The organism is Rhodococcus sp. NPDC019647, from assembly GCF_044389235.1.
GTDB classification, from domain to species: domain Bacteria; phylum Actinomycetota; class Actinomycetes; order Mycobacteriales; family Mycobacteriaceae; genus Rhodococcus_F; species Rhodococcus_F oxybenzonivorans.
The window spans coordinates 57,672-115,342 of the sequence record NZ_JBIRXS010000007.1 but is presented as its reverse complement, the minus strand read 5'-3'; the positions used below and the strand labels follow the sequence as shown (position 1 = coordinate 115,342).

Sequence of the window (57,671 nt, the reverse complement as noted above, 5' to 3'; positions counted from 1 at the left end):
GAGCCCACGCTCCGCGCCGGGTGCTGTCCCTGTCGCTGCTGTGCACTGCAGCGAAGTTCGGCGAACCGCACGCATGGGTGGAGCGTGCTGCCGCCTCGCGCACCGACGGTCCGGAGTCACTTGCGGACGCCGTCGTGGCACGGTGGTTCAGCGAGGGGCTCACCAAGCGTGACCCCGAGTTCGTGCGGCATTACCGCGAGATGATCGCGGCGACCTCCCCGGAGGGTTACGCCGCCTGCTGCGACGCTCTCGCCGATTGGGACTTCACCGCCGATCTCTCCCGCATCGCCGCACCCACGCTTGTTCTCGCCGGCGCCGAGGATCCGTCGACACCGCCGTCCGTCATGCAGGTGCTCGCCGACGGGATCGCGGGTGCTCGATTCGAAATCCTCTCCCCCGCTGCGCACGTGGCCAACCTCGAACAGGCCGGTGCCGTCACCGCCCTGCTGCGCGAGCACATTCTCGGTGGTGGGTACACACGAGGGCGCCGGGCAGCGCACGCCGAGGGCATGAAGGTACGACGCTCCGTTCTCGGTGACGCACACGTCGATCGGTCGATCGAGGGGACCACAGAGTTCACCGCGCCATTCCAGGACTTCATCACCCGCACGGCCTGGGGTGACATCTGGGCACGGCCGGGCCTCGACCACACGACGCGGCGCCTTCTCACCATCGCCGTCCTCACCGCCGTCGGCAACGAGCACGAACTGGACATGCACATTCGCGCGGCGCTGCGCGGCGGCGTCGATGCGGACACGATCGGCGAAGTACTGCTGCACACCGCCGTCTATGCCGGTGTTCCCAACAGCAACCGAGGTTTCGCGCTCGGAAAGAAGGCCCTCGCCGACCTGTCGCCGGGTGACACCGAGGATGATTCGCAGACATGACCGCAACCGAACCGACGGAGAAGATTCTCCCCTCCCCCGACTACGTGCAGTCGCTGGCCCGTGGCCTCGCGGTGATCCGCTGCTTCGACCAGCAGAACCAGCGACGCACACTCAGCGATGTCGCCCGCGCGACCGATCTCACCCGGGCTACCGCGCGTCGCTTCCTGCTGACACTCGTCGAACTGGGGTACGTGGCCACCGACGGTTCGGCATTCTGGCTCACGCCGCGCGTACTCGAACTGGGCTACAGCTACCTGTCGAGCCTCTCGCTGCCCGAGGTCGCGCAGCCGCACCTCGAGAAGCTCAGTCACCAGGTGCACGAGTCGTCGTCGGTGTCGATTCTCGACGGCGACGACATCGTGTACGTCGCAAGAGTCCCGGTCAGCAGAATCATGACGGTGGGCATCACCATCGGCACGCGGTTCCCGGCCTACGCCACCTCGATGGGACGCGTGCTGTTGGCCGGACTGTCCGACGAGGAACTCGACGCGTATCTCTCCCGGATCGAGATCGAGCCGCTCACCGAACGCACCATCAGCGCTCCCGCCGATCTGAGATCAGCGATTCTCGAGGTTCGGAAGAACGACTACTGCCTACTCGACCAGGAACTCGAGGCGGGGCTGCGCTCGATGGCTGCGCCCATTCGGTCGGCCTCCGGCGAGACGGTGGCGGCTGTCAACATCTCCACCCATGCTGCCCGGTACAGCCTCGACGACCTGTACTCCGATCTGATTCCCGCGCTGCGTCATGCCGCGCACGACATCGAACGCGACCTCGCCACCGTCAATCGCTGACGTGGTCCGTTCAGAACAGCTATGAAAGGTTTTCCATGCGTGACGTCGTCATCTGTGAGCCCCTGCGCACCCCGGTAGGGCGTTTCGGCGGAGTGTTCAAAGACCTCACTCCCCAAGGTCTCGCTGCCACCGTCATCACCGCACTCGTCGAACGAACCGGCATCGACGGCAGCGCGATCGACGACGTCATCCTCGGTCAAGCATCTCCGGGCGGTGAGGCTCCGGCGATCGGCCGGATCGCCGCGCTCGACGCCGGCCTCGGTATCGACGTTCCCGGCATGCAGGTGGATCGCCGATGCGGATCCGGCCTGCAGGCGGTCATCACCGCGGTACTGCAGGTCGCGTCCGGCGGCAACGACCTGGTCCTCGCCGGCGGTACCGAATCGATGAGCCAGGCCGAGTTCTACACCCACCCCAACATTCGCTGGGGAGTGAAGGGCGAGGGTGTGCAGCTCGCCGACCGTCTCGCCCGCGCTCGCGTCACCGCAGGCGGCGACAACTTCCCCGTTCCGGGCGGCATGATCGAGACTGCCGAGAATCTGCGCGCAGAGTTCGACATCAGCCGCGAAGATCAGGACGCGCTCGCAGTGCAGTCGCATCAGCGGGCGGTGGCGGCGCAGCGGGCCGGCCGGTTCGCCGAGGAAATCGTCGGTGTCACTGTGCCGCAACGAAAGTCCGACCCCGTCGTGGTGGACACCGACGAGCACCCGCGGGCCGACACCACGGTGGAGTCGTTGTCGAAGCTCCGCGCCATCCGCTCCAAGATCGACTCGGCATCGACCGTCACCGCGGGCAACGCCAGCGGGCAGAACGACGGTGCCGCCGTGTGCATCGTGACGACCGCCGAGAAGGCCAAGGAGCTCGGGCTGAGGCCGCTCGCCCGTATGGCGTCCTGGGCAGTGGCCGGCGTCCCGCCGCGCACTATGGGCATCGGTCCCGTGCCGGCGACGGAGAAGGCCCTCGGACAACTCGGACTGTCGTTGTCCGACATGGGCGTAATCGAGCTGAACGAGGCCTTCGCCGCGCAGACCCTCGCGGTGCTCAGAACCTGGGACCTCGACCCCACCGACGAGCGGCTCAACCCCAACGGATCGGGCATCTCCCTCGGGCATCCCGTCGGTGCCACCGGTGGGCGGATCCTCGCCACCCTGCTGCGGGAAATGGACCGCCGCGAAACCCGCTACGGACTCGAAACGATGTGCATCGGCGGCGGCCAGGGACTCGCCGCGGTCTTCGAACGAGTCTGACTTCGTCTCCCTCGCAGACCCAGCCGTTCAACCCCTCGCGCGCACATCGATGTGATCAGTGCACCCGAATTTTCCTGGGGCTCAGAAGTCGAGTTGCCTGAGGACAGTACAGCCGGTGCCTGATCGGGTGGCTCGAGGCTGGTCTCCGTCACCTTCGAACATCCAGTGCGCGGTAGTGGTAGCCGTCCTGCGTCCCGCTGACCACTCTCTCGGGTTCGAAGGTGACGTGCTGTCCTGGCGTCAGCGAACGGGAGCCTGGGGCCCGCGACGGTACTGAAATACGTCCACGCGCCACCGGGGGGTGGTGTCGGAATCGATGATGCCCTGCATCCTCTACTCCGGCTGCATAAGCCAACTCGGGCTATTGACTCGAACACGTGTTCGAAGTAGGATTTGAACATGGGGATTGGGGAGGATATCCAGGGGGCGTTGTCGGACCAGATATTGGCGTCGGACGAGATTCTGGCGACTGCGGTCGGTGATGCGTGGCGTCTGGCCGAGGCCGAGTTGCTCGCATCGGTGGTTGCTGTGTCGGAGGAGATTCAGCGACTCGAGGCTTTGCGGGTCAGGCTGGTCGGTGCCGTCGACCACCGCTGCAAGGTCGATGTGCTGGGATTTCCAACCAAGCTGTGGCTGGCCTCCAAGACGTTGCTCGAGGTGGGTGCGGCGGGACGCATCGTGATGTTGGGTCGAGGTTTACGTTCCCAACCGGAAATCGCGGACGCCTACTTCGACACCACGATGTCGGCGGAGCACGCCGCACTGATCATGAAATTCTGCGAGAGGCCGCCCAAAGGCATGCCACTCGAAGCGATGGGCGATTGCCGAAACGCGTTGCTGTACGCGGCGAGCGGTCCTACCGCCAACACCGACGCCGTGCGCGCCGTCATCGCTCGACTCGAACGCGCCTTCGAATCCGACGACCCGCCGCCCGCCGAAGACACCGAACTCAACGAATTCCACGCCTCCAGAACGCTCAACGGGCGCGTCGCCGTCACAGGCGACCTCGACGCCGTCACCGGTGAAATGCTGCTCTCCGCGCTCTCCGGACTCTCGAAGCCGCGACCCGCGCAGGACGGAACCACAGACACCCGCACCCCCGGACAGCGCCGGGCCGACGGGTTCACCGAACTGCTGCGCCGGTACCTCGACGCCGCAATCGCCGGCGAAGAAGGCGGAGAACGACCCCACGTCTCCCTCCACATCAACATCAACGACCTCGCCGACCACGCCGGCGCCGGCGCCGGCGCAGATCAGCGCGGCGCCTGCGCGAGGGACGCGTCGCTGTTCGCGGTCGAGGGGGTCGCGTGGACCGAGTGGATGGGACCGCTGAGCCTGCGAGCGGCTCGGCTCCTCAGCTGCGACTCGATCTACACGCCGATCGTGCTCGACGACCACGGTGCGCCACTCGACCTCGGCACCACCACCCGGACAGTGACCAAACGACAACGAAAAGCGCTGGTCGCGAGAGATCGGGGATGCGCATTTCCCGGATGCGGTGCGCCACCATCATGGTGCGAGGGCCACCACATCGTCCACTGGTCGAAAGGTGGGCCCTCCGACATGGACAACCTGGTGCTGCTCTGCGGGTTCCATCACCGACTGCTCCACCACAGCGACTGGGAAATCGAAATGGGGGCAGACCGGCACCCCGTCTTCATTCCGCCCCGGCAAGTCGACTTCGAACGCACACCCATACCCGCGCACAACCAGGCCCGGCCCCGAGCTGCCTGACACCCGAGGCGCGACACACATCTGCCGACTCCGCAACAGGACCACTCCTGTTGCAGAGCCGTCATGCCGTCATGCCGTCATGCCAAGCGCCAAACGACCCAGCGCCAAGCGCCAAGCGCCAAGCGCCAAGCGCCAAGCGCAGACTGCATCGACCTTGGTCCTCACCAACCCACCAAACCCCGTTGCGAGCAGCAACCCGGAGACAAGGATGCCCCGAAGACAAGGATATCCCCAAAACAAGGACGTCGCTGGCCGAGGTTGCCGCCGACTCCCCCTGCCCGCGAAGGCCCCGGCACGGTTCACGACGGTGATGCGGCGAGGGTGGCGTTGTCCTCTTCGGCGAGCAGCCGCCGCATGTGCTCCTGCATCCGTAGGGCGTCGGGTTCGAGTCCGGTGAAGATGCGGAAGGAATCGACCGCCTGTCCGACGGCCATTCCGATCCCGCTGAGGGTGCGCGCCCCGATGTCGCGGGCACGTCGCAGAAGCTCAGTTTCCGCTGGCCGGTAGACGACGTCGGCAACCCAAAGATCGGGCCGGAGCAGTTCGGCATCCAGCGCCATACCGGGATGCTGCGCCATTCCGAGCGGGGTTGCATTGATGAGACCTTGCGCTTGCCCGACAGCGGCGGGCACGGCGGAGAGGTCACCGGAGACGACGACGCGGTCCGGGAACATGGCGGCGAGTGAATTCCGCAGCAGCTGTGCGCGGGTGGCGTCGGCATCGATGATCGTGAAGTGCAGGACCCCACGGGTCAGCGCCGCGTATGCGACGGCCGCGCCCGCGCCGCCTGCCCCTAGCTGGACCACACGATCGGTCGGCGCGCCGCCGAGCCCCTCGTCCATGTTCCGCGCGAATCCGGACCAGTCGGTGTTGTGGCCGATGAGCCGTCCATTAGCGATGTGCACCGTGTTGACCGCGCCGAGCGTGCGCGCATCGTCCGACAGGTCGTCGAGCAACGGGATCACGGCCTGCTTGCAGGGATGCGTGATGTTGAGACCATCGAATCCGAGCAGCTTCGCCGAGGCGAGGAGCCGCGGCAACGCATCCTCACCCAGCGCGAGTGTGTCGAGATCGAGAATGCGGTAGACGTACCCGACCCCCTGCGCCTGACCCTCCGCCTCGTGCAGAGGAGGCGTCAGGGACTTCGAGATTCCCGAACCGATGAGCCCACACAGGTACGACGGGCGGGATACGGCAACGGTGTCGAGGTCGGGAGAAATCATGGTGCTCACTTCCGGGAGAGGACTTGCGGGCGCTAATTAACTATCTAGTGAGTTATGTCACGGTAGCATACCTCCATACCGCGCGAAAGCAACAGCGATGAACAGGAGTTCTCGGGATGACACGAAGTGACGCTACGGAGAAGACACCCCGGCACGAGGGTGCCAAACGCACTCGAAATCCCGAGAAGACCAAGGAGGACATTCTGCGCGTGGCGATGAAGGAGTTCGCCGACAAAGGTTTGTCCGGTGCCCGCATCGACGAGATCGCAGCCAAGACCGCCACGACGAAGCGGATGCTCTACTACTACTTCGGCGACAAGGACGGCCTGTATCGAGCGGTGCTCCAGCGCGCGTACGAGGAGATTCGCTACGAAGAGTCGCAGCTCGACGTCGACCACCTCGATCCGTCGGAGGCGATCAGAGCGCTCGCCGAGTTGACCTTCGATCACCATGAGGCGCACCCCGACTTCATCCGGCTGGTCGCCATCGAGAACACGAATCGGGGCGCAAATCTCAGCCAGGCCGAGGGCCTACAGGAAACGCAAACCCCCGCCATCCGCACACTCGAGAAAATTCTTCAACGCGGGCAGGATGCCGGAATCTTCCGTGCCGATACCACCGCCCTCGACATTCACATGCTCATCAGCGCGTATTGCGTCTTTCGCGTAGCCAACCGGTACACCTTCAAGGCGCTGTTCGACTGGGATCTCACGGGCGCCGAGAACCGCCCCCACCTGCGCACGATGCTCGGTGACGTCGTCCTCGCCTACCTTCAGCAGCCCGGAAAATTATGAACTAACCATTTCGACCATTATTGACGAGAGCGTGTGACGGGGGTTACCTTGCTTGCACGACCTTCGAACAGCCGCTCGCCGAGCGCAGCCTGTTCGCCCTCCTCGCTCCCCAGGAGTATCGATGACCATCGACTACGGCACCGGCGTATCCGGTCGAGGCGGTGACGGCAACGGCCGTTCCGCCGTCGACCCCAACGCCGATCCCACCAACGCGAAAAAGGCCGCGAAAGCCGCCTTCTTCGGCAGCCTGCTCGAGTACTACGACTTCTATATTTTCGCCTCGGCTGCTGCGCTGGTGTTCCCCCACGTGTTCTTCGAAGGCTCGAAGAACCCGCTGTTGCTGTCGCTGGCCACCTTCGGCATCTCTTACGTCGCACGTCCGGTCGGTGCGGTATTCGTCGGACACTTCGGCGACCGGGCCGGGCGCAAGAAGGTGATGATGTTCTGCCTGGTGCTCATGGGGGTCGTGACCTTCCTGATCGGTTGTCTGCCTTCTTCGGAAACCGCGGGCATGGTGGGACCGGCACTCCTGGTTCTCCTGCGTATCTGTCAGGGCATCTCCGCTGCCGGCGAGCAGTCGGGAGCCGGTTCCCTCACCCTCGAGCACTCCCCCGCCCACCGTCGCGGGTTCTTCTGCAGCTGGACCTTGACGGGCACCCAGGCCGGCTTCATCGTCGCCAGCCTCGCGTTCATCCCGGTCGCCGCGATGCCGGACGAGACCCTCTACAGCTGGGGCTGGCGTGTCCCGTTCTGGTGCAGCCTCCTCGTCCTCGTCGTCGCCTACATCGTGCGTCGCAAGCTCGAGGAGCCCGAGATCTTCATTGCCAACAAGGAGGCATTGGACGAGACCCCCGCGCCGCTTCCCGTCGTCGACCTGTTCCGCACGCACTGGCGTGACGTACTGCGGGTCGTGTTCTGCGCATTCATCGCCGTCGTCAGCACCGTCTTCTCCGTGTTCGGCCTCGCGTACGCCACCACTCCGGAAATCGGGATGAGCCGGACCACCATGCTGTGGGTCGCGATCGCCGCCAACTGCGTGGCACTCATCTCACAGCCGCTGCTCGGCATCCTGTCCGACCGGATCGGCCGCAAGCCCGTCTTCATCGGCGGCGCGATCGGCTCCGCCGCCGGAATCTTCCTGTACTTCGCCGCGATCGGCACCGGCAACGTCACACTGATCTTCCTCGCCGGAATCCTGCTCATGGGTGGCGTGTACGCCGGGACCAACGCCATCTGGCCCGCCTTCTACGCCGAAATGTTCTCGTCCCGAGTTCGCTACTCCGGCATGGCGATCGGCACGCAGCTCGGGTTCGCGCTCGCCGGATTCGCCCCGACCATCGCCCAGGCACTCCGCGGTGCCGACCCCAAGAACTGGGTGCCCGTCGCGGTCTTCACAGCAGTGTGCGCACTCGTCGCCGGAGCCTCCGCCGCCACCGCGAAGGAAAATTCGCGCACCCCGCTCCTCGAACTCGACAAGGAAGACGTCGCGCTCGCGAAGCTGAAGGTCTGATCTCGTCACGACCATCGAGCGCGCCCGGCACCTTGCCGGGCGCGTTCTTCGCGTCGAGGCACCGGACTCGAGGCCTATTTGTCGACGACGGTCGTGTCGAAGCTGTAGCGAGACGCCCGGTAGCAGTGGCTACCGCATTCGACAGCGCGGCCGGAATCGTCGAAGGCAGTCCGGTTCACGGTCAGCAACGGTGCACCGGCCTTCTCGTCGAGCAGCAGCGCCTCGGCGTCGGTCGCCAGTGATGCGCCGATCCGCTGCCGAGCCAACCGAATGTGCACTCCACGTGCTCGCAGTGCGGCGTACAACCCGGACTCTTCCAGTTCCTCCGGGTCCGGCGCGAGGGCGAACGGGAGGAAGTTCGTCAACAGCGCGAGAGGCTCCCCGTTGGCGCTGCGGAGTCGCCGGATGTACGCCACTTCCGCGCCGTGCTCCAGGCCGAGTTCGGCCGCGACGTTCGCTCCGGGCGCCGTCACGCGAAACTCGAGCAGCGTGGTGGTGGGGCTCTGCCCCGTCCTGGTGAGGTCGTCGAACAGACTCGTCAGCTCCACCGGTCGGTGCATCGTACTGTGCACCACCTGCGTCCCCACACCGCGCTTTCGGACGAGCAACCCCTTGTCGACGACTTCCTGGATCGCCCGCCGAGTTGTGGGGCGTGAGAGATTGAGACGCTTGGCGAGTGAGAGTTCGTTCTCGAATCGATCTCCCGGCGCGAGTTCGCCTGCGATGATCGCTTTCTCGATACTTTGTGCCAGCTGAAAGTAGAGCGGGATCGGGCTGGATCTGTCGAGCTCGACTGCGAGCTGTGCACTCACGGATCACTCCGATCCTCGTCCTCGGCCAGAGCGGCGCTGAAAAGACTAACACCGGGTGAACGTTACGTCTTAATGTCAGGACAAAGCGTTGACAGTGCGCGCGATGTGGAGAACAGTCTCCATCAGATTTCACCGCCTGCGCAGAGCGCCGCAACGACCTCCCCGGGAGTCAGCATTGACCACGGACAGCACGCACCGCAGCCGCCCCGGCTGGGATGTTCTCGCTATCGGTCGTTGTGGGGTCGACCTTTACCCTCTGCAGACCGGGGTCGGGCTCGAGCAGGTAGAGACGTTCGGCAAATTCCTCGGCGGCAGCGCAGCCAATGTCTCCGTCGCCGCCGCGCGCCTGGGTTGCCGCAGTGCCCTCATCTCCGGCGTCGGCGACGATCCGTTCGGACGGTTCGTGCGCTCGGCGCTCACCGACCTCGGAGTAGACAACCGTTACGTGCGCATCGACTCCGCATACCCGACACCGGTCACGTTCTGTGAGATCTTTCCCCCGGACCACTTTCCGCTGTATTTCTACCGCAAGCCCGCGGCCCCCGACTTGCAGATCTCCCCCGAGCACATCGACACCGCCGCAGTGCGAGAGGCGAAGCTGTACTGGTCCACGGCGACCGGACTGTCCGAGGAACCGAGTCGTAGTGCTCATTTCGCGGCCTGGCAATCGCGCGGCCGTCGGCAGCACACCGTTCTCGATCTCGATTACCGGCCGATGTTCTGGGCCTGCGCGGCCGACGCCACTGCGCAGATGCAGCGCGCTCTCCGACACGTCACCGTTGCCGTGGGCAACCGGGAAGAATGTGAGATCGCGGTCGGTGAGACCGACGCGGACAACGCCGCCGACGCCCTCCTCGACTTCGGTGTCGAACTCGCCATAGTGAAACAGGGCCCGCGTGGTGTGCTCGGAAAGACGCGCAGCCAGCGCGTCACCGTACCGGCGATCGACGTGCAAGTTGTCAACGGACTCGGCGCGGGTGACAGCTTCGGCGGCTCCCTGTGCCACGGACTTCTGTCCGGATGGCCGCTCGAGAAAGTACTGCGTTACGCCAATGCCGCAGGAGCGATTGTGGCGTCCCGCCTCGAATGCTCCACGGCGATGCCGACGGCCGAAGAGGTACGCGCACGTGCCGAAGTCGACACTGCGGAGGTCATCGATGTCTGAAACGTTCATCCCCCGTGCGCATCGCGCCTCGCCACTGACCGCGCCGGAGGGGATGCGATGAGCAGCAAGTATTACCTGCCCGTCGGCTCCGCCGCCACCGGTCCCTTCGACCTCGAGGTGACGCCCGAATCCGCGGGCTGGACCGAGTCGAGCCTGCGCGTCCTGACGCTTCCTCTCGACGGCTCCGCGGAATTCCACACCGGCGCAGAAGAAATTCTCGTCGTTCCCCTCTCGGGATGGGTGACGGTGTCCTGCGCGAACGAGGAGTTCGTCCTCGCCGGGCGACGATCGGTGTTCGACGGCCCCACCGACTTCGCGTATGTCGGCATCGACTCCGCCTACCGGGTTACAGCCTCGAATGGTGGACGCTTCGCGCTCTGCGGCGCCCGGGCCCGGCAGAAGTTCCCGTTCCGATATGTTCCCGCCGCGGACGTGTCCGTGGAACTGCGCGGCGCGGGCAACTGCAGCCGGCAGGTGCACAACTTCGCGACCGCCGACCGGTTCGAGGCAGATTCGATCATCGCGTGCGAGGTGATCACGCCCGGCGGCAACTGGTCGTCGTATCCGAGCCACAAGCACGACGAGAACAGCGCTGTGGAATCCCAGCTGGAGGAGATCTACTATTTCGAGATCGCCCAGGCACATTCGGGGACACCCGATTTCAGTGGCACCGGATTCGGCTACCACCGCGTGTACGGCACACCCGAGCGGCCGATCGAGGTGCTCGAGGAAGTACGAACCGGCGACGTGGTCCTCGTTCCGCACGGGTATCACGGCCCGTCGATTGCCGCACCCGGCCACCACATGTACTACCTGAACGTCATGGCCGGTCCCGGCGACGATCGATCCTGGAAGATCTGCGACGACCCGGCGCACGCCTGGGTCCGCACCAGTTGGGAGCACCAGACCGTCGATCCCCGACTGCCCTTGCACCGCTCCACCTTTCCGAAAGGAGCATGACGTGGTGTCCACCGCGCCTCGATCGGCGAACGAAGATCCCGACGCCGAGGGCACCGTGCACCTCACTGTGGCCCAGGCGGCTCTCAGGTTCCTCGAAAACCAGTATGTGGAGCGGGACGGCGTACGGAACCGGTTCTTCGCCGGTTGCCTCGGCATCTTCGGCCACGGCAACGTGGCCGGTGTGGGACAGGCGCTGCTGCAGGCGGAGATCGACGCCGCCGAAGCCGGGACCATACCCGAGTTGCCCTACGTGCCCGGCCGCAACGAGCAGGCGATGGTGCACACAGCCGTCGCGTACGCACGCCAGAAGAACCGCCTGCAGACGTGGGTGGTATCCAGCAGTGTCGGGCCGGGCTCGACCAACATGCTTACCGGTGCGGCACTCGCCACGATCAACCGGTTGCCGGTGCTACTGCTGCCTGCCGACACATTCGCGACCCGTGCGAGTGCCCCGGTTCTCCAGGAACTCGAATTGCCGTCCAGCGGTGATGTCACCGTCAACGACGCCTTCAAGCCGCTGTCGCGATACTTCGACCGGGTGTGGCGCCCGGAGCAGCTGCCCGCGGCGCTGCTCGGAGCGATGCGCGTGCTGACCGACCCGGCCGAAACCGGCGCCGCCACGGTCGCTATTCCGCAGGACGTTCAGGCACACGCATTCGACTGGCCGCGCTCGCTCTTCGCCCCGCGCACCTGGCACGTCGCGCGGCCCCTGCCCGAACGGTCCGTGCTCACCCGCGTTGCGGATATCATTCGCTCGGCACAGAATCCGCTCATCATCGCCGGTGGTGGTGTCATCTACTCCGGTGCGACCGACGCCCTCGTAGCGTTCGTCGAGCAGACCGGCGTCGCTGTCGGTCTGACGCAGGCAGGCAAGGGATCGCTCGCTTCCGATCACCCACAGTCGCTGGGAGCCATCGGCTCGACCGGAACCACGGCAGCCAACACGTTGGCCGCCGATGCCGATGTGGTCATCGGCATCGGTACCAGGTACAGCGATTTCACGACGGCGTCGCGGACCGCGTTCGCACACCCGAACGTGCAGTTCGTCAATATCAATGTGGCATCGCTCGATTCGGTGAAACAGGGCGGAGTCAGCGTCATCGCGGATGCTCGGGAGGCGCTCGAGGCGCTCGGCCCCTTGCTCGGCGACTATTGCGTGTCCCAGGAATACCGCACGCGGACGCGCGAGCTGGTATCCCGCTGGGAAGCGAAAGTCGAGTCGGTGTACCGCATCACCGACGACACTCGGCAGGTGAACCAGAGCCAGGTGGTCGGCTTGGCGAACACCCTGTCGGACCCACGTGACGTCGTGGTCGGCGCCGCCGGTTCCCTGCCCGGCGACCTCCACAAGCTGTGGCGGACGCGCGATGCGAAGGGCTACCACGTCGAATACGGCTTCTCCTGCATGGGATACGAGATCGCCGGCGGAGTCGGCGTCAAAATGGCCTGTCCCGACCGCGACGTCTTCGTCATGGTCGGTGACGGTTCGTACCTCATGATGGCCAACGAGCTGGTGACTGCAGTGCAGGAAAATCTCAAGCTCATCGTCATCCTGGTGCAGAATCACGGTTTCGCCTCGATCGGATCGCTCTCCGAGTCGGTGGGATCCCAGAGATTCGGCACAGAGTACCGTCGCCGCGGCGGATCGGGTCGGCTCGACGGCGAGGTACTCCCGGTCGACTTGGCAGCCAACGCAGCCAGTCTCGGCGTAGATGTCATTCGCGTGAAGACAGCTGCGGAGTTCGCTGACGCCGTCAAAGTCGCGAAGGCCGGCGAGACGACTACTGTCATTCACGTGGAAACCGATCCGCGTTCCCCTGGCCCGGACAGTGAATCCTGGTGGGACGTTCCGGTGTCTTCCACGTCCACGCTCGACTCGACCCGAACCGCCTACGAGACGTACGCACAGTGGAAGAAGATCCAACGCCCCTTCCTGCGGCCCTCCGGAAACTAGAGCGACTACCCAAGAACTCGAAAGGAGCCCCGACATGAGCGCCATCCGCGTCGGATCAGCCCCTGATTCCTGGGGTGTCTGGTTCGCCGACGACCCGCGGCAGATTTCTTACGACCGCTTCCTCGACGAGGTGTCCGCGGCCGGTTACGAATGGATCGAACTGGGCCCGTACGGCTACCTGCCCACCCAGCCGGAGAAGCTGCGTGACGAACTCGACGCCCGCGGCCTGAAACTTTCCGCCGGGACGGTGTTCGAGCACTTGCATCGACCCGATTCCCGGGAAGCCGTCTGGTCCCGGATCGAGGAAGTCGCCGCCCTCACTGCGGCTGTCGGTGGCCGGCACGTCGTCGTGATCCCCGAGATGTGGCGCGATCCGGGCAGCGGCAAGGTCCTCGAAGATCGCAGCCTCACCACGGAGCAATGGACGAAGAAGACCGCAGGAATGAACGAGCTGGGCAAGCGAATGTTCGAGCAGTACGGCGTCGAAGCCCAGTACCACCCGCACGCCGACAGCCATATCGACACGGAGGAGCGGGTGTATCGTTTTCTCGATGCCACCGACGAAAAATTCGTCAATCTGTGCCTCGACACCGGGCACATCAGTTACCGCGGTGGCGACAATCTCGCGATCATCGAGCGCGCGGCCGAGCGTATCGGCTACTTGCACCTCAAGCAGGTCGATCCCGAGGTCCGGGCCACGGTCGAAGCCGGCGACCTGCCGTTCGGTGAAGCCGTGCAGCTCGCCGTCATGATCGAGCCTCCGCTGGGAATCCCGGACATGCCGTCTGTCCTCGCGGCGATCGACACGCTCGATATAGACGTATTCGCCATCGTCGAGCAAGACCTCTATCCCTGCGCCCCCCACGTCCCCTTGCCGATCGCGCAACGCACTCGAATGTATCTGGAGAGCTGCGGGATAGGTTCCGTTCGCTTCCACTGACAACGTCAGGAGTTCGTTCCCCGATGACCGCAAGCCGGAGCCTCCGCATCGCCGTACTGGGCGTCGGAATGATGGGCGCCGATCACGTCAGACGCATTACCTCCACAATTTCCGGTGCCCGGGTCGCGGTGGTCAACGACTACGTCGTCGAGAAGGCTGCGCGACTCGCCGCGACCATCCCGGATTGCCGCGTCGTCGAAGATCCGCTCGATGCGATCGCGGATCCGGACGTCGACGCCGTACTGCTGGCCAGTCCCGGCCCGGCCCATGAGAAGCAACTGCTTGCGTGCCTCGAGCACGGCAAGCCGGTGATGTGCGAGAAGCCCCTTACTACCGACGTCGCCACATCACTCGAAGTGGTCGCGCGTGAAGCGGAACTGGGCACGAAGCTCATACAAGTGGGTTTCATGCGCCGATTCGATCCCGAGTACCGGCAACTCGCGGCCCTCCTCCACTCGGGCCAATTGGGTCGCCCCCTGCTCCTGCACTGCATCCACCGAAACCCGAGCGTGCCAACTCATTTCGACAGCGCGATGATCGTCAAGGATTCGCTGGTGCACGAGGTCGATGTGACCCGCTTCCTGCTGAACGAGGAGATCTCCTCCGTTCAGATCATCACGCCCAGACCCAACCCGCGAGCACCGGAGGGCCTGCGGGATCCGCAGATCGCTCTGTTCACCACCACGTCCGGCATGCACGTCGACGTGGAGGTGTTCGTCACCACCGGGGTCGCCTACGAGGTCCGGACAGAGGTTGTCGGGGAATCGGGTAGCGCAATGATCGGTCTCGACGTAGGACTGATTCGTACGAGCACGCCCGGCATTCGAAGCGGTCGGATCACGCGGACCTTCACGGAGCGGTTCGGGCAGGCCTACGACATCGAGATTCAGCGGTGGGTCGATGCTGTCCGCTCGGGATCCAGGACGGGCAACTACATCGACGGGCCGGACGCATGGGACGGTTACGCGGCCGCCGCAGTGTGCGCTGCGGGGGTCGAGTCACTCGAGACGGGTGAGCGCGTCACGGTGGAGATGGTCCAGCGATCCTCGATTCGGGGTCCGGACGACCGGTAGGTGACGCCGCGCCCGCCCCTCAGCCGGCCACCCTCAGCCGGCCGCCCGCAGCTGGGCGGCCAAGCGCATCGCCGAGTTGGCGTCGCCGTAGCCCTCGTACCCGCCGATCCGCTGCACCACCTCGAAGAACAGGTCGGCGCCCACCGTCCTGGTGAACACGTGGAAGAACTCCCCGTGCGGATCGGCGTCGTACATGATGCCCGAACTGCTCATCCGATCCAGCAACTCCCGCGACAGCCCGAACCGGGCCTCGAGGTCGTCGTAGTAGTTCGGTGAAATCGACAACGGCTCGAACCCGTTGGACTGCATCGCGGCCGCCGCGGTGAAAATGTCGCTGCACGAGAACGCCACATGGCTGATCCCACCACGCCTGGTCGCGGCGATGTGCGAATTGCCGGGCGCTGCGCCCGGAACCATGTTCAGGGAGATGCGCAGCGGCCGGTCGACGCCGTCGGCACCCGTCTGATCCATCGTCAGCGCCTGACTGCGCATCATTCCGACCGCGTCGGTGACGTCGAGGCCCTCGTGCGGCGCCATTGCAAACACCGACCGCAGCAGCAGCATGATGCCGTCCCAGTTGTCGGACGGCACCGCCAGGGCCACATGATCTACACCCGTGAAGACGGGAACGTCGTCCTGCCACCGCGACTCGGTGGGATACAGGTCGAAGGCCGACTGCCACGCAGCCGCACTCCCGGGCCCTCGCAGGTCCAGCGAAGTGGCATCGGTGATTTTCAGCCGGACTACATCTGACTCGGGAGCCGTGTCCACGCCCGGCAACTGAACCTCGTGCACCGGCACCTCGAGCGCTGCCGCCCGCTCACCCCATGCATCCGGGTCGCTCGACCGGATGCCGATCTGGGTGAGCACCGGCAAGTGCGCAGGCAGGCCCGGGGCAGTCCACACGGTGCCGGCCGTGGCGTCGACGACGACGGTCAACGGCCCGTGCCGCCACAACTGGAGGTCGTGGTTGCGATGCCGCCCGGCTAGCTGAAAACCGATGTGCTGCAGTGCCTGCCGCAGGTCCGCTTCTTTGCCGGGACCCGCCGCGAGGCGCAAGGACACGATTCCCTCGAGCGGCGCGCGGGGCGGTGGCCGGAAGAGGACCGGCCCGCCGTCGGCCTCTTCGCCGCGTTCCGCCAGAACCCGGCCGACTTCCTCCTGCAGATACAACAACGAACGGTGAGCGTCTGCCGCCGTGCGGCCGGTGGACGACTGGCGGAACGTGTCGTTGAATATTTCGAGTGACCACGGGCCCTGGTACCCCGCCGCCTGCACGTGCGCGCCGAACGCCGCAAGGTCGAAGTTTCCTTGCCCCGGGAAGTTCCGGTGATGCCGACTCCACTGCAGGACATCCATCGACAGGCGTGGTGCGTCCGCGAGTTGCAGGAAGAAGATTTTCTCGCCCGGGATGTCGCGGATACCCGAGGGGTCGTCGCCGCGCGAGAGGATGTGGAAGCTGTCGAGACAGGTTCCGAGGGCGGGATGGTCCGCGTCCGCCACGATCTTCCACGCATGACGATAGGTGTTGACGTGCGTTCCCCAAGCCAGCGCCTCGTACGCGATCCGCAGTCCACGGGCGTGCGCCCGTTCGGCAAGAGTGTGGAGTTGCGCGGTGAGAAGACCGTCGTCGCGTACCGCCTCCGGCAACGGAGACGAGCAGACCAGCATGGTGTCGCAGCCGAGCTGCTCCATGATGTCGAATTTGCGTTCGGCCCGGACCAGGTTGCGGGCGAAGGTGGCATCGTCCGTCGAATCGAGGTCACGGAACGGCTGATAGAGATCTAGCGTAAGTCCGAGATCCGCTGCGCGGGTTGCGAGTTCACGTGGAGACCACGGCGAGCTCACGAAGTCCGGTTCGAACACCTCGAACCCGTCGAAACCCGCGGCGGCGATCGCGGCGACCTTCTCCTCCAGCGACCCGCTGAGGGAGACGGTGGCGACACTTGTCCGGATCCGCTCTGCCACGACGTACTCAGCCCTTGTTGCAGATGAAGTCGACGGCCAGCCCGTACCCGATAATGCCCAGCCCGGCGATCACGCCAGTGGCAACGCCGGAGACGTACGAGTGTCGCCGGAATTCCTCGCGCGCGTGAACATTGCTGATGTGGACCTCCACCAACGGCACCTCGAGCGTGACGAGCGCATCGCGTAGCGCCACCGAGGTGTGGGTGTATCCACCGGGGTTGATCACCACACCCGACGCAGTGGTCCGCGCTTCGTGCACCCAGTCGATCAGTTGGCCCTCGTGATTGGACTGACGAGCCACGATCTCCCGACCGGCCCGCGCAGCCGAGGTGCGACAGAGTTCGACGACGTCATCGAGCGTCTCGGATCCGTACACCTCGGGCTGGCGCTGCCCGAGCAGGTTCAGGTTGGGGCCGTTCAGAACGAAGATCGGTCCTGGAGCTGTCATCGCGCGCGTTACCTCCGTATGTACGAACTAGTGAGTTAGTCCGCAATCAGGATACAGCGCGCCTCCGCCTACGCGGACTTGTCCCGGCGTTCCCCGCGGTCGGGCTTACGCGGAACGATGGTCGGCAGAACGTTGTCGTTGACCGTTTCGGCGCTGACCACGACCTTTTCGACATCATCGCGACTCGGGATGTCGTACATGACCGGGAGAAGAACTTCTTCCATGATCGCGCGGAGACCGCGGGCACCGGTGCCACGAAGAATCGCTTGGTCGGCGATGGCCTCGAGCGCGTCCGTGGTGAACTCCAACTCCACGCCGTCCATGTCGAAGAGCCGGTTGTACTGCTTGACCAGCGCGTTCTTCGGCTCGGACAGGATCTGGACGAGTGATTCCTTGTCGAGGTTGGTGACCGACGCCACCACCGGCAAGCGACCGATGAACTCGGGAATCAGACCGAACTTGATCAGGTCTTCGGGCATGACCTCGGCGAAGTGGTCCTGCGTATCGATCTCCGCCTTGGAACGCACCTCGGCGCCGAAGCCGATTCCACGCTTGCCGACCCGGTCGGAGACGATCCGCTCGAGTCCGGCGAAGGCGCCGGCCACGATGAAGAGCACGTTGGTGGTGTCGATCTGGATGAATTCCTGATGGGGGTGCTTACGCCCGCCCTGCGGAGGCACGCTCGCCTGCGTTCCCTCGAGGATCTTCAGAAGCGCCTGCTGCACGCCTTCACCGGACACATCGCGTGTGATCGACGGGTTCTCGCTCTTGCGGGCGATCTTGTCGACCTCGTCGATGTAGATGATGCCGGTCTCGGCGCGCTTGACGTCGTAATCGGCGGCCTGGATCAGCTTGAGCAGGATGTTCTCGACGTCTTCACCCACGTAACCGGCCTCGGTGAGTGCCGTGGCGTCGGCGATCGCGAACGGGACGTTGAGCATCTTCGCCAACGTCTGAGCAAGGTAGGTCTTGCCACAGCCGGTCGGGCCGAGCATGAGGATGTTCGACTTGGCCAGCTCGACCGTCTCACCACGCGCGTCACGACCCTTGTCACCGGCCTGGATGCGCTTGTAATGGTTGTAGACGGCGACAGCGAGGGTCCGCTTGGCGGCGTCCTGGCCGATCACGTAATTTTCGAGAAAGTCCCGGATCTCGGCAGGCTTCGGCAGCTCGTCGAGCTTCACCTCGCTGGACTCTGCCAGCTCCTCTTCGATGATCTCGTTGCAGAGGTCGATGCACTCGTCGCAGATGTACACCCCAGGCCCCGCAATAAGCTTTTTGACCTGCTTCTGGCTCTTACCGCAGAAAGAGCACTTGAGCAGATCCCCGCCGTCACCGATGCGTGCCATCTCGTCAGGTCCCTACTTCCCTCGTTTACGTGCAACCACCGAATCCCGATGACACGCGTGCTGCGCACCACCGAAAAACGAAAGCCCGTTATGTGACCGTACCCGCAGATCGCGAGCGAGGTCGACTGGTTGTCGGTGATTCGCTCGCCGATCTTCCGGGAACGCCAGCCTTACCGACGCCGCACCCGGCCCGTCGCAACTCCACCCTCACGGCGTGTCGCCCGAGCCGGGGCGGCAATACATCACTTCTGGGCGCTGAGTTTGCGGTACTCGAGCACGTCGTCGATGATCCCGTATTCCTTCGCCTCTTCGGCGGTGAGGATCTTGTCGCGATCGGTGTCCTTGCGGATCACATCCGGCGTCTTGCCGGTGTGCTTCGACAGCGTCGTCTCCATCAGACGGCGCATGCGCTCGATCTCGGCTGCCTGAATCTCGAGGTCGGACACCTGGCCCTGGATGCCGCCAGAGGCCGGCTGGTGGATGAGGACGCGAGCGTTCGGCAGCGCCAGGCGCTTACCGGGCGACCCGGCCGCCAGCAGCACGGCCGCCGCCGACGCCGCCTGACCCAGGCACACCGTGGTGATGTCGGCGCGCACGTACTGCATGGTGTCGTAGATCGCCATCAACGAGGTGAACGAACCACCCGGGGAGTTGATGTACATCGTGATGTCGCGATCGGGGTCGAGCGATTCCAGAACGAGCAACTGAGCCATCACGTCGTTGGCCGAGGCATCGTCGACCTGGACGCCGAGGAAGATGATGCGCTCCTCGAACAGCTTGTTGTACGGGTTGGACTCTTTGACGCCATAGCTCGAGTGCTCGATGAACGACGGCAGAATGTAGCGCGACTGCGGGGCGGCGGGCGCCTGGCCTCCCAGGTTGCGGGGATCGAACAGGTTGGTCATCAGTTCTCCAAGGATGTGTGGGACGCGGGGAGGGTCAGGGGCCGGATTCAGCTACCGGTTCCACCCGCCTGGCGTGCGCGGGAGACGACGTGGTCGACGAAGCCGTATTCGAGAGCCTCATTGGCGGTGAACCAGCGGTCGCGGTCGGAGTCGGCGGTGATCTGCTCGACGGTCTGACCGGTGTGCTCGGCGATCAGCTCGGCCATCTCACGCTTGGTGTGGGCGAACTGCTCGGCCATGATCGCGATGTCACTGGCGGTGCCCCCGATACCGGCGGACGGCTGGTGCATCATGATCCGGGCGTGCGGGAGAGCGTAACGCTTGCCCTTCGCACCGGCGGAGAGCAGGAACTGACCCATCGAGGCGGCAAGACCCATTCCGAACGTGGCAACGTCGCACTCCGCGAACTGCATCGTGTCGTAGATCGCCATTCCGGCGCTGACCGAGCCGCCGGGCGAGTTGATGTAGAGGGAGATGTCCCGATTGGGATCCTCTGCCGACAGCAGCAGGATCTGAGCGCACAGCTTGTTCGCGATGTCGTCGTCGACCTGGGTACCGAGGAAGATGATGCGCTCGCGCAGCAGGCGCTCGTACACCGAATCGCTGAGGTTCAACCCAGCGGTGGCTGAAGTCATGGCGGGACTCTGCAAAGTCTCCAGGTGATTGGAAGTCACGGTACCTGCCTTCTCCGTAAATCGTTGATTGCTGACACAGACACTAACGAAGGAGGGCGGCACCGGAGTCCCGGTGCCGCCCTACTTCGCTCAAAGCGGAAAACAACTCACCGCCGAACATGCGGGAAACACCCCGCGACCAGCGTTAGCTCTGGTCTTCGCCCTCGGCGGAATCCGCGGCGGGCTCATCGGTTTCGGTCTCGCCGTTGCCGAACAGTTCCGCAGTGTCCACGGTGGCACCCGTGGTGTCGGTGACGGTGGCCTGCTCGACGACACCGGCGAGAGCCTTGCCGCGGCGCACGTCGGCGAAGACGGCACCGAGCTGGCCGGCCTGCTGGATCTGCTGAATGAACTGCTCCGGAGCCATGCCGTAGCGCTGGGCCTGGAACAGGATGCGCTCGGTGAGTTCGTCCTGGCCCACAGTGACGTCGGACGCGTCGGCGATGGCGTCCAGCAGCAGCTGGGTCTTCACCGAGCGCTCGGCGCTCTCCTTGGCGTCCTTGTCGAACTCTTCGCGGCTCGTGCCCTGCTCCTCGAGAGCCTTGTTCAGGGCGTCCTCGTCGTGGTCGAGGCTGTGCACGGCGTCGTGCAGTGCCGCGTCGACCTCGGCCTTGACGACGGCCTCGGGCAGCGGAACCTCGACGGTCTCCAGCAGGGTCTCGAGGACCTTGTCGCGGATCTGCCCCGCCTGCTCGACCTTACGAACCCGTCCGACGCGCTCGCGCAGATCGGCCTTCAGCTCATCGAGGGTGTCGAACTCGCTTGCCAGCTGAGCGAACTCGTCGTCCTCGGCCGGGAGCTCGCGCTCCTTGACGGTGCCGACGGTGACGGTGACGACGGCTTCCTTGCCCACATGATCACCGGCGACGAGTGTCGAGGTGAACTCCTTGGACTCGCCCGCGGAGAGACCGATGACGGCCTCGTCGAGGCCCTCGATCAGCTGACCGGAGCCGACCTCGTGCGACAGTCCGCTCGCGGTGGCCTCGGGAACGGCCTCACCGTCGACGGTGGCCGACAGATCGATGGAGATGAAGTCGCCGTCCTGAACCGGACGATCGACGCCGGTGAGGGTGCCGAAGCGCTGACGCAGCGACAGCAGCTGCTCCTCGACGGCCTCGTCGGTGATCTCGATGGGATCGACGGTGACGCTGAGTTCGCTGTAGTCGGGCAGCGTGATCTCGGGACGCACGTCGACCTCGGCGGTGAACTCGAGGAGCTCGCCGTCCTCGATCTTCGTGATCTCGATCTCGGGCTGACCGATCGCCTTCACCGCAGCCGTGGTGACGGCCTCGGAGTAGCGGGACGGGAGTGCATCGTTGACGACCTGCTCCAGGACGGCTCCACGTCCGACACGAGCTTCGAGCAACTTGGCCGGTGCCTTGCCCGGACGGAAGCCGGGGAGACGGATCTGTTGCGCGAGGGCCTTGTAGGCCTTGTCGAAATCAGGCTTGAGCTCCTCGAAGGGCACCTCAACGTTGATACGGACTCGCGTCGGGCTGAGCTGCTCGACGGTGCTCTTCACGGACTGGCTCCTTCGTGTGGTCGTGCTCTTTACTGTGCGGCAGTTGCCTGCCCTGTGGTTCTGGTCGGGGTGACAGGATTTGAACCTGCGACCCTCCGCTCCCAAAGCGGATGCGCTACCAAGCTGCGCTACACCCCGGTCCGAGCAGGCTCTCGCCAACCTCGCGAGGACCCGAGGAAGAATCCTACGGCCCCCCGATTATGAAATCCAAAGCGGGATTGGGTACAGTCTGACATCGCAGACGACATGCATGGCGATCCCAGGTTGTCGTATGCACGGGGATGTAGCTCAATGGTAGAGCCTCAGTCTTCCAAACTGATTACGCGGGTTCGATTCCCGTCATCCCCTCCACACAGGAGCGTTTCCCCTCGCGGAAGCGCTCCTTTTTCGTGCCCTGGGGGCGGGCGCGGAATCCACAGCCTTGTGACATGCGTCACAAGGTTGGAGATCTCGTTCCCCGACCGTCCCCGCGTTCGCCCAACGCGTAATCCCCGGTTTCCTCGGTAGGCTGGGAGTTGTCCGATTCGTCCTGGCGACGGCCGCTCGGCCCTTGGAGGCTCTCGTGGAACTCCTACTCATCCTCGTGATCATCGCCGCGATCGGGTTCCTGGTCGTGCGAGGCCGCAACACACGTGCGGAGCAGACGGCACACCAACTCGAGGATGCCAAGGCGGACGCCCGGCAGGCCATCGAGCGTCTCGGCGGACAGGTCTACAACCTCGTCGGTTCGGACGACGCGTCCAAGCAGGCGCTGGCCGACGCGTCCGAGCGCTACATCGCCGCTGGGTCGCAGATCGATCAGGCCGACACCCCGACACAGGCGCGTCTCGCCAAGCAGACCGCCCTCGAGGGTCTGTATTACATCCGCGCCGCGCGCATCGCGATGGGGATGGATCCCGGGCCCGAGATTCCCACCCTCGAAGGCCAGAAGGTGGCCGGTCAGGTCACCGAGGACCGGGAGGTCGACTTCGAGGGGCGTCAGGTAGCCGCGTCACCGAATCCCTCGCCGAGAACCCCCAACTACTACCCCGGCGGTCGAGTCGCGGGCCGCCCCGTCCCCGCCGGCTGGTACTCGGAGCCGTGGTGGAAACCGGCGCTCATTGCCGGCGCCTGGGGCGTCGGCTCGATGTTCCTGTTCTCCGCGATGTTCTCCGGAATGTCGGGGGTGGCGTACGGCGCCCAGGACTGGGAAAGCGGTCAGGGCGACGCCGCTGCCGACACCGGAGACTCGGGCGGGGACGGTGGAGATGGCGGCGACACCGGCGGCGACATGAGCGGCGACACCGGCGGCGACATGAGCGGCGGCGGCGATGGGTTCATGGGCTTCGGCGGCGATGGCGGTTTCGGCGGCGATGGCGGTTTCGGCGGTTTCGACATCTGAGTCGCCGCCTCGTGATCGGAAGTTGGTGTGCGCGACGCCGCCGGGTCAGGACGGCTGGCAGGTGGGACACCAGAAGAGGTTGCGCCCCTTCATGACCGAATGGGCAACCGCTGTTCCACAGATCCGGCACGGCTCCCCTGCCCGACGATAGACATAGGTTCGGGGACGCCCCTTCGCGTAGGGCGGTTCGCCGTGGTCGTCTTCGGGCCGGACCACATGAATCTGACCGCGGCGCACCGACAGCTTCATGAGGTCGACGAGATCGGCCCACACTGCATCCCACTCGTCGTGGGACAGCTGGCGGCCGGGCCGCTCGGGGTGGATCGAATGCCGGAAGAGCACCTCCGCCCGGTAGACGTTGCCGATTCCTGCGACGACTGCTTGGTCCATGAGCAGGGCTCCGATTGCCGTCTTCGACGAGGAGATCCGCTTCCACGCCTTCTCGGGATCTGCGTCCGTGCGGAGTGGATCAGGTCCGAGCCTGGCCTCCACAGCGGCGACCTGAAGTTCGTCGTGCAATTCACACGCGGTGGGACCTCGAAGGTCGGTGCCGAACTCGGCACCGACCATCCGCATCCGGACCTGGCCCACCGGCGGGTCCATCGGAACGGGCGCCTCCGTGAAGGTGCCGTAGAGACCGAGGTGAACGTGGACGGCGAACCCGCCCTCGTAGTGGTGCCACAGATGCTTGCCCCACGCCTCCGCCTTCAGGAGGACGCGCCCGTCGAGAATCGCCGCCTCTTCCGCGAACCTGCCCTGCGGGCTGGACACCCGCACCGGAGCACGACCGAATCGGCGCTGATGCAAGCGTGCCAGCCGGTGAAGTGTGGGGCCCTCGGGCATGGAAGTTCTCTCGTCAGGCCTCGGGCACTGCCGGGGCGACGCCGGTCTTCTCGTACTCGGCGAGGATGTCGATCCGGCGCTGGTGCCGCTCCTCGTTCGACCACTCCGTGGTGAGGAAGGCGTCGACCATCGCCAGGGTCTCCTCGAGTGAGTGCATGCGTCCGCCGATCCCGATCAGCTGGGCGTTGTTGTGCTGACGCGCCAACTGAGCCGTCTCCACGCTCCACGCGAGCGCGCAGCGGGCGCCGGGCACCTTGTTGGCTGCGATCTGCTCGCCGTTGCCGCTGCCGCCCAGAACGATGCCGAGACTGCCCTCGTCCTCGACCACCCGGCGAGCCGCCTCGATGCAGAAGGCGGGGTAGTCGTCGACGGCGTCGTAGACGTGAGCACCGCAGTCGACGGCCTCGTGACCGGTGGCGGTGAGGTGTTCGATGATCTCGTTCTTACGTTCGAATCCGGCATGGTCGGCACCGAGGTATACGCGCATGACTGGAGATTCTGTCAGGCGGTGGGAGCGAATCGTCTCACGACCCCGGTACGCCTATCGTGATCAGCATGTATCCCGACAACGGACAGAACTGGGGACAGGTGCATCCGGGACACCTGCCGGCATCCGGGCAGCCGCAGTGGAATAGCGGAATGGGATGGACACCTCCCCCGCTGCCCGCCCCGGGGTTGATGCCGAACGACCGCCCGGCGCGGCATTCGTGGGAGATTCCGCTTCTGGTGTGCGCCGTCGCCCTCACGGTCGTGGCCTACACGGCGGCGATCGTGTCGCTCGTACTCGGTGTGGTCTCCACCTGGGTTGTGGTCGTGCTCGTCGCCCCGATCCTCATCGCCATCGCTCGCGGGCAGTTGTACGGCTCGCAACAGGTGAACGGCATCAAGATGACGCCCACCCAGTTCCCGGACGGTTACCGCATGGTGGCCGAGGCGGCGGCACGGTTCGGAATGGCCGAGCCGCCCGACGCCTATGTGGTGCTCGGGAACGGCCGGATCAACGCGTTCGCGTCCGGGCACGGATTCCGACGTTTCGTCGTGGTGTACAGCGACCTCTTCGAGATCGGCGGGGAGGCACGCGAACCGGACGCCCTCGCCTTCATCGTCGGCCACGAGGTGGGACACATCGCGGCGGGTCACGCTTCCTACTGGCGGCAGCTGGGACAGTTCGCGGCCAACTACATTCCCGTCGTCGGATCGGCGCTGTTCCGGTCCATGGAGTACACCGCGGACAATCACGGCTTCTGCGTGCGGCCCCAGGGCGCTCGCGGCGCGATGGGCGTCCTCGGTGCGGGCAAATACCTCGTCAGCGTCGTCGGATTCGACGAACTCGCCGATCGGGCCACCACCGAACGCGGATTCTTTCCGTGGTTCGTCAATCTGCTGTCCGGACATCCGGTTCTCACCTGGCGTGCGGCAGCGCTGCGTAATCGCACCCGACACGGGCATCTCTTCGTCAAGCCCGGCCAGATCTACCGCGATCCGCAGCAGCTGCAGTACGCGATCGACCCGGCCGGGCCCGCCCGGATGTGAACGAACCTCAGTCGAACTGAGGGTCTTCGGTGCGCGTGCGCTTGAGCTCGAAGAAGTGCGGGTAGCCGGCCAACGCGACGGCGCCGTCCCACACCTTGCCGGCGTCCTCACCGCGCGGAATACGTGAGAGCACCGGGCCGAAGAACGCGACACCGTTGACGTGGATGGTCGGTGTTCCGACATCGGGTCCGACGGCGTCCATGCCCGCAGCGTGGCTCTCACGCAACGCGGTGTCGTACCGGTCGGACTCGGCTGCGCCCGCGAGCTCGGCGGGCAGTCCCACCTCGGCGAGAGACTTGACCACGACGTCGGCGAAATCCTTGTTGCCTTCGTTGTGGATCTTCGTGCCCATCGCCGTGTACAGGGGCAGCAGGATGTCGTCGCCATGCTGCTGCGCAGCCGCGATGAGCACTCGCACCGGCCCCCACGCCTTCTCCATCAATTCCTGATACTGCTCGGGCAGGTCCCGACCTTCGTTGAGAACCGCCAGGCTCATCACGTGGAAGTTGGCCTCGATGTCACGGACCTGCGCGACCTCGAGGATCCATCGGGACGTGATCCAGCACCAGGGGCACAGCGGATCGAACCAGAAATCCGCGGTGTCCTTCGTGGTTCCAGCGTTCGTACCTGCACTCACGTGTTACTCCTTCTCGGTGGTGTCGTCGGCCCATTCCAGGTCTACGGGTGTCAACACGGAGTCGCGGCCAATCCTTCCCGCCGGTCCCCTGCGCCGCAGTAGGGTCGAGATGATCAGCCAGTGGCACCGGCTGGAAGGGAGTTCCCCATGTCTTCCACTCGTACGTTCATCGTCGTCGGCGGTGGTCTCGCAGGCGCGAAAACCGCGGAGGCGTTGCGCGCCAGAGACTTCGACGGTTCGATCATCCTTCTGTCCGAGGAGGATCACCTCCCCTACGAGCGGCCTCCACTGTCGAAGGAACACTTCGCAGGCAAGAAGGCGCTCGCCGATTTCATCGTGCACCGCGGCGACTGGTACCGCGACCACCATGTGGATCTGCGGCTCGGCACCGCTGCCACCGCCCTCGATCTCGCCGCCCACACCGTGACGCTCCCGGACGGTTCGACCCTCTCGTACGACAAGCTGGCACTCGCCACCGGCTCCCGGTCTCGCCGGCCACCCATCTCGGGGTCGGACGCTGCAGGGGTTCACTACCTTCGCACTGTCGACGAGTCCGACGCCCTCATCGAAGCAGTCGGCGAGCACGGCCGTCTGGTCGTGATCGGTGCCGGCTGGATCGGGCTCGAAGTCGGCGCGTCGGCCCGGGAACGAGGCGCCGACGTCGCACTGGTGGAGGCTGCGGAGGTCCCGCTGAGCGGCTCGATCGGCCCGGAGATCGGGACGGTCTTCGCGGAGCTGCATCGCGAGCACGGCGTCCACTTGCATCTGGCCGCCAAGGTCGAGGAAATACTGGTCGAGGACGGCCGGGCAACCGGCGTGCGACTCGGCGACGGCACCGTGCTGCCCGCCGACGCGGTCCTGGTAGCGGTCGGCGCCGCCCCGAACATCGAACTCGCCGAGCAGGCGGGACTCGACGTCGACGGCGGCGGCGTCCTCGTCGACGCAGGACTGCAGAGCAGTGATCCCGACGTCGTCGCCGTGGGCGACATCGCCGCGCATCTGCATCCTCGGCTCGGAACACGAATCCGGGTCGAGCACTGGGCGAACGCGCTGAACCAGCCCGCAGTCGCCGCAGCCACGATGCTCGGCCACACGGCGCAGTACGACAACCTGCCGTACTTCTTCACCGACCAGTTCGACCTCGGCATGGAGTACGTGGGATACGCACCGCACGATTCCTACGACCGGGTCATCGTGCGCGGCGACTACGCCACCCGCGAGTTCATCGCTTTCTGGCTCGATTCCGGTAACCGGGTGCTCGCCGGAATGAACGTCAATATCTGGGATGTGACAGATCAGATCAAACAACTGGTGTCCTCGTCGGCTCCGGTCGACCCCGACCGTCTGGCCGATCCGGCAGTCCCTTTGGTCGACGTCTCCGGTTAACGGCCCCGGTCCACTCGTGATGGGATGGCAGCATCGAGTACGAGCACCGCCGCCCATCCCCGAGGAGACCTCTGTGGCCCCACCGAACCTGACCCGCGAGCAGGCAGCCGAACGCGCCCGGTTGCTGACCGTCGACAACTACCTCATCGAACTCGATCTCACCGACGGGGCCGGGAAGCCCGGTGTGGAGACGTTCAGCTCACGCACCACCGTCACCTTCGGCGCCGTCGCCGGCACGTCCACCTTCATCGACATCGTTGCGGCCCGTGTGCATTCGGCCACCTTGAACGGTTCACCTGTCGACGTGGCGGACTACGACGAGGCCACCGGTATCGCGCTCACCGACCTGTCCGAGCAGAACGAACTGGTCGTGGAGGCCGACTGCGTCTACTCCCATACCGGGGAGGGACTGCACCGATTCGTCGATCCCACCGATCAGGCCGTCTACCTGTACTCGCAGTTCGAGACTGCCGACGCCAAGCGAATGTTCGCCTGCTTCGATCAGCCGGATCTGAAGTCGACGTTCGATGTGCACGTCACCGCCCCCGCCGACTGGAAGGTGATCTCGAACTCTGCCACCGTCGAATCCGTCAAGGCCGAGGCCGGACGCCATCTCTTCCGCACCACCCCGAAGATGAGCACCTACCTGGTGGCGCTCATCGCCGGACCCTACGCCGAGTGGACCGACACGTACTCCGACGAGCACGGTGCCATTCCTCTCGGAATCTTCTGCCGCGCCTCGCTTGCCGAGCACATGGACGCCGAGCGCCTCTTCACGGAAACGAAGCAGGGCTTCGACTTCTATCACCGCAACTTCGGCACGCCCTACGCGTTCGGCAAATACGATCAGCTCTTCGTGCCCGAGTTCAACGCCGGGGCAATGGAGAACGCCGGCGCCGTCACCTTCCTCGAGGACTACGTGTTCCGGTCCAAGGTGACCCGGGCGTCGTACGAACGCCGGGCCGAGACCGTACTGCACGAGATGGCGCACATGTGGTTCGGCGACCTCGTCACCATGCGCTGGTGGGATGACCTGTGGCTCAACGAGTCGTTCGCCACCTTCGCATCGGTGCTGTGCCAGAGCGAGGCGACCGAGTACACCAGCGCGTGGACGACCTTCGCCAATGTCGAGAAGTCGTGGGCCTACCGCCAGGACCAACTGCCGTCCACGCACCCGATCGCCGCCGACATCCCCGATCTCGCCGCCGTCGAGGTGAACTTCGACGGCATCACCTACGCCAAGGGCGCGTCCGTCCTCAAGCAGCTCGTCGCCTACGTCGGGCTGGAGCCGTTCCTGGCGGGGCTGCGGGACTACTTCCGCGAGCATGCGTTCGGCAACGCGACGTTCGACGACCTGCTGGGCGCGCTCGAAAAGTCCTCGGGCCGCGACCTGTCGGACTGGGGTGCGCAGTGGCTCAAGACCACCGGCCTCAACATCGTGCGCCCCGACTTCGAGGTGGACGCCGACGGTAAGTTCACTCGCTTCAGCGTCATTCAGGAAGGTGCCGCACCGGGTGCCGGCGAGCGCCGCGTGCACCGCATCGCCGTCGGCGTCTACGGCGATCGAGACGGCAAGCTGGTGCGTACCCATCGGGCCGAACTCGACCTCGAGGCCACGGAACGCACCGACGTCGCCGAACTTGTGGGTGTGGAGCGGGGCCAACTGATCCTGGTCAACGACGACGACCTCACCTATTGCTCGGTGCGCCTCGATCCGGACTCCCTCGCCACGGCCATCGAGCGGATCGGGGACATTGCGGAATCGCTCCCCCGCACCCTCGTCTGGTCCGCAGCGTGGGAGATGACACGTCAGGCAGAGCTGAAGGCACGGGACTTCGTCGCTCTGGTGCAGCGCGGCATCAGCGCCGAAACCGAAGTCGGTGTGGTGCAGCGGCTCCTGATGCAGGCGCACACCGCGCTCGGAAGCTACGCCGACCCCGAGTGGGCGAAGGAGCACGGGTGGCCCGACTTCGCGAACCGGCTCCTCGAACTGGCCCGGGAGGCCGCGGCAGGATCGGACCACCAGTTGGCGTTCGTGAACGCGCTGACCGGTGCGCAGCTGTCGGCGTGGCACACCGAGGTCCTGCAGGAGCTGCTCGACGCGGAACCCGACACCGTCGGGCTGCCCGGCCTCGTGGTCGACACCGATCTCCGTTGGCGGATCGTGGGGGCACTGGCCGGAGCCGGTGAGATCGATGCGGACGGCGTCGAATCGCCGTTCATCGACGCCGAAGCCAAGCGCGATCCCACGGCCGCAGGGGCCCGCCAGGCTGCGGCCGTGGCCACGCTCCGGCCGCAGGCGGCCGTCAAAGAACAGGCCTGGACCAAGGTGATCGGCGACGACTCGCTGCCGAACATCACCGCCCGCGCCATCATCGGCGGGTTCTCCGGACCGGGTCAGTCGGAACTGCTCGAGCCCTACGTGGCCCGCTATTTCGCGGACATTCCCGCGGTGTGGGAGCGGCGGTCGAGCGAGGTGGCACAGACCGTCGTGATCGGCCTGTACCCGTCATGGTCGATCAGCGAGAAGTCGGTGGCAGCGGCCGACGAGTTCCTGGCCGGTGACCACCCGCCCGCTCTACGCCGGCTGGTGGTGGAAGGCCGCGCGGGCATCGTCCGCTCCCTGGCAGCACGCAAGTTCGACGCGAGCTGACCGCGTCGCGGGGCGAATGGATCTTTCGACGCGTCAGGTGCGCCGAAAGGTTCCTTCGCCCCGCAGCGTCCGCCGAGGACGTACGAGCCTTCAGGAACCGTGTCAGTCCGGCAGGATCGGCACCGAAATGCCGGGGTCCCTGCCGAGGAGTACGGCACGCGTGACGGCCGAAGACCCGAAGCGGTCGCGGACGCTGTCGAGTGTGGTGTCGAGGGAACTGCTGGAATAAGGGTCGAACGGCAGTGCCAGTTGCTGCGGGCAATCGTCCTCGAGATTCGCGACGGCGACACCGACGAGGGTGATTCCCTTCGACTCGATCATCGGCATCGCCTTGTCCAGCAAGCCCCGCGCCGAGAGAAGAATGGTCTGCGTCTGCGCCGACGGCTGCACGAGAGTATGCGAACGGGTGACCCGCGTGAAGTCGTCGAAACGCAGTCGGAGTACCACCGTCCTCCCGACCCGCCGACCGCGGCGAAGCCGGCGCGTCACCCGATCGACCAAGGTGACGAGGGCAGCGTCGACGTCCTCCCGCGACTTCGGGCGCCTACCGAGCGCGTGCTGGGCGCCCACCGATCTCCGCCTTCGTCCGACCTCCACCGGACGGGGATCGCGGGCCCACGCGAGCGCGTGTAAGTGGTGCCCCGCAGCGGGACCGACGATGGTGACCAACACCTCTTCCGGGTAGTGGGCCAACTGACCCACTGTCCCGATCCCCGCGTCGCGGAGCTTTCCGGACGTGATCGCACCGACGCCCCACAGCCGTTCGACCGGCAACGGATGGAGGAACTCCAGTTCCCGATCGGGCGGCACGTGCAACAGGCCGTCGGGCTTTCCCACCGCACTCGCCACCTTCGCGAGAAATTTGGTGCGGGCAACGCCGACGGTGATGGGCAAGCCCACCTGCTCGCGCACCTCGCGGCGCAGTCGGGCGGCGATCTCGACCGGGGTCCCCGCGATCTTGCGTAGGCCGGCGACGTCGAGGAAAGCCTCGTCGATCGACAGGCCTTCCACGAGCGGGGTGGTGTGCGCGAACACGTCGAACACGGCCTTGCTCGCGGCCGCGTACGCCGACATACGCGGAGGCACCACGACTGCATGCGGGCACAGGTGAAGCGCCCGAGACGCGCTGCTGGCCGTGCGAACCCCGTAGGCCTTTGCCTCGTAACTGGCTGCCAGTACGACACCGCCGCCCACGATCACCGGCAGGCCACGCAGGCTGGGATCGTCTCGCTGCTCCACCGAGGCATAGAACGCATCGAGGTCGGCATGCAAGATGGTCGCGTCGGGACCGCTCGAGATCCGGGGGCGCGAAGACGACGACACGAACATATGTTCGCATCGACCACCGACAGAAGTCGAGTGTCCTCCTCGCGGAAGGCGCTCGACCCCCTCCCGGCACCTGTTCGACAGCCGACGGCCCGGCGCGGTTCAGTGGACTGAATCTCGCCGGGCCGTCGGAAAAGCCGGTACTACCGGAGTTACGGGGAAGAGATCGCCGCACTCATCACGCGGATCGCGCTGACGAGTCCGTCGATCAGATCGCCGTCGCCGAACGACGAGACGGCGGCGGTGGCGCCGAGCTGGGCGACACGGTCGGTTACGCGATCGGCCACCGCGACGCCGCTGCGGATCTCGACCGTCCGCTGGTTCGGCGAGACTGCGATCAGAACGGAACGCTCCGCCTCCGGCGTGCTCGGGAACAGTGCATCCGCTCCGACAGCGGTGTCGACGCCGAGATCGCCGATGTAGGCGTTGAACCGTACCTTCGTCTTCCGGGTGCCTTCGGTGAGAGCATCGTCGAGGCGGACGAGTTCGTCCGTCGTGAACGGCAGGTCGTCCTCGAAAGGCTCACCCGCGCGGTGCACGCCCGAGATCCGGCCACTGGCCGTCACCACGTGGCCCACGGGCAGATCTTCCTCGGATACCCGGGACGCGGGAATCAGATCACCACTTGCCACTTGCCCTGCCTCCAATCAGATCTGCCGAGCCGGCCACAGCGGAATGGTGCCCCCCGTGGTGACCATGGGTGGTCACCTCGTCGACGGCACTCCACAACACGGGTGCGTGCGTCCATTCCTCACCGAGGTGGAATGCAGGCGGCACGGGACCGGGCGTCTTCTTGCCGACGAACGACATCGCCGCGAAGAAAGCGGTGATCAACGCCGGGATTCCTACGAATATCAGCACTGTCTCGAGAATGCTCACACGGCAAACGGTAGCCGAGAACCGTGTGCGACGAAGCGTCAGGGCCGAAGTTCTCCGCGAGCGAGCGACCGGAGTGTCAGGCTGCGCCTTCGCCCAGGTAGGGCATCCACGAGGGATGGAGATCTTTGGTGGATGCCAGCAGACGCCAGTGCGGACCCGAGGGCGGCACCAGGGCGGCCCGCAGCGTCCATCCGAGTTCGCTGAGGAGTTTGTCCGCCTTTCGATGGTTGCACGGCGCGCAGCAGGCCACGCAGTTCTCCCACGAGTGCTCCCCACCGCGGCTGCGGGGAACGACGTGATCGACGGTCTCTGCTTTGGCCCCGCAGTACGCGCAGCGGAACCGGTCGCGGTGCATGAGTGCCGCACGGGTCATCGGGATGCGGGCGCGATAGGGCACGCGGACATAGTTCCGGAGACGGATCACGGACGGTACCTGCACCGACCACTGCTCGGAGTGCACGACCGGCGCCTGCGGATCTTCGTGGACCGTGTCGGCTTTTCCGCAGGTCATGAGGACGACTGCGCGTCGGGCCGGGAGGGCGGTGAGGGGCTCATAGGTGACATTGAGCAGCAGCACCCGACGCTTGACCCAGAGGGGTACCGCGTTCTCGACCGGGAAAGAAGGCCCTGCGCGCTGCGCGGAGCCTTCGGTAATCACTTGTAGTGCAAACGCCCCTGACACCTCGGCACTCCGGGCATCAGTGGGCACACGTTGTCGGTGCGCGCGGGCGCTGTGTCGATTCTTCATGCGACCTCCGAGAGATTGCCACCAAGTGCATCATGAAATGCCTGCCCGTGCACGCCCATTTTTCGACAAACTTGCAGGGACGGCGGATGAACGGACGGTGACGCCGCCGTGGAAACGCCCTGCCGGGAACGGCCGGGGTATCCGGCGGCACGAGTTCCCCGAAGGCACGTGCACAATGGGAGATGCCATGACTGACGTGCAGCAGACCTTCTACGAGGCGGTGGGCGGAGCGGAGACGTTCCGCAAGCTCACCGCGCGGTTCTACGAGGAAGTCGCCAAGGACGACATTGTCCGGCCCCTGTACCCGGAGGAAGATCTGGGTCCGGCCGAGCGCCGGATGCGGATGTTTCTCGAGCAGTACTGGGGTGGACCGCACACCTATTCCGACGAACGGGGACATCCGCGCCTGCGGATGCGCCACCACCCCTTCAAGATCGGCCCCCTCGAGCGCGACGCCTGGCTGCGATGCATGCACACGGCCATTGCCTCCATCGATTCGGAAACCCTTGACGACGCACATCGGCGCGCCCTGACCGACTACATGGAGATGGCTGCGGCGTCGATGGTGAACTCCGCGTTCTGAACGGGCGCCGCGTCGATTCCGCCGGTCGACTCGTGGTGCACGCGAACCTTTGGCACGATGGGCGTTTGTGAGTACTCCCGCCGAAACGTCCGCCGACGACATGCAGCCGGCACCCTGGTGGTCCGAAGCGGTCTTCTACCAGATCTACCCGCGCTCGTTCGCCGACGCGAACGGTGACGGTGTCGGCGACCTCCGAGGTGTGCAGGAGAAACTCGGATACCTGGAACTGCTGGGTGTCGACGCCCTCTGGTTGAGCCCGGTGATGCGGTCACCCATGGCCGATCACGGTTACGACGTGTCCGATCCTCGCGACATCGATCCGCTGTTCGGCGACGTCGACGCCATGGACGACTTGATCGAAGCCGCGCACGCTCGCCAGATCAAAGTCACGATGGACCTGGTCCCCAATCACACCAGCATCGAGCACGAGTGGTTTCGAGCCGCCCTCCAGGCGTCGCCGGACAGCCCCGAACGGGACCGCTACATTTTCCGGGATGGCCGGGGACCGGATGGCTCCGAACCGCCGAACAACTGGCCGAGCATCTTCGGTGGTCCCGCATGGACGAGGATCACCGAGCCCGACGGCCGGCCCGGGCAGTGGTATCTGCACCTGTTCGCCGCGGAACAGCCCGACCTGAACTGGAACAACCCCGAGGTGTTCGAGGACCTCGAGAAGACGCTCCGATTCTGGCTGGATCGGGGCGTCGACGGTTTCCGCATCGACGTCGCCCACGGAATGGCCAAACCCGAGGGCTTGCCGGACCACGACTGGGACACCAACGCACTTCTGCAGAACGCCGATGACGACCCGCGGTTCAACCACCCGTCCGTCCATGACATCCACCGCGGGATACGCAAGATCCTGAACGAATACCCCGGCGCCATGGCGGTCGGGGAGATCTGGGTGCGCGACAACGTGCGCTTCGGTGAGTACATCCGCCCCGACGAGCTGAATCTCGGCTTCAATTTCCGCCTTGCCGAGGCCGAATTCTCGGCGGAATCCGTGCGCGAGGCCATCGAGAATTCCCTGGCAGCGGTCGAACAGGTGGGTGCCACGCCCACCTGGACGCTGTCCAATCATGACGTCGACCGGGAGGTCACCCGTTACGGCGGTGGTGTGATCGGCCTCGCCCGCGCCCGCGCCATGGCTCTGGTCGAACTGGCGCTGCCCGGCACCACGTTCATCTACAACGGCGCCGAGCTGGGGTTGCCCAACGTAGACCTTCCCGACGACGCCCTGCAGGACCCGGTGTGGGAGCGTTCCGGACACACCGAACGGGGTCGTGACGGGTGCCGAGTCCCGCTCCCCTGGGAGGGCACCGAACCGCCGTTCGGGTTCACCACCGGCGCGTCGACGTGGCTTCCGATGCCCGAGGAGTGGTCGTCGCTCACGGCGGAGGCGCAGCTCGAGGATGTCACCTCCACTCTCTCCCTCTACCGCGCTGCGCTCGAACTGCGCGAGCTCCGCCCGGAGTTCTCCGGTCCCGGCGTCGACTGGTACGGGAGTCCCCCCGGCTGCTTCGCGTTCCGTCGTGGCGGTGGTCTCATCTGCGCGCTGAACGCCACCGATGCACCCATCTCGCTGCCGCCGGGCGAAGTACTTCTGAGCAGCGCGCCCCTCGTCGACGGGCAGCTGCCCCCTAACGCTGCTGCGTGGCTCATCTGACGCGCACCCCCGCCGTCGCGGCCGTCGTCGCCGCCTCGATCCTGTTCGGAACCACAGGGACCGCTCAGGCACTCGCCTCCCGTTCACTCGGGTTCGATCTCGACCCGCTGGCAGTCGGCTCTGCCCGGGTAGCCGCAGCCGGGGCTCTTCTCGCCGCCTTCGCGGCGCTACGGGGAGGCCTCGGATTCGAATGCGCACCCGGAGCCCGTCGGTACCTGCCGGCCGTGTGCGGCGGACTGGGTGTGGCCGCCTACCAACTCGGGTTCTTCAGTGGTGTGCAGAGCGCGGGGGTCGCGGCCGGGACGATGATCGCGCTCGGCTCCGGCCCCGCATTCACCGGCGCACTCCAATGGGCGGTCCATCGACACCGGCCCGGCCCGTTATGGGCGGTATCCACGGTGATCGCAGTGGCCGGAATGGCATTGATCGTGGCGGGGACCGGCGCAAACACCGACTCGTCCGACATGCTCGCCGGCGCAGTCCCCGCACTGATCGCGGGCCTCGGCTACGCCACCTACACGGTGGCGGGCTCGTCCCTGATGGAAGCTGGGGCAGGTCCCGAGGCCGCCATGGGACAGATGTTCGGGCTCGGCGGCTTGTTCTTGCTGCCCGTTCTGATCGCGACCTGGCCCGGCGGTCTCAACACGGCAGCGGGGGCCGCCGCGGCCGGCTATCTGGTGCTCGTTCCGACGGTGCTGGCCTACTTACTGTTCGCGGCCGGGCTGCGCCGTCTCCCGCCCGCCACGGTTGCCACGCTCACGCTCACCGAGCCCGTCGTCGCGGCGCTCCTGGGTACCGCGATACTCGGCGAGGAACTGACCGTCGTCGCGGGCATCGGGATGGCCGCGGTGGTCGCGTCACTTGCCGTCCTCGCGGTGAGCACACTGCGAACACCGTGAGGTGCTAGCGGGTGACCGACAGCGGGATCGTCCCGCCGCGGTGACGGTAGACGGACCCGAACCGGGCATCCACCCGCAGCCACGACGCGGTGGCGCGGACCCGGACCAGCTCCGAGGCGTCGATGCGTTCGAGGTCGATGTCGGCGGTCAGGCGATCCGAGCCCGCGTGCGGAATGAATCCGAGTGCTGTGAGGGCGAACACCACCCGCATGGCAACACCCACCGTCTGCCCGGCACCGTGCACCTGCAGCACCTCTTGATCGAGCAGCGACGCGGGAGGACCCTGACTGCTTCCGTGCTCCTGCGCCAGGGCGGCTCCGCGTTGGGCGAGGTCGACCAGCACCCGCGCCGGGACGTCGTCGATGTGCACGAAACCCTCCGCGGGCGGCAGTGCGCCCCGCCACGCCGAGTCCATCGAGTATCCGGGGTCGATGTCACCCGCATTCACCGATCGCAGTGCCATGAGCAGCTGGTCACCGGCGGCGGACGTATCGTCCGGGGAGACGGACCCACCGACTGTGCGCACTGCGAGGACATCGAATCCTGTTGCCGCCCAAACGGTCAGCCGATTCGCGCCCCGTTGGCGCAGGCGGACCACCGCTGATTCGTCCAAACGGACGACGCGTGCGACGAACGTGGCGAGGTCACCCCGCTCCGTGGAATCCGGAATGGACAGGGTCCGCTCATACACGCTGCCAGCTCTCCAGATACTCGCGCTCGACGGCGGTGAGCCTGCGCAGCCGCTGCGTGTCGATGTCGAAGGCCGCGATCTGCGTCGACGCCACGATCGACGCCGGCACCGATATGTCGACCCCCTTCGGGCGCACTTCGTACGCGATCGTGAAATCGACCGCCCGCACCTTCTGCACCCACATCAGGACGTCGAGTGGAGAGTCGCTGTGCCGAAGCTGCCCGCGATAACGAACGTGGAGGTCGGCGACGACGGCGCCGTCGCGCAGCGTGACCGTCGGACGATCATTCTCGAACAGCCAGGGAATCCGCGCTTCCTCCAGCAAGGTGACCATGCGAGCGTGGTTGATGTGCTGAAAGACGTCCATGTCCGACCACCGAACTTCGACCTCCGCGTGAAAACCCTCGCTCAACGTCATACCTCCGATCGGGTGCCCACACCTCGCACCATGCTGCGTACCTGACGCGCCGCCACCGAGAGCGTCGCGAGGTCAAGGGTCCCAGACTCGAAAATTTCGGTGAGAGCGGACCTCGCCCGACCCAGTCGGGAGGCATTGGTCGATTCCCAGTCGTCGATCTTCTCGCGCGGACTCTCGTCCGGCTCGCCGCCGAGGAGCACCTCCATCGTGAGCTGCCGCAGCGAACTGTAGAGGTCGTCCCGCAACGCCAGCCGTGCCAGTGAATGCCACCGGTCACCGCGAGCCAGCGTGGAGACAGCGCTGAGCAGCCAGTCGATCCCGAGGTGGGCGTCGAGTTCGTAGTACAGCTCGGCCACCTCGTCGATATCCCGCTCAGCGATGTCCGACACGTCGCTGATATCGAGGAGGCAGTACAGATCGAGCAGGCGGAATACCTCGAAGGCGATGTCCTCGGGCGCCCCGCGGAGAATCAACGGCCGTACCCGGGTTTCGAGGTCCTCGACCTGATGGCCTTTGAGCAGGTGCGGGACTTTAGGGGACATCTTCCGGACATCGGTGGAGTAACGCGCGATCTCGGCTCCCACGGCCAGCGGCTGCGGCCGGTTGGTGAGGAACCACCGCGACGCACGATCGAGGACCCGCCCCGATTCGAGAATCAGATCGTCCTCGAGCGCGGCCGGCAGGTGTTCGGACCGGATGCGCGCCCACACATCGGGGAGGGCGAAGATTTCGGTGACTGCGGCGTAGGCACGAATGGCGTCGGTGCTGCTCGCTCCGGACTCGTCCGCCAACCGGTACGCGAAGGTGATGCCGCCGTTGTCGATGGTCTCGTTCGCGAGCATGGTCGCCACGATCTGCCGGCGCAGGGGGTGCGCCTTGATCGCTGTCCGGAAGCGCTCCCGCAGTATTTTCGGGAAGTAGCGCGGGAGGCGCGGCGCGAACGTGTCGCTGTCGGGCAGGTCGGTGGCGAGGAGATCATCCTTCAGCGCCAGCTTCACATGGGCGACGAGCGTGGCGAGTTCCGGCGACGTCAGGCCCTGACCGGCCTGACGGCGGCGCGTGATCTCGGCGTCGGTGGGCAGCACCTCGATTTTCCGATCGAGTCCGCGCCGCTTCACCAGGTCGGCGATCTGCCGCCGGTGCACGGTGAGCATCGGTACCGCACTCGTCCGTGAGACACCGAGCAGGTTGTTCTGTGCGACGTTGTCGGCGAGGACGAGGTCGGCGACCTCGTCGGTCATCGAGGCCAGGAGCGGGTTGCGCTCCTCGGACGGCAACGCGCCACTGTTCACGAGGGAATCGAGCAGGATCTTGATGTTCACTTCGTGGTCGGAGCAATCGACCCCTGCCGAGTTGTCGATGGCGTCGGTGTTGATTCGTCCACCGTTCTGGCTGTATTCGATTCGTCCCAGAGCGGTCACCCCGAGGTTGCCACCCTCCCCCACGACTCGGGCACGCACCTCGTTGCCGTCGATCCGGACGGCGTCGTTGCTCTTGTCGCCGACCATCGCATTGGTTTCGCCCGACGCCTTGATGTATGTGCCGATACCGCCGTTCCACACCAGGTCGACCGGTGCCCGCAGGATCGCACGGACAAGTTCCGGCGGGGACAGTTCGGTGATCGTGTCGTCCAGCCCGAGAGCCGCGCGTGCCGGAGCGCTGATCGGAACCGATTTGCGAGTCCGGTCCCACACGCCCCCGCCGTCGCTGATCAGGCTGGTGTCGTAGTCTGCCCACGACGAACGAGGCAGAGCGAACAGGCGGGATCGCTCCCCAAAGGACCGCGCTGCATCGGGATCGGGGTCGAGGAAAACGTGGCGATGGTCGAATGCCGCGACCAGACGAATGTGCCGGCTCAGCAGCATTCCATTTCCGAAGACGTCACCGCTCATGTCCCCGACACCGACGACGGTGAAGTCCTCGCGCGCCGTGTCCAGCCCCACTTCCCGGAAATGCCGCTTCACGCTCTCCCACGCGCCCCGCGCGGTGATGCCCATTTCCTTGTGGTCGTATCCCGCCGACCCACCGGATGCGAAGGCGTCGCCCAACCAGAATCCGTACTGCTGGGCAACGGAATTGGCGAGGTCCGAGAACTTGGCGGTGCCCTTGTCTGCGGCGACGACCAGATACCGGTCGTCACCGTCCCGGCGCACAACCCCGGGGGGCGGTACCACCCTGCCCGACGCCTGGTCGACATTGTCGGTGAGGTCCAACAGCCCGGAGATGAAGGTGCGGTACCTGTTCTGACCGGCCTCGAGCGCCTGCATCCGGTCGAGCGCCGCATCGCCCGTGGGAACCGGCGAATTTTTGACGACGAATCCGCCTTTCGCACCCACGGGCACGATCACGGCATTCTTCACTGCCTGCGCCTTCGCCAGGCCCAGGATCTCGGTGCGGAAATCCTCGCGTCGGTCCGACCAGCGAAGACCACCACGGGCTACCGGCCCGAATCGTAGGTGGACGCCCTCGACATGCGGTGAGTAGACGAAGATTTCGAACTTCGGGCGCGGCTTCGGCAACTCCATAATTTTCGACGGATCGAGCTTGACGGACAAATACTCGCGTCGGTTGCCGGCCTCGTCCGTGACGAAGTAATTGGTACGCAAGGTGGCTTGGATCAGGCCGAAGAGGCCCCGCAAAATGCGGTCCGCGTCGAGGCTGACGACTCTGTCGATGAAGTGCCTCAACCGCGTCTCGAGCTCGGACACCCGTTCGACGGAGGGAGTTTCGGGATCGAACATGGCCTCGAACAGTTCGACCAGGGTGCACGCCGAACGCGGATTGGCCAGTGCCACGCCCTCGATGTGAAACTGGCTGTAAGGAAACCCGGCCTGCCGCAGATATTTCGCGTACGCGCGCAAAATTGCCGCCTGCCGCCACGCCAACCCGGCCCGGAGGACCAGTTCGTTGAACCGGTCCGCCTCGGCACGTCCGAACCACACAGCGGTGAAAGCTTCGGTGAACCGTTCCTGCAGTTTCGGCGCCGAGCTCGCACCCTCGTCCGCCAACTCGGCGTCCAGGTCGTCCTCCACTGAATCGCGCAGCAACTCGGCCGGAACCGACAGCCCGAAATCATAGATCCAGCAACTGAAGCCGTCCGGCCGGGGAACCGCATAGGGCCGTTCGTCGAGTACCTCGACTCCCAGACTCTGCAGGACGGGAAGCACCTTGCTCAGCGAAATTCCCTCGCCCCCGACGTACAGCGTGAGACGCCAGTGACCGACCACGGCGTCGGGGTCACGGTAGAGATGAAGATCGATCGTGCCCTCGTCCAGCGATTCGAGTCGCACCAGGTCGTCCAGAGCACGCGCGGGGTCGAAGTCTTCCTTGTACCCCTCGGGCAGAGCGTCCGCATAACGTTGCACCAGAACCGAATCCGCCCCGGGTGTGACCGCGACGAGATCACCGAGATGATCGTCCCAGCTGCGGCTCGCCTCGGACAGCATCGCCTGGATGCGCTCACGATCGGCGTCCGACAGAGCCAGTCTGGTGCCCATCTCCTCAGCAGTCCTGCGGATGGTGACGTGCAACAGTGCAAGGTCGAGTTCCGTGACGCGTGCGGTGTACTCGAGTGTGCCCCCTCCCAGTTCCCGTAGGAGAATGTTCTGCATCGCGATCCGCACGCGCGTCGTGTATCGGTCCCGGGGAAGGTAGATCAGGCAGGAGACGAACCTGCCCAGAAAGTCCTCCCGCACGAACAGACGGAGCTGCCTGCGCAACCCGATGCTGTGCACGGCCGTGACGGTGTCGAACAACGTGTCGGCGTCGCTGGAGAACAGTTCCGCCCGCGGGAACGATTGGATGACCTCGAGCATGGCCTGCCCGGAGTACGAGTTGAGCTGAAAGCCCGCCCGATCGATCACTGCACGCACGCGGCGTGCGATGACTGGGATGTCGAGGACGTTCTCGTGCAGTGCGGTGACCGTGAAGACACCGAGGAACCGGTGCTCGCCCACGATGGTGCCGTTCGAGTCGAGAATGCTCACCCCGACATAGAACGGGTACACCGAACGGTGCACGGTGGCCGGAAACGACCCCTGGGTCAGAACCAGCAGCGGGCGGTCCGGAATCTCCGCCGCCGGGGGCAGGCCGAACTGTCCGTCGGTGACGGTGTCGGACCGCAGCAGCCCGAGTCCGCTACCCGGGACGACCTCGAGTTTCCGCTGTCCTGTCGAGTCGCGCTCGCCCAGCTCGAATCGGCGGTACCCCAGCGCTGCGTAATTGCCCTGCGACATCCACCGAAGGAGGTCGGCGCAGTCTTCCAAGTCTTCCTTCGTAGCGCCCGGCCTCGGCGCCGACGCCTCGAGTTGGTCGGCCAGGTTCCGCTGGAGAGTCCGCATGGCGTCGGTGTCCCGGACCACCTGGCGAACATCCGACAGGACGTTCCCGACTTCCGTCTCCAGCCTGTCCAGGACGGTGGCTTCTGCGCGCGGGTCGAGTTGAACGTGAATCCAGGACTCGGTGAGGCGATGCTCGGTGGTGTCAGTGTCCTTGTCGCCGAGCAGGATTCCGCGCAGCGCCCCGATGGGATCGCGGTGTACCGAGATGATGGGGTGGACGAATTCGCTGATGCCGATACCGAGTCGGTTGAGCAGCCCGGTGATCGACTCCACCAGCAACGGCATGTCGTCGTTGACGATCTGCAGGGATGCGCCGAGGTGGTGGCCGTCTCCGGGGCGATACACCCGGGTGACGGCTCGCTCCGGCGGGCGTTGCAGTGCCAGTGTCAGGTGGGCGGCGAGCACGGCGTCGGAGGCACCGTTGACCGCGCTTTCACTGTCGCCACGATCGACATGCCGAAAGTACGTGGCAGCGAGGGCCGGCACCTGAGATCTCAGCGCCTCGGGCAGGTTCCGGGCCCACTCCGCATCCCTCAGCGCTGCCGATTCCGTCATCGGTGATCACATCCTCTTCGTCCGATCGCCGCGGGCAGTACTCCTCGAGACTATCCCGCGGCGGTCGGAACGGAGGGTGAACTTCAGGCCGCCGCGTACCCCGCTGGTCAGCCGGTGCTGACCGGTGCGAGGTAACGCCCCAGCCCGGCACGTTCGGCGTCGGACAGCGGGCGTGAGCGTTCGGTCTTGACGTCGAAGGCCACCAGCAGGGCGTCCCCCGTCCCGCACACTGCCCCGGATCGGTCGGTGACGACATGCCGAATCGTGTACGACGAGGTGCCCACGTGCTGCACTGTGACGTCGACCTTCAACGGACCGGAGTCGTCGGTGATGATGCGCAGGAACTCGACGTCCATCTTGCGCACCACCATCGCCCCGGGACGCGCACCGGCAGCAGCCAATTCCGTCGTCAGGAAATGGATCCGCGCTTCCTGCATGTACTCGACGAATCGGGTGTTGTTAACGTGCCCGAGTCTGTCGGAGTCGCCCCACCGCACCTGCACTTCGTAGGTGAAGACTGCCGGCTCTCCCACGTCAGTCCCGGGTGAGCTTGCGGTGCGTGACACGGTGCGGACGTGCCGCGTCCGGTCCGAGCCGTTCGACCTTGTTCTCCTCGTAGCCCTCGAAGTTGCCCTCGTACCAGTACCAGGCAGCCTCGTTGTCACCGAAACCGCCTTCCCACGCGAGGATGTGGGTGCAGGTCCGGTCGAGGAACCACCGGTCGTGGGAGATCACGACGGCGCAGCCGGGGAACTGTTCGAGCGCGTTCTCCAGCGAGCCGAGCGTCTCGACATCGAGGTCGTTGGTCGGCTCGTCGAGAAGGATCAAGTTGCCGCCCTGCTTGAGGGTCATTGCCAGGTTCAACCGGTTCCGCTCACCACCGGAAAGCACACCGGCAGGTTTCTGCTGGTCATGTCCCTTGAAGCCGAATGAGCTGATGTACGCGCGGGACGGCATTTCGGTCTGTCCGACGACGATGTGATCGAGACCGTCCGATACGACCTCCCACACCGTCTTGTCGGGGTCGATCCCGGTGCGGTTCTGGTCTACGTAGCTGAGCTTGACGGTCTGACCGATCTTCACCTCACCGGCATCCGGTTCCTCGAGACCGACGATGGTCTTGAACAGTGTGGTCTTACCGACACCGTTGGGACCGATGACGCCGACGATTCCGTTCCGCGGAAGTGTGAAGGACAGATCTTTGATCAGCACACGGCCGTCGAAACCCTTGTCGAGGTTCGATACCTCGACCACCACGTCACCGAGGCGCGGCGGCGCCGGAATCTGGATTTCATCGAAGTCCAGCTTGCGGGTCTTCTCCGCCTCGTTCGCCATCTCCTCGTACCGGTCGAGGCGAGCCTTGTTCTTGGCCTGGCGGGCCTTCGCTCCGGAGCGGACCCAAGCCAGCTCCTCCTTCAGGCGCTTCTGTAGCTTCTGATCCTTCTTGCCCTGAACCTCGAGCCGCGCTGCCTTCTGCTCCAGGTAGGTGGAGTAGTTGCCCTCGTACGGGTACAGGCGGCCGCGGTCGACCTCACAGATCCACTGCGCCACGTGGTCGAGGAAGTACCGGTCGTGGGTGACGGCCAGGATGGCGCCGGGGTAGGCCGCCAAGTGCTGTTCGAGCCACAGGACGCTCTCCGCGTCGAGGTGGTTGGTGGGCTCGTCGAGCAGCAGCAGGTCGGGCTTGCTGAGCAGCAGCTTGCAGAGCGCGACGCGGCGCTTCTCACCACCGGAGAGGTGCGTGACCATCTCCTCCGGCGGCGGACAACGCAAAGCGTCCATGGCCTGCTCGAGCTGGGAGTCGATCTCCCAGGCATCGGCATGGTCGAGCTTTTCCTGAAGGTTGCCCATCTCCTCCATCAGCTCGTCGGAATAGTCGGTTGCCATCAGCTCGGCGATCTCGTTGTACCGCTTGAGCTGGACCATGGTCTCGCCCATGCCCTCCTCGACGTTCTCGCGAACAGTCTTGGATTCGTCGAGCTTGGGCTCCTGCATCAGGATTCCGACGGAGGCACCGGGAGCCAGAAATGCCTCACCGTTGCCCGGCTGATCCAGCCCCGCCATGATCTTGAGGATGCTGGACTTACCCGCGCCGTTCGGGCCGACCACACCGATCTTGGCGCCGGGGTAAAAGCTCATCGTGACGTCATCGAGGATGACCTTGTCACCGTGCGCCTTGCGCACCTTCTTCATCGTGTAAATGAACTCAGCCATGTGGCCAGCCTAATGGTGTAGGGCGTCGAACCCACATTTGCGGATCGTGGGAAGAGGTGAACGGATGCTTTCCGGCTCGCCCGGGCACCCGGCTGCGCGGGTGCCCGGCGCCGCATCAGGCGACGAGCGTCTCTGCGGCTGCCTGTTCTGTGGAGACCGAATCCGTGGAGGCAGATTCCGTGGAAGAAGTTTCCATTGCTTCCACAGGCGCAACGGTCCGGGGTTCCCGGTCGAGGACGACCGTGCACCGCGCAAGATCGGGTCCGACCGCGGTGGCGCTCAACTCGAGGTCGGTCCGTGCGACGCCGTCTCGCGTCGTGTATTCGTTGGTCCGCAGTTCACCGGTGACGATCACCGGATCCCCTTTCGCCAGCGACTGCACCACGCCGGACATCAGCCGGCGCCGGCAGGTGACCGTGAGGTACAGCGTGCTGCCGTCGCGCCACTCCCCCGTCGTGTAGTCGCGGCGGCGTACCGTGCTTGCCATCCGGAAGGCGAGAAACTCCTCGCCGGCGGATCCGGATCGTGTGGCCGGTGCAGTGATGACCGTGCCGACCACCGTGCCGTGTGTCTCGTACATCGCGCTCCCCCTGTGTCGTTCTGCGATTGCCGTTGGACACAGCCTGCCTCTCTGGAACCGCGCAATCGTCGCCCGCGACGAATCTGTGGAGAAACGGGCCGGGTGTGGACAACCGACCGAAAACCGGGAATGACCAGCCCGTCGTGTCGGGGATGCGTGCTAGCGGTCAGAGTCCCGCCTCGCGGTCGCGTTTCGCGAGCTCGGCGAACATGGCGTTGTGGGCGGCGAGGTCCGCGTCGTCGTCCCGGTCGGCCGCCCGGTCCACGCGTCGCGCGGTGCGGTCGTCGCTGCGCGACCACTGGATGAGGAGCGCCATCATGACGAGCACCAGAGGAATTTCGCCCGTGGCCCAAGCAATGCTGCCGCCCAGTTTCTGGTCCCCCACCAGGTCCGAGTTCCAGCCGAGGCCCAGCGAACGGTAGTACCACTCGCCCATGACGGCGCCCATGCTCATCAGCGCGACCCCGAAAAAGGCGTGGAACGGCAGCGACCCGAACACCATCGCGAGTTTCGTCACGGGCTGCAATTGGCGCGGGGAGGGGTCGACACCGATCGCCACCCAGTAGAAGAGGTACCCGCTGAGCAGGAAGTGCAGGTTCATCAAGAGGTGGGCGGAGTGTGAGTCGACGGTGGCGCCGAAGATTCCGCCGAGGTACAGCGCATAGAAGCCGCCGACGAACAGAGCCGCCGCGACGAGGGGGTGAGTGATGAATTGCGAGAACCGGCTGTGCAGCGCGGCCAGGATCCATTCCCGTAGCCCCGGCACACCGTCCTTGCCCGCCGGATCGAGTGCTCGCAGCGCGAGAGTGATCGGAGCCCCGAGAACGAGGAGAACCGGGGCCAGCATGGACAGCGCCATGTGCGCACCCATGTGCACGCTGAACACCGCGGGTGCGTAGCGCCCCACCCCGGACGACGTGGCCAGGAGGAGCACCGCGCATCCGCACATCCAGGCGAGCGCCCGGCCGAGCGGCCAGCTGTCGCCGCGGCGGTGGAGCTTGCGCAAACCGAGTAGATAGACGACGGCGAGCACCAGTGCAGCGGTGCCGTAGAGCAGATCGAACCGCCAGTCCAACATCAGTCGGGCGAACGTCGGCGGTCCGGAGAGGTTGTAACCGAGTTCGACCTCGGTGAGAGTCGGTGCTCTAGTCGGTGCAGGCGGGGGCGTCCGACCCAATCCGACAGCGAGACCGATCGTCGCGGCGAAGACAATGGCTTCCGCGCCCGCGAACCTGATGAGGTTGCCGCGGTTCGAGGGGTCTTTCTGCAGTGCGGGCAGAGCCCGCCGGCGTTGCGCCCAGCCGAACCCGCCGAGGAGGACGAGCGCGACCGTCTTGGCCACCACCAGGCGCCCGTAGGTGGTGTCGACGAGGTCGCCGATGGGCACACGCACCAGGGCGTTGATCACGCCGCTGGCTGCCATCACGGCGAAACACACGGTTGCCACCGAGGAGAAACGCCTCGCCGCGACATCGGTGTGGGCGCCTCGCCGACGGGCGTGCGCGAGCAGGGCGAAGAGCCCGCCGGCCCACAGCGATGCCGCAACCAGGTGCAGGATCAGGCTGTTGGTAGCCAGGTCGTGGGAGCCGCCGGAAGACGAGTGCCCGGTCAGAGCCAGCGGCATCAGCCCCAGAATGCCTGCGACGAGCAGGATCGGCGTCCACCACCATCGCAGCACCAACCGGGACACGATCGCGAGGACGATCGCGATGATCGCCGTCCAGCGCCACGCCCCGGCCAATTCCACCTGGTCGATCGCGGCGAACATGTTGCTCGGCTTCACCGCTTCCGTGAACGGTTGCCCAGAGGTGTCCGACAGCGTCAGTGGAACGAGGACCAGCGCGGACGCCGCCCACACGATGGCGCCATAGGACGCCGTGCGAACCGCGCGGTAGCCGTCCACGTCCAGTACCCCCGACTTCTGCGGCGGTGCGAAGAAGGCGGCGAGCAGGAGTGATCCGATGGTGACGACGGCCGCGATCTCCGACACCGCCCGCAACGCAGGCAGCCCATAGGTGGTGACCGGTCCCGGATCCGGGATGCCGAGCAGCACGAGGGCCTGAGCGGCAGACAAGCCGACGACGAGTGCAGCGACCAGCCCGGCAATGAGTCCCGCCACGACGAACAGGGCCGTGGAATCGGACCGAGCCGGACTGTTGGACGTCGAGTCGGAGGCCGTGAGCTGGGGTGTAGCCATACCTCCAGGGTAGGACCTACGACGCCGTGTCGGAGACCGAGGGTCGGCGGATGCTCCGCTACCGTCGGCGGAAGCCCGTTCCGCGGAGTCGAGGAGACAGTATGGCCGCGCTTCTGATCATTCTGGTGGCGTTGTTCTTCGCAGGGATGGGCCTCTACGGCCTGCTCATGCCTGCCCGTCTCGTGGCGCCGTTCGGGTTGACCGCCGACTCGCCGACCGCCCGCGCCGAGGTTCGTGCGGTGTACGGCGGATTCGGCGTCGCGGTGGCTGCGTTGCTCGGATTCGCCGCGTTCGACGTCGAGGGCATCAGATCGGTGGCCGCCGTCGTGGTGGCCGTGGCACTCGTCGGCATGATCGTGGGGCGCATCGTCGCCGGGCTCGTCGATCGACCCCAGCGTTTCTACCCCGTCTGGTTCTACTTTGTCGTGGAGCTCGTTCTGGCCGGGCTACTGCTATGGGCTGCTGCCATCAGCTGACGACACGAGCTGTGCAGCCGTGCTCGAGCAGCGTCCGGGCAACAGGTAATATTTCGACCGCGCCTCCGTAGCTCAGGGGATAGAGCAAGAGCCTTCTAATCTCTTGGTCGCAGGTTCGAATCCTGCCGGGGGCACATAAGGCACAAGTGCGCCACCGCATAGGCACACATCCGGTTTCCCGCCGTCGCGGGAACCGGATGTGGCCTGTGCACCGAGCACGATCGAACCCACGATCCGCGGCGTTTCCGTCCGCATCGCGCTGCGCAGTAGGCGCGCGACGCCGTAGGAACAGGTGCGAATCGATGTCTCTGTTCACGCGAACGTGCCGCAGACGCCTGGTAGGTATTTCATCCCGCTTCCGAACTCAGCGCCCGGTACTCGCGCGTAGGAAACAGACCGCCTAGTCTGTTGTCGCACCGTCCCACCCGACAGGACGGATGCTCGGGAACCCGTCACCTGCCTCCGCGAGTGGCGGGTTTCCTTATTTCGCGTCCTACCCAACGACCTGGGCCGCGAGCTGCGGATACAGGCCCTCGAGTTCCCCGGCGAGTGCTGCTTTCACAGTACGGCTGACATCGTCGGCCAGCACCTCCGTGACGCCCGACTCCACGCCGTCGAACGCCAACCGGGCAACCTCGGGTGCCGAGATCTTGGGGACGTCGAGGCCCGCGGTCATGTCGGTGTCCATGTACGCCAGATGCAGCCCGACCACCTGAATGTTCCGTTCCGCGAGCTCCAGGCGCATCGCGTTGGTGGCACTCCACATCGCCGCCTTGGAGACGCTGTACGACCCACCCACCGCCAGCCACGACAGCACCGAGTGGACGTTGAGCACCGCACCACCACCGTTGGCGGCGATGATGGGGGCGAGCGCCCTGGTCACATTCAGGGGGCCGAAGAGGTTGGTTTCGAGTTCGCGGCGCATCTTGCCGAGGTCACCGGCGAGTGGTGACTCGCCGAGATAAATTCCGGCATTGTTGATCAGCACACCAATGTCGCCCACGTATTGCGCTGCAGCGTAGACGGATTCAGGATCGGTCACATCCAGGGTCACCGGTACCACCTGGGGGTGGTCGACGATCGTCGACGCGTCGCGTGCCGCCGCGTAGACAGTTCGCGCCCCGCGCGAGAGGGCCTCGGTGACGAAAGCGCGGCCTAGTCCGCGATTGGCCCCGGTGACGAGGACAGATCGGTCGTGAATCTTGGTCATGACGACCCCTTCGAGTAAGTCTGGATATCCAACTGACTGTGTCCGGTCAGCGTATTCGCCATGAGTTGGAAAACACAACCCTCTATGATGGAGACATGAACGAGGGTCGAACCGATCGAACGACGCCGAAGATGGCCATGGACCGCATGCCGCTGGCGCCGCGCCCCTGCGCGATCGCCGCCACCATGGAACTCATCGGCGACCGTTGGTCCATGCTCGTCATTCGCGAGCTGAGCTACGAAGTGCATCGCTTCGACAAGATCGCCGGCTACATCGGCGTCTCGCGTGACATCCTCACCGCACGCCTTCGCAAACTGGAAGAGGTAGGCGTCATCGAACGTCGGCAGTATTCCGAGCGGCCTCCCAGGTTCGAGTACCACCTGACCCGGGCCGGGGAGGAGCTTCGGCCGCTCCTGCTGTCGCTGTTCGAGTGGGGTAGCAAGTGGGCGGTGGAGGAGCCGGCCTCCGAACTACTGCACGACTGCGGACATGTGCTCGAACTCGAACATCGCTGCAGGCATTGTGGCGGCGAGGTCGACCAAGCCGCCGTCGCGATGCGGGCTCGTTCACGCACCCGAACCACCTGATCCCGGCGCCGGCACCTGCACTTTCTCACCGACGTCTATAGTTCGCCTAAATGTAAGGTAAAGAAAGCCTCACAGCGGCAGATGGGTGGATGTGGGTGTCAACGCGCGACCGAGTAGCCGAAATCTATGAACAGGTCCGCCTACGCAATGCGGGCGAACCGGAGTTCCATCAGGCGGCGGCAGAAGTGTTCGAGTCGCTTCAGATCGTTCTCGACCATCACCCGCACTACGCGGATTCCGGGCTGATCGAGCGCCTGTGCGAGCCCGAACGACAAATCATCTTCCGAGTGCCCTGGGTGGACGACGCCGGAAGTGTGCACGTCAATCGCGGATTTCGGGTGCAGTACAACAGTGTGCTCGGCCCCTACAAGGGCGGTCTCCGCTTCCACCCGAGCATGAATCTCGGAATCGTGAAGTTCCTCGGTTTCGAGCAAATCTTCAAGAACGCACTCACCGGACTCCCGATCGGTGGTGGCAAAGGGGGTTCCGACTTCGACCCCAAGGGCCGTTCGGACGCCGAGATCATGCGTTTCTGCCAGTCCTTCATGACCGAACTGCACCGCCACATCGGCGAGTACGTCGACGTCCCTGCCGGGGACATCGGTGTCGGTGGACGCGAGATCGGCTATCTGTTCGGTCAGTACAAACGCCTCACCAATTCCTACGAGTCGGGTGTCCTCACCGGCAAAGGCCTCACCTGGGGCGGTTCACAGGTGCGGCGCGAGGCCACCGGTTACGGAGTGGCCTACTTCGTCGCCGAGATGTTGCACGCAGCACGCACCTCGTTGGACGGGAAGACGGTGGTGATCTCCGGCTCCGGAAACGTCGCCATCCATGCCATCGAGAAGATCCACCAGCTCGGCGGCGTCGCGGTTGCGTGCTCGGATTCGTCGGGATATGTCGTCGACGAGAAGGGCCTCGACGTCGACCTCCTGAAGGAGATCAAGGAGGTGCGGCGCGGGCGCATCGGCGAATACGCCGATACCGTGCCGCACGCGAGATTCATCCCGAACGGATCTATCTGGGACGTCCGATGTGATGTCGCACTTCCCTGCGCCACCCAGAACGAACTCGACGAAGCAGCTGCCAAGACTTTGGTGGCCAATGGCGTCGAGGCCGTCGCCGAAGGCGCGAACATGCCGACCACCCCTCAGGGAGTACAGGTGTTTCGCGACGCCGGCGTGGCCTTCGCGCCAGGCAAGGCCGCCAACGCCGGCGGTGTCGCAACGTCGGCACTCGAGATGCAGCAGAACGCGTCCCGCGACTCGTGGAGCTTCGAGTACACCGACGAGCGACTGGCCGGGATCATGCGCGGCATCCACGACCGCACCGTCGCCACCGCCGACGAGTACGGGATGCCCGGCGATTACGTCCACGGCGCGAACATCGCCGGCTTCGTCAAGGTGGCCGACGCAATGATCTCACTCGGCGTCATCTGACCGAGCGGTCCCGAGACGACAGGAGGGCACGGCCGCATCGGCCGTGCCCTCCTGTCTCGTCATCAGTCGATCGGCTTGTCGTCCAAGCCTTCGTCCTCGCGGGCCTTCTTCGCGGCCTCCCGCATCTCGATTCCGTCCGACACCCAGTCACCGATCTCCCGGGTGACGTCGCGAACCGCGCCGGCGATGATGGTCGCGATGTGTCCCACGTGCGTGGCCGCGGATTCCGTCAGTTCCTGCACGGTGTCCTTGCGCCGTTCGAACTTCCCCACCATGTGTTTCGCCTCTCAGGCTGCAGTCTTCTGCCGCTCGACGATAACACCGGGAGGGGTGTCGGACGAGAGGAGGCCGGGCGGGAGCGCCAGCTTGAAGATCTTCCCCCACACGGAGCCGATCTGCTTGAAGAAGCCACCGGTGTTGTAGGGAAGTCCGTGCTTCTCGCACAGCGCCTTCACCTGGGGGGCCAGCTCCGGGTAGCGGTGGGCCGGCAGGTCCGGGAACAGGTGATGCTCGATCTGGTGAGAGAGGTTGCCCGACATGATGTGGAACAGCGGGCTGCCCTCGATGTTGGCGCTGCCGAGCATCTGCCGCACGTACCACTCGCCGCGAGTCTCCTCCGCGGTCTCGTCCTCGGTGAAACTCTGGACACCGCTGGGGAAGTGGCCGCAGAAGATGATCGAGTACGCCCACACGTTGCGGATCAGGTTGGCGGTGACGTTGCCGAGCAGCGTGGGAATGAACAACGGTCCGGTCAGTGCAGGGAAGATCGCGTAGTCCTTGAGCACCTGGCGCCCGGCCTTGTTCCACCACCCTTTGAGTAGCGGCTTGACGTCGTGCCACTTCCTCTTGCCCTGAATGACGTTCTCGGCCTCGAGGTCGTGCAACATGACGCCCCACTCGAACAGCATCATCAACAGGAAGGCGTAGACGGGGTTGCCGAGGTAGTACGGATTCCACTTCTGGGCCTCGTCGATCCGCAAGATGCCGTAGCCGATGTCCCGGTCGCGCCCCAGGATGTTCGTGTACGTGTGATGCATGTAGTTGTGGGAGTGCTTCCACTGGTCGGCCGGGCACACGGTGTCCCATTCGAAGACCCGCGAGTTCAGTCCCGGTTCACGCATCCAGTCGTACTGGCCGTGCATGACGTTGTGGCCGATTTCCATGTTGTCGAGGATCTTCGAGATCCCCAGGGCACCGACGCCCGCGATCCAGGCGGGCGGAAAGAACCCGAGGTACATCAGCCCGCGGCCGGCGACCTCGAAGCCCCTCTGGGCCTTGATGATCTTGTAGATGTACTCGCGGTCCTCCGCGCCGAGATCGGCAACGGTGCGATCACGAAGTGCGTCGAGTTCCCGGCCGATTTCCTCGACCTGGTCGTGCGTGAGCACAACGGGGGCTGTCGAACGTGTGTCGTCCGAGCCGTCGACGAACGGCAGGAACGAAAGTGAGAGTCCAAACATGTCGGTCTCCAAGTGTGATGTCGAGTGAGTCAGATGTCGAGGGCGACGTCGCCGACAGGGACCGAGACACACAACTGAATGGCCTTGTCCGGATCGGTGTCGGTGTCGCCGGTACGTACGTTCTTGGTGCATCCCGATTTCTTCACCGCGGTGCAGGAGAAGCAGATGCCCATCCGGCAGCCGTACTCGGGATGAAGTCCGGCGGCCTCGGCCTGTTCCAGCAGGGTCCCACCGGAGTTGTCGGCCGTGACTCCACTGGCCGTGAAGGACAGCTCACCACCGGCCTCACCCTCGACCGGCGTCGCGGCGGGAGCGAACTCCTCGGTGTGGAGACGGTCCTCGATGCCGAGTTCGCGGTACACCTCCCGAACACCACGCATCAGGCCGGGCGGACCGCAGAGAAAGGTCTCGGCCTCGGCGTACCAGGGCGCGACCGCATCGAGATGCTTCTGCCCGAAGAAGCCGTGCAGATGTCCGCCGGTCTCCTGATCGGTGTACGCCAGCACGAGGTTGACGTTGGGGTTGGCGTCGGCAAGCTCGCGAAGCTCGTCCAGATAGGCGACGTCGTTTTCGGTGTACGCGTAGTGCAGAAAAGTCACGCTTCCCGCGTGCTTCTCCTCGACGAGAGTGCGAAGCATCGAGAGGACCGGGGTGATCCCGCTGCCACCACTCACGAGCAGAACTCGGCGCGGCCGGGTGGTCGGCAGGACAAATTCCCCCGCTGCCTGCGACAGGTCGAGGATCAGTCCGGGCCGGGCGTTTTCGTGTAGATACTGCGACACGAGGCCGTCGGGGTGCGCCTTGATCGTCAACTCGATGGTGCCGTCCGGCGACGACTGAGCGTTGGCCGGCGAGTAGCAACGAGTGTGGCGAACTCCGTCGATCACTACCCCTACCTGCACAAACTGTCCAGCGCTGAATCCGCGCCACTGACGGGTCGGGCGCAGCGTGAGCGTGACGGTGTCCGCGGTCGACCGATCGACCGCGAGCACCTCGGCTCGCAGATCACGCACAGTGACCATCGGCGTGACGAGTTCGAGGTAACGGTCGAGCTGATGCGGAGTGGCCAACGCCTCGAACAACGACAGCAGCGAGAACCTGCGTCCCTCCGCCGGACGACTGGTGTGAGCAACTGACACGGCAGCCTCCTCCATTTGAGTGCACGGTTGTACACTGACAATAGTGTGACAGGTGCAGACAGGTAGTTGTCAATCGAAATGTGACGGCAGGCACACACGCGAGTGCCGTCACCTCGCACAGATCGGAAAGACATGACGGACGAGCAATACGGTCAGCCCGTGGTTACGGACGGTGCGGCAGCCGACGTCCTCGTGATCGACGCTCCCGTCGCCACGAATAGACTCGGTGCCGTGAGTCAGTCGGCCGGTGCGGAACCCGAGAGCAGGGCAGCACGTAAAGAGCGCACCCGGAAGGCCCTCTTGGACGGCACCCTCGACCTCATGGCGGATCGGAGCTTCGCGGGTGTGAGCCTGCGGGAAATTGCCCGCCATGCAGGAATCGTGCCCACTGCGTTCTATCGGCACTTCGCGTCCATCGAGGAACTCGGCGTCGTTCTCGTCGAGGAGAGCATGCGAATGCTGCGACAGATGCTGCGCGATGCCCGTCGCAACCCGAGTACCAAGAGCGCGGGCGCGTCTCTCGACATCCTCGTCCGCCAGGTCCGCACTCACGAGGCACAGTTCCGCTTCCTCAGTCGGGAGCGCTACGGCGGTGTTCCCGAGATCCGCCGCGCCATCGCCACCGAGATGCGACTGTTCGTCAGCGAGCTGACCGTGGATCTCACGCGAATCGGCGGCCTCGAGTCGTGGGACGCCGACGACCTCGAGATGGCGGCCGACCTGATCGTCTCCACGATGTTCGCCGTCGTCGTCGACCTCCTCGAAGCCGACCGTCCCGGCGTGCGTACCGAAGCCGAGGTGGTCGCCCGCGCCGAACGCCAGCTACGGCTCATCATGCTCGGCATGACGGCGTGGAATCCCCGGAGGAGTTGACCCTGCCGCCGTACGGTGGGGGCCGTGCTGCCAACCTCCGAACACGTGTCCATCCCCATTGGCGACCTGACCTTCGACGTCACCGTCAACGGCCCTTCCGACGGCGAAGCAGCCGTTCTCCTGCACGGGTTTCCGGAAAGCGCTGCGTCGTGGACGCCGGTCGCCGCCCTCCTCGCACGGTCCGGGATGCGGACCTATGCACCGAATCAGCGTGGATATTCGGCTGGTGCGCGGCCAGAGGGTACCGACGCCTACCGCATCGACCACCTCGTCGGGGACGTCATCGCTCTCCTGGACGCACTCGGCCTCGAGAAAGCGCATCTCGTAGGCCATGACTGGGGCGCCATCGTTGCGTGGGTCGTGGCGGCGCGACACCCCGGCCGAATCACATCACTCACGACCGTTTCGGTGCCTCATCCGGGCGCCTTCGGCTGGGCGCTGCGCGAGGACGCCGACCAGAAAGAACGGTCGTCCTACATTCGCCTGCTGCGGATGGAGGGCAAGGCCGAACATGTGCTCCTGCGCGAGAAAGCGCAGTCGCTGCGGGCGATGTTCGGCGATGTCGTCCCGCCGGAACTCGTCGACCGGCACGTCGCACTCCTCACCGAGCCGGGAGCGCTCACCGGAGCCCTGAACTGGTACCGGGCAATGACAAGAGCTTTCGACCAGACCCCCGCCGTCACGGTCCCCACCACCTACGTCTGGAGTACCGGCGACACAGCGCTGGGCCGCGCCGGAGCCGAGAAGTGTGGCGAGTTCGTGGACGCACCATACGAGTTCGTCGTCCTCGACGACGCGACGCACTGGATCCCCGAGCAGTGCCCCGAGGACCTCGCCGAGGCGATACTTCGGCGGGCCGGAATGGCCGCCCGCTGATTGTCGTCTCTGGGAGCTGACGCGGGAGGCGTCAGCTCCGCTCCGGGGCACGCACCACGGTCAGGGCCGCGAGTCCGAGGGCCAGCACGATCAGCAAACCTACGATCCCGGCCCGGTCTGCGCCGAACCACCACGCGAAGAGTCCGAACAGCGTCGGCGACAGGAACGAGACCGCGCGTCCGGTCGTCGCGTACAGACCGAACATCTGCCCCTCGCGGCCGGGCGGCGTGATCCTCGCGAGGAACGTGCGCGACGAGGACTGCGCGGGTCCCACGAAAAGGCACAGCAGGAGACCGAAGATCCAGAACATTCCCGGTCCGGACACAAACGTCAAGATGATGCCGACGACGATCATCGCGGCCAGCGACGCCGCGATGACCGTCTTGGGACCCACCCGGTCGTCGAAGCGGCCTGCCGTGAGTGCGCCGACGGCGGAGACGATATTTGCCGCGACACCGAACAGCAGCACATCTCCGGCACTGATGCCGTACACATTGACGGCGAGGACAGCACCGAACGTGAACACCCCGGCCAGTCCGTCGCGGAAGAGCGCACTGGCGCCGAGGAAGTACACGGTGCGGCGGTCGACAGACCAGAGGCTGCGCAAATCTCGCCAGAGAATCCGATACGACTCCACGAAACCGGCCTTGTCGGCGCCCGGATCGACCTGGGGCCGCGGCAGTTCGGGAACTTTCAGCAGCACAGGTATCGCGAAGACGGCGAACCAGATCGCCGCGAGCAGCGCCACCATCCGGATGTTCAGGCCACCGTCCGTAGTGAACCCCAGTGCTCCGCGGGTGTCCCCGTCACCGGCGATGAAGCCGAAGTAGCACAACAGAAGAAGCACGATTCCGCCGAAATAGCCCATTGCCCAACCGAAGCCGGACACCCGACCTATATTCGACGGCGTCGACACCTGCCGCAACATGGCGTTGTACGGCACACCGGCGAGCTCGAAGATCACCGAACCGGCAGCAAGCAACACCAGACCGAGCCAGAGGTACTCGACCGAGTCGCGGACGAAGAACATGCCGGCCATGCAGGCCACGGTCGCGAAGGTGAGGACACCGAGCGCGCGCTTGCGCCGTCCTGCGGCGTCGAATCGCTGCCCGGTGACCGGCGCCAGCACCGCTATAAGGAATCCGGCGATCCCCAGCGACCACCCGAGCCAGGTGCTCGCAGAGATCGATCCTTCGAGGTCCTCCCCCACTGCGTCGGTGAGGTAAACGGAAAAGACGAACGTGAGGATCACCGCATTGAAGGCGGCTGACCCCCAGTCCCAGAGACCCCACGCGACGACCTGTTTGCGCGTCGCAGCCTCACCGATCCCGGCGGGCGGACGAACTTCGGTGCTCATGTCGCGAGCCTATGTGAGCGCACGGGTCGTTCGTACTCTCCGACGCAACGTCCCACTCGCACCGAGGGGATTGTGTGCACTTAGTTGCATAGGCACTTCGTTGCATACATACTTTCTGCGTGGCACTCGAACATGCGCTTCTCGTCTCCCTCACCGAACATTCCGGGTCGGGGTATGAATTGGCACGCCGATTCGACAAATCGATCGGCTTCTTCCAGAGCGCCACTCACCAGCAGATCTATCGGCTGCTCAAGCGCATGGACGAAGCCGGGTGGGTTGATGCCGAAGTCGTAGCGCAGGACAGCCGGCCGGACAAGAAGGTGTATCGGGTCAGCGCGGCAGGTCGCGCCGAGTTGCAGCGTTGGATCGCCGAGCCCACCGAACCGAATCACCTGCGTAACGAGCTTGCGGTCAAAATCCGCGCCGCCCAGCAAGGCGATATTCCCGCACTGGCCGCCGAAGTCGCCCGCCACCGCGACGGCCACGCTGCCCGGCTCGAGATCTACCGAATGATCGAAAAACGTGACTTCCCGGCGCCGGACCAACTCTCCGGCACCGCCCTTCACCAGTACCTCGTCCTGCGCGGCGGCATCCGCGTCGAAGAGGGGTTCGCCGGCTGGTGCCAAGAAGTACTCGACGCCCTCACGAAGTAAGGACACGCCGCATGACACAGTTTCCCCAGCTCCTCGCCCCGCTGGACCTCGGCTTCACGACTCTGAAGAACCGGGTGATCATGGGTTCGATCCACACCGGCCTCGAAGACCGC

Annotated in this window: 52 protein-coding genes and 3 tRNA genes (2 of these 55 cut by a window edge); 27 read left to right on the top strand and 28 right to left on the bottom strand. The window is 65.4% G+C overall.

What is annotated here, in order from left to right; translation table 11 throughout:
• The 4 genes from pcaD to ACH49N_RS16290 form a co-directional block, all read left to right on the top strand.
• Positions 1 to 887, top strand: partial view of a 3-oxoadipate enol-lactonase gene (gene pcaD, locus ACH49N_RS16305; protein ID WP_358274513.1) — the 3' portion only. 307 nt of this gene lie to the left of the window's left edge; the window shows 887 of its 1,194 coding nt (coding positions 308-1,194); the start codon falls outside the window, past its left edge; the stop codon is at positions 885 to 887.
• Positions 884 to 1,681, top strand: coding sequence for an IclR family transcriptional regulator (locus ACH49N_RS16300; protein WP_109328878.1), 798 nt, complete (start codon positions 884 to 886; stop codon positions 1,679 to 1,681). Before pcaD ends, ACH49N_RS16300 begins: the two co-directional genes overlap by 4 nt.
• Positions 1,682 to 1,716: 35 nt before the next feature.
• Entirely contained in the window at positions 1,717 to 2,928 is a 1,212-nt protein-coding gene (locus tag ACH49N_RS16295; protein WP_358274515.1) for an acetyl-CoA C-acetyltransferase, read from the top strand.
• Positions 2,929 to 3,327: 399 nt separating this feature from the next.
• Positions 3,328 to 4,662: a DUF222 domain-containing protein gene (locus ACH49N_RS16290; RefSeq protein WP_358274516.1), complete on the top strand. Its 1,335-nt coding sequence runs from the start codon at positions 3,328 to 3,330 to the stop codon at positions 4,660 to 4,662.
• Between the two features lie 299 nt (positions 4,663 to 4,961).
• On the opposite strand, the gene ACH49N_RS16285 is transcribed toward ACH49N_RS16290, so the two are convergent.
• Positions 4,962 to 5,885, bottom strand: coding sequence for a shikimate dehydrogenase (locus ACH49N_RS16285; RefSeq protein WP_358274517.1), 924 nt, complete (start codon positions 5,883 to 5,885; stop codon positions 4,962 to 4,964).
• Positions 5,886 to 6,001: 116 nt separating this feature from the next.
• Here ACH49N_RS16285 and ACH49N_RS16280 point away from each other — a divergent pair, with 116 nt between their 5' ends.
• Positions 6,002 to 6,679 carry a TetR/AcrR family transcriptional regulator gene (locus ACH49N_RS16280; RefSeq protein ID WP_159921351.1) on the top strand — a complete coding sequence of 226 codons (678 nt, stop codon included), beginning with the start codon at positions 6,002 to 6,004 and terminating at the stop codon, positions 6,677 to 6,679.
• Between the two features lie 121 nt (positions 6,680 to 6,800).
• Positions 6,801 to 8,189, top strand: coding sequence for an MFS transporter (locus ACH49N_RS16275; RefSeq protein ID WP_250771334.1), 1,389 nt, complete (start codon positions 6,801 to 6,803; stop codon positions 8,187 to 8,189).
• A 74-nt stretch (positions 8,190 to 8,263) separates the two neighbouring features.
• On the opposite strand, the gene ACH49N_RS16270 is transcribed toward ACH49N_RS16275, so the two are convergent.
• A complete protein-coding gene (locus ACH49N_RS16270; RefSeq protein ID WP_358274519.1) occupies positions 8,264 to 9,001 on the bottom strand; it encodes a GntR family transcriptional regulator in 738 nt (245 codons plus the stop codon).
• Positions 9,002 to 9,176: 175 nt separating this feature from the next.
• On the opposite strand from ACH49N_RS16270, the gene iolC reads away from it, so the two are divergent.
• From iolC to ACH49N_RS16245, 5 genes are read left to right on the top strand one after another with little or no spacing between them, the layout of a single operon-like run.
• A complete protein-coding gene (iolC, locus tag ACH49N_RS16265; protein ID WP_358274520.1) occupies positions 9,177 to 10,166 on the top strand; it encodes a 5-dehydro-2-deoxygluconokinase in 990 nt (329 codons plus the stop codon).
• Between the two features lie 57 nt (positions 10,167 to 10,223).
• The gene (iolB, locus tag ACH49N_RS16260) at positions 10,224 to 11,126 is read left to right on the top strand and encodes a 5-deoxy-glucuronate isomerase (RefSeq protein WP_358274522.1); all 903 of its coding nucleotides are present in this window, start codon (positions 10,224 to 10,226) and stop codon (positions 11,124 to 11,126) included.
• A 1-nt stretch (position 11,127) separates the two neighbouring features.
• Positions 11,128 to 13,080, top strand: coding sequence for a 3D-(3,5/4)-trihydroxycyclohexane-1,2-dione acylhydrolase (decyclizing) (gene iolD / locus ACH49N_RS16255; RefSeq protein WP_358274524.1), 1,953 nt, complete (start codon positions 11,128 to 11,130; stop codon positions 13,078 to 13,080).
• Positions 13,081 to 13,114: 34 nt separating this feature from the next.
• Positions 13,115 to 14,020, top strand: a complete 906-nt coding sequence (locus tag ACH49N_RS16250) for a sugar phosphate isomerase/epimerase (RefSeq protein WP_159921341.1) — start codon at positions 13,115 to 13,117, stop codon at positions 14,018 to 14,020.
• Between the two features lie 23 nt (positions 14,021 to 14,043).
• A complete protein-coding gene (locus tag ACH49N_RS16245; RefSeq protein WP_358274526.1) occupies positions 14,044 to 15,093 on the top strand; it encodes a Gfo/Idh/MocA family oxidoreductase in 1,050 nt (349 codons plus the stop codon).
• A 33-nt stretch (positions 15,094 to 15,126) separates the two neighbouring features.
• Here ACH49N_RS16245 and ACH49N_RS16240 read toward each other — a convergent pair whose 3' ends face one another.
• The 7 genes from ACH49N_RS16240 to ACH49N_RS16210 all read right to left on the bottom strand — a co-directional run bounded on the left by ACH49N_RS16240 (position 15,127) and on the right by ACH49N_RS16210 (position 22,097).
• Positions 15,127 to 17,061 carry a sugar phosphate isomerase/epimerase and 4-hydroxyphenylpyruvate domain-containing protein gene (locus tag ACH49N_RS16240; protein ID WP_159921337.1) on the bottom strand — a complete coding sequence of 645 codons (1,935 nt, stop codon included), beginning with the start codon at positions 17,059 to 17,061 and terminating at the stop codon, positions 15,127 to 15,129.
• 7 nt (positions 17,062 to 17,068) lie between these two features.
• On the bottom strand, positions 17,069 to 17,509 hold the full coding sequence (gene aroQ, locus ACH49N_RS16235; RefSeq protein WP_250771313.1) for a type II 3-dehydroquinate dehydratase: 441 nt from the start codon (positions 17,507 to 17,509) through the stop codon (positions 17,069 to 17,071).
• Between the two features lie 68 nt (positions 17,510 to 17,577).
• Positions 17,578 to 18,858, bottom strand: coding sequence for an ATP-dependent Clp protease ATP-binding subunit ClpX (gene clpX, locus ACH49N_RS16230; protein WP_109328853.1), 1,281 nt, complete (start codon positions 18,856 to 18,858; stop codon positions 17,578 to 17,580).
• Positions 18,859 to 19,100: 242 nt separating this feature from the next.
• Complete coding sequence (locus tag ACH49N_RS16225; RefSeq protein ID WP_109328851.1) at positions 19,101 to 19,763, bottom strand: ATP-dependent Clp protease proteolytic subunit; 663 nt, start codon at positions 19,761 to 19,763, stop codon at positions 19,101 to 19,103.
• Between the two features lie 47 nt (positions 19,764 to 19,810).
• Complete coding sequence (locus ACH49N_RS16220) at positions 19,811 to 20,398, bottom strand: ATP-dependent Clp protease proteolytic subunit (RefSeq protein ID WP_109328849.1); 588 nt, start codon at positions 20,396 to 20,398, stop codon at positions 19,811 to 19,813.
• Positions 20,399 to 20,582: 184 nt separating this feature from the next.
• A complete protein-coding gene (tig, locus tag ACH49N_RS16215; protein WP_358274528.1) occupies positions 20,583 to 21,959 on the bottom strand; it encodes a trigger factor in 1,377 nt (458 codons plus the stop codon).
• 61 nt (positions 21,960 to 22,020) lie between these two features.
• Positions 22,021 to 22,097 (bottom strand) — tRNA-Pro (locus ACH49N_RS16210).
• 139 nt (positions 22,098 to 22,236) lie between these two features.
• Between ACH49N_RS16210 and ACH49N_RS16205 the strand changes: the two genes are divergently transcribed.
• Positions 22,237 to 22,310 (top strand) — tRNA-Gly (locus tag ACH49N_RS16205).
• A gap of 211 nt (positions 22,311 to 22,521) precedes the next feature.
• Complete coding sequence (locus ACH49N_RS16200) at positions 22,522 to 23,340, top strand: DUF1542 domain-containing protein (protein WP_358274530.1); 819 nt, start codon at positions 22,522 to 22,524, stop codon at positions 23,338 to 23,340.
• Positions 23,341 to 23,385: 45 nt separating this feature from the next.
• On the opposite strand, the gene ACH49N_RS16195 is transcribed toward ACH49N_RS16200, so the two are convergent.
• Together ACH49N_RS16195 and ACH49N_RS16190 are read right to left on the bottom strand one after the other, a co-directional pair.
• Positions 23,386 to 24,183 carry a DNA-formamidopyrimidine glycosylase family protein gene (locus ACH49N_RS16195; protein ID WP_358274532.1) on the bottom strand — a complete coding sequence of 266 codons (798 nt, stop codon included), beginning with the start codon at positions 24,181 to 24,183 and terminating at the stop codon, positions 23,386 to 23,388.
• A gap of 13 nt (positions 24,184 to 24,196) precedes the next feature.
• Complete coding sequence (locus ACH49N_RS16190; RefSeq protein WP_159921326.1) at positions 24,197 to 24,670, bottom strand: ribose-5-phosphate isomerase; 474 nt, start codon at positions 24,668 to 24,670, stop codon at positions 24,197 to 24,199.
• A 68-nt stretch (positions 24,671 to 24,738) separates the two neighbouring features.
• Here ACH49N_RS16190 and ACH49N_RS16185 point away from each other — a divergent pair, with 68 nt between their 5' ends.
• Entirely contained in the window at positions 24,739 to 25,716 is a 978-nt protein-coding gene (locus ACH49N_RS16185; protein WP_397504703.1) for a M48 family metallopeptidase, read from the top strand.
• A 7-nt stretch (positions 25,717 to 25,723) separates the two neighbouring features.
• On the opposite strand, the gene ACH49N_RS16180 is transcribed toward ACH49N_RS16185, so the two are convergent.
• Positions 25,724 to 26,353 carry a DsbA family protein gene (locus ACH49N_RS16180; RefSeq protein WP_109335002.1) on the bottom strand — a complete coding sequence of 210 codons (630 nt, stop codon included), beginning with the start codon at positions 26,351 to 26,353 and terminating at the stop codon, positions 25,724 to 25,726.
• A gap of 147 nt (positions 26,354 to 26,500) precedes the next feature.
• Here ACH49N_RS16180 and ACH49N_RS16175 point away from each other — a divergent pair, with 147 nt between their 5' ends.
• Complete coding sequence (locus ACH49N_RS16175) at positions 26,501 to 27,739, top strand: FAD-dependent oxidoreductase (protein ID WP_358274534.1); 1,239 nt, start codon at positions 26,501 to 26,503, stop codon at positions 27,737 to 27,739.
• Between the two features lie 73 nt (positions 27,740 to 27,812).
• A complete protein-coding gene (gene pepN, locus ACH49N_RS16170) occupies positions 27,813 to 30,392 on the top strand; it encodes an aminopeptidase N (RefSeq protein WP_358274536.1) in 2,580 nt (859 codons plus the stop codon).
• Between the two features lie 102 nt (positions 30,393 to 30,494).
• Here the strand turns inward: pepN and dinB are convergent, their stop codons facing one another.
• The 4 genes from dinB to ACH49N_RS16150 form a co-directional block, all read right to left on the bottom strand.
• Positions 30,495 to 31,721: a DNA polymerase IV gene (gene dinB / locus ACH49N_RS16165; RefSeq protein ID WP_358274538.1), complete on the bottom strand. Its 1,227-nt coding sequence runs from the start codon at positions 31,719 to 31,721 to the stop codon at positions 30,495 to 30,497.
• A gap of 149 nt (positions 31,722 to 31,870) precedes the next feature.
• Positions 31,871 to 32,350, bottom strand: a complete 480-nt coding sequence (locus tag ACH49N_RS16160) for a DUF5130 domain-containing protein (protein ID WP_317768638.1) — start codon at positions 32,348 to 32,350, stop codon at positions 31,871 to 31,873.
• Positions 32,337 to 32,597, bottom strand: a complete 261-nt coding sequence (locus ACH49N_RS16155; protein ID WP_109328832.1) for a hypothetical protein — start codon at positions 32,595 to 32,597, stop codon at positions 32,337 to 32,339. Before ACH49N_RS16155 ends, ACH49N_RS16160 begins: the two co-directional genes overlap by 14 nt.
• 76 nt (positions 32,598 to 32,673) lie before the next feature.
• Positions 32,674 to 33,345: an HNH endonuclease gene (locus tag ACH49N_RS16150; RefSeq protein ID WP_201453553.1), complete on the bottom strand. Its 672-nt coding sequence runs from the start codon at positions 33,343 to 33,345 to the stop codon at positions 32,674 to 32,676.
• A 187-nt stretch (positions 33,346 to 33,532) separates the two neighbouring features.
• Here ACH49N_RS16150 and ACH49N_RS16145 point away from each other — a divergent pair, with 187 nt between their 5' ends.
• The 3 genes from ACH49N_RS16145 (at position 33,533) to ACH49N_RS16135 (ending at position 36,493) form a co-directional block, all read left to right on the top strand.
• The gene (locus ACH49N_RS16145) at positions 33,533 to 33,928 is read left to right on the top strand and encodes a globin (RefSeq protein ID WP_283254015.1); all 396 of its coding nucleotides are present in this window, start codon (positions 33,533 to 33,535) and stop codon (positions 33,926 to 33,928) included.
• Positions 33,929 to 33,995: 67 nt separating this feature from the next.
• Positions 33,996 to 35,594, top strand: a complete 1,599-nt coding sequence (locus ACH49N_RS16140; protein WP_317746307.1) for a glycoside hydrolase family 13 protein — start codon at positions 33,996 to 33,998, stop codon at positions 35,592 to 35,594.
• Positions 35,582 to 36,493: an EamA family transporter gene (locus ACH49N_RS16135; protein WP_358274540.1), complete on the top strand. Its 912-nt coding sequence runs from the start codon at positions 35,582 to 35,584 to the stop codon at positions 36,491 to 36,493. The genes ACH49N_RS16140 and ACH49N_RS16135 overlap by 13 nt, the downstream gene beginning before the upstream one ends.
• Before the next feature lie 4 nt (positions 36,494 to 36,497).
• Here ACH49N_RS16135 and ACH49N_RS16130 read toward each other — a convergent pair whose 3' ends face one another.
• From ACH49N_RS16130 to ACH49N_RS16100, 7 genes are all read right to left on the bottom strand, one after another.
• Positions 36,498 to 37,184, bottom strand: coding sequence for a hypothetical protein (locus tag ACH49N_RS16130; RefSeq protein ID WP_358274542.1), 687 nt, complete (start codon positions 37,182 to 37,184; stop codon positions 36,498 to 36,500).
• Positions 37,177 to 37,602 (bottom strand): thioesterase family protein, encoded by a 426-nt coding sequence (locus tag ACH49N_RS16125; RefSeq protein WP_159921304.1) that lies wholly within the window; start codon positions 37,600 to 37,602, stop codon positions 37,177 to 37,179. The genes ACH49N_RS16130 and ACH49N_RS16125 overlap by 8 nt, the downstream gene beginning before the upstream one ends.
• The gene (locus ACH49N_RS16120; protein WP_358274544.1) at positions 37,599 to 42,497 is read right to left on the bottom strand and encodes an NAD-glutamate dehydrogenase; all 4,899 of its coding nucleotides are present in this window, start codon (positions 42,495 to 42,497) and stop codon (positions 37,599 to 37,601) included. Before ACH49N_RS16120 ends, ACH49N_RS16125 begins: the two co-directional genes overlap by 4 nt.
• Before the next feature lie 107 nt (positions 42,498 to 42,604).
• A complete protein-coding gene (locus ACH49N_RS16115; RefSeq protein ID WP_109328819.1) occupies positions 42,605 to 43,030 on the bottom strand; it encodes a thioesterase family protein in 426 nt (141 codons plus the stop codon).
• Position 43,031: 1 nt separating this feature from the next.
• Entirely contained in the window at positions 43,032 to 44,711 is a 1,680-nt protein-coding gene (gene ettA / locus ACH49N_RS16110; RefSeq protein ID WP_109328817.1) for an energy-dependent translational throttle protein EttA, read from the bottom strand.
• Positions 44,712 to 44,826: 115 nt separating this feature from the next.
• The gene (locus ACH49N_RS16105; protein WP_358274546.1) at positions 44,827 to 45,291 is read right to left on the bottom strand and encodes a single-stranded DNA-binding protein; all 465 of its coding nucleotides are present in this window, start codon (positions 45,289 to 45,291) and stop codon (positions 44,827 to 44,829) included.
• Positions 45,292 to 45,457: 166 nt separating this feature from the next.
• Positions 45,458 to 47,488 (bottom strand): cytochrome c oxidase assembly protein, encoded by a 2,031-nt coding sequence (locus ACH49N_RS16100; protein WP_358274548.1) that lies wholly within the window; start codon positions 47,486 to 47,488, stop codon positions 45,458 to 45,460.
• Positions 47,489 to 47,589: 101 nt separating this feature from the next.
• On the opposite strand from ACH49N_RS16100, the gene ACH49N_RS16095 reads away from it, so the two are divergent.
• Positions 47,590 to 47,964, top strand: coding sequence for a DUF4345 family protein (locus tag ACH49N_RS16095; RefSeq protein ID WP_358274550.1), 375 nt, complete (start codon positions 47,590 to 47,592; stop codon positions 47,962 to 47,964).
• A gap of 61 nt (positions 47,965 to 48,025) precedes the next feature.
• Positions 48,026 to 48,098 (top strand) — tRNA-Arg (locus ACH49N_RS16090).
• A 359-nt stretch (positions 48,099 to 48,457) separates the two neighbouring features.
• Here the strand turns inward: ACH49N_RS16090 and ACH49N_RS16085 are convergent.
• Positions 48,458 to 49,174, bottom strand: a complete 717-nt coding sequence (locus ACH49N_RS16085) for an SDR family oxidoreductase (protein WP_358274551.1) — start codon at positions 49,172 to 49,174, stop codon at positions 48,458 to 48,460.
• A gap of 95 nt (positions 49,175 to 49,269) precedes the next feature.
• Between ACH49N_RS16085 and ACH49N_RS16080 the strand changes: the two genes are divergently transcribed.
• Together ACH49N_RS16080 and gdhA are read left to right on the top strand one after the other, a co-directional pair.
• The gene (locus ACH49N_RS16080; protein ID WP_358274552.1) at positions 49,270 to 49,761 is read left to right on the top strand and encodes a helix-turn-helix domain-containing protein; all 492 of its coding nucleotides are present in this window, start codon (positions 49,270 to 49,272) and stop codon (positions 49,759 to 49,761) included.
• Between the two features lie 95 nt (positions 49,762 to 49,856).
• The gene (gdhA, locus tag ACH49N_RS16075) at positions 49,857 to 51,200 is read left to right on the top strand and encodes an NADP-specific glutamate dehydrogenase (protein WP_358274553.1); all 1,344 of its coding nucleotides are present in this window, start codon (positions 49,857 to 49,859) and stop codon (positions 51,198 to 51,200) included.
• A 62-nt stretch (positions 51,201 to 51,262) separates the two neighbouring features.
• Here the strand turns inward: gdhA and ACH49N_RS16070 are convergent, their stop codons facing one another.
• From ACH49N_RS16070 to ACH49N_RS16060, 3 genes are read right to left on the bottom strand one after another with little or no spacing between them, the layout of a single operon-like run.
• Positions 51,263 to 51,475, bottom strand: coding sequence for a hypothetical protein (locus tag ACH49N_RS16070; RefSeq protein WP_109328805.1), 213 nt, complete (start codon positions 51,473 to 51,475; stop codon positions 51,263 to 51,265).
• 12 nt (positions 51,476 to 51,487) lie between these two features.
• Positions 51,488 to 52,660 (bottom strand): acyl-CoA desaturase, encoded by a 1,173-nt coding sequence (locus tag ACH49N_RS16065; RefSeq protein WP_109328803.1) that lies wholly within the window; start codon positions 52,658 to 52,660, stop codon positions 51,488 to 51,490.
• Positions 52,661 to 52,689: 29 nt separating this feature from the next.
• Entirely contained in the window at positions 52,690 to 53,799 is a 1,110-nt protein-coding gene (locus tag ACH49N_RS16060; RefSeq protein WP_358274556.1) for an FAD-binding oxidoreductase, read from the bottom strand.
• Between the two features lie 132 nt (positions 53,800 to 53,931).
• Between ACH49N_RS16060 and ACH49N_RS16055 the strand changes: the two genes are divergently transcribed.
• Together ACH49N_RS16055 and ACH49N_RS16050 are read left to right on the top strand one after the other, a co-directional pair.
• Entirely contained in the window at positions 53,932 to 54,672 is a 741-nt protein-coding gene (locus tag ACH49N_RS16055) for a TetR family transcriptional regulator (RefSeq protein ID WP_358274557.1), read from the top strand.
• Between the two features lie 24 nt (positions 54,673 to 54,696).
• Positions 54,697 to 55,548 (top strand): alpha/beta fold hydrolase, encoded by an 852-nt coding sequence (locus ACH49N_RS16050; protein WP_358274559.1) that lies wholly within the window; start codon positions 54,697 to 54,699, stop codon positions 55,546 to 55,548.
• Positions 55,549 to 55,579: 31 nt separating this feature from the next.
• On the opposite strand, the gene ACH49N_RS16045 is transcribed toward ACH49N_RS16050, so the two are convergent.
• Positions 55,580 to 56,905, bottom strand: coding sequence for an MFS transporter (locus ACH49N_RS16045; protein ID WP_358274560.1), 1,326 nt, complete (start codon positions 56,903 to 56,905; stop codon positions 55,580 to 55,582).
• A gap of 119 nt (positions 56,906 to 57,024) precedes the next feature.
• Here ACH49N_RS16045 and ACH49N_RS16040 point away from each other — a divergent pair, with 119 nt between their 5' ends.
• Positions 57,025 to 57,558, top strand: a complete 534-nt coding sequence (locus tag ACH49N_RS16040) for a PadR family transcriptional regulator (protein WP_358274562.1) — start codon at positions 57,025 to 57,027, stop codon at positions 57,556 to 57,558.
• A gap of 11 nt (positions 57,559 to 57,569) precedes the next feature.
• Positions 57,570 to 57,671, top strand: partial view of an NADPH-dependent 2,4-dienoyl-CoA reductase gene (locus tag ACH49N_RS16035; RefSeq protein WP_358274563.1) — the 5' end (the start) only. 1,923 nt of this gene lie beyond the right edge of the window; 102 of the gene's 2,025 nt are visible here — the first part of the coding sequence; its start codon is at positions 57,570 to 57,572; its stop codon lies off the right edge, out of view.

Bases quoted from the DNA above. Each gene is read 5' to 3' on its own strand.
- ACH49N_RS16225 (WP_109328851.1), bottom strand. From the start codon at position 19,763: ATGACCAACCTGTTCGATCCCCGCAACCTGGGAGGCCAGGCGCCCGCC.
- ACH49N_RS16145 (WP_283254015.1), top strand. From the start codon at position 33,533: ATGACTGACGTGCAGCAGACCTTCTACGAGGCGGTGGGCGGAGCGGAG.
- ACH49N_RS16045 (WP_358274560.1), bottom strand. From the start codon at position 56,905: ATGAGCACCGAAGTTCGTCCGCCCGCCGGGATCGGTGAGGCTGCGACG.
- ACH49N_RS16300 (WP_109328878.1), top strand. From the start codon at position 884: ATGACCGCAACCGAACCGACGGAGAAGATTCTCCCCTCCCCCGACTAC.
- ACH49N_RS16105 (WP_358274546.1), bottom strand. From the start codon at position 45,291: ATGTACGAGACACACGGCACGGTGGTCGGCACGGTCATCACTGCACCG.
- ACH49N_RS16195 (WP_358274532.1), bottom strand. From the start codon at position 24,183: ATGCCCGAGGGCCCCACACTTCACCGGCTGGCACGCTTGCATCAGCGC.
- ACH49N_RS16125 (WP_159921304.1), bottom strand. From the start codon at position 37,602: ATGACGTTGAGCGAGGGTTTTCACGCGGAGGTCGAAGTTCGGTGGTCG.
- ACH49N_RS16220 (WP_109328849.1), bottom strand. From the start codon at position 20,398: ATGACTTCAGCCACCGCTGGGTTGAACCTCAGCGATTCGGTGTACGAG.
- ACH49N_RS16100 (WP_358274548.1), bottom strand. From the start codon at position 47,488: ATGGCTACACCCCAGCTCACGGCCTCCGACTCGACGTCCAACAGTCCG.
- ACH49N_RS16250 (WP_159921341.1), top strand. From the start codon at position 13,115: ATGAGCGCCATCCGCGTCGGATCAGCCCCTGATTCCTGGGGTGTCTGG.
- ettA (WP_109328817.1), bottom strand. From the start codon at position 44,711: ATGGCTGAGTTCATTTACACGATGAAGAAGGTGCGCAAGGCGCACGGT.
- clpX (WP_109328853.1), bottom strand. From the start codon at position 18,858: ATGGCACGCATCGGTGACGGCGGGGATCTGCTCAAGTGCTCTTTCTGC.
- ACH49N_RS16185 (WP_397504703.1), top strand. From the start codon at position 24,739: ATGTATCCCGACAACGGACAGAACTGGGGACAGGTGCATCCGGGACAC.
- ACH49N_RS16295 (WP_358274515.1), top strand. From the start codon at position 1,717: ATGCGTGACGTCGTCATCTGTGAGCCCCTGCGCACCCCGGTAGGGCGT.
- aroQ (WP_250771313.1), bottom strand. From the start codon at position 17,509: ATGACAGCTCCAGGACCGATCTTCGTTCTGAACGGCCCCAACCTGAAC.
- ACH49N_RS16150 (WP_201453553.1), bottom strand. From the start codon at position 33,345: ATGAAGAATCGACACAGCGCCCGCGCGCACCGACAACGTGTGCCCACT.
- ACH49N_RS16290 (WP_358274516.1), top strand. From the start codon at position 3,328: ATGGGGATTGGGGAGGATATCCAGGGGGCGTTGTCGGACCAGATATTG.
- ACH49N_RS16055 (WP_358274557.1), top strand. From the start codon at position 53,932: ATGACGGACGAGCAATACGGTCAGCCCGTGGTTACGGACGGTGCGGCA.
- ACH49N_RS16275 (WP_250771334.1), top strand. From the start codon at position 6,801: ATGACCATCGACTACGGCACCGGCGTATCCGGTCGAGGCGGTGACGGC.
- dinB (WP_358274538.1), bottom strand. From the start codon at position 31,721: ATGTTCGTGTCGTCGTCTTCGCGCCCCCGGATCTCGAGCGGTCCCGAC.
- ACH49N_RS16095 (WP_358274550.1), top strand. From the start codon at position 47,590: ATGGCCGCGCTTCTGATCATTCTGGTGGCGTTGTTCTTCGCAGGGATG.
- ACH49N_RS16065 (WP_109328803.1), bottom strand. From the start codon at position 52,660: ATGTTTGGACTCTCACTTTCGTTCCTGCCGTTCGTCGACGGCTCGGAC.
- iolB (WP_358274522.1), top strand. From the start codon at position 10,224: ATGAGCAGCAAGTATTACCTGCCCGTCGGCTCCGCCGCCACCGGTCCC.
- ACH49N_RS16120 (WP_358274544.1), bottom strand. From the start codon at position 42,497: ATGACGGAATCGGCAGCGCTGAGGGATGCGGAGTGGGCCCGGAACCTG.
- ACH49N_RS16175 (WP_358274534.1), top strand. From the start codon at position 26,501: ATGTCTTCCACTCGTACGTTCATCGTCGTCGGCGGTGGTCTCGCAGGC.
- ACH49N_RS16080 (WP_358274552.1), top strand. From the start codon at position 49,270: ATGAACGAGGGTCGAACCGATCGAACGACGCCGAAGATGGCCATGGAC.
- ACH49N_RS16245 (WP_358274526.1), top strand. From the start codon at position 14,044: ATGACCGCAAGCCGGAGCCTCCGCATCGCCGTACTGGGCGTCGGAATG.
- ACH49N_RS16285 (WP_358274517.1), bottom strand. From the start codon at position 5,885: ATGATTTCTCCCGACCTCGACACCGTTGCCGTATCCCGCCCGTCGTAC.
- ACH49N_RS16190 (WP_159921326.1), bottom strand. From the start codon at position 24,670: ATGCGCGTATACCTCGGTGCCGACCATGCCGGATTCGAACGTAAGAAC.
- ACH49N_RS16070 (WP_109328805.1), bottom strand. From the start codon at position 51,475: ATGGTGGGGAAGTTCGAACGGCGCAAGGACACCGTGCAGGAACTGACG.
- ACH49N_RS16085 (WP_358274551.1), bottom strand. From the start codon at position 49,174: ATGACCAAGATTCACGACCGATCTGTCCTCGTCACCGGGGCCAATCGC.
- ACH49N_RS16280 (WP_159921351.1), top strand. From the start codon at position 6,002: ATGACACGAAGTGACGCTACGGAGAAGACACCCCGGCACGAGGGTGCC.